At 54.0% G+C, this 57,080-nt stretch carries 53 protein-coding genes, 1 other RNA gene and 1 pseudogene (1 of these 55 running past the window's edge); 43 read left to right on the top strand and 12 right to left on the bottom strand.

What is annotated here, in order from left to right:
• The 3 genes in view from QZ280_RS15910 to scpB are tightly spaced (each overlapping or abutting the next) and all read left to right on the top strand, a layout consistent with a single transcriptional unit that may run on beyond the window.
• On the top strand, positions 1-571 hold the 3' portion of the coding sequence (locus QZ280_RS15910; protein WP_293446125.1) for a glycoside hydrolase family 3 N-terminal domain-containing protein. The gene continues 437 nt to the left of window position 1, outside the view; 571 of the gene's 1,008 nt are visible here — the last part of the coding sequence; its start codon lies beyond the left edge, outside the window; its stop codon occupies positions 569-571.
• Positions 561-1,379, top strand: a complete 819-nt coding sequence (locus tag QZ280_RS15905; protein WP_293446122.1) for a ScpA family protein — start codon at positions 561-563, stop codon at positions 1,377-1,379. The genes QZ280_RS15910 and QZ280_RS15905 overlap by 11 nt, the downstream gene beginning before the upstream one ends.
• Positions 1,372-2,025 carry an SMC-Scp complex subunit ScpB gene (gene scpB, locus QZ280_RS15900; RefSeq protein ID WP_293446119.1) on the top strand — a complete coding sequence of 218 codons (654 nt, stop codon included), beginning with the start codon at positions 1,372-1,374 and terminating at the stop codon, positions 2,023-2,025. Before QZ280_RS15905 ends, scpB begins: the two co-directional genes overlap by 8 nt.
• Before the next feature lie 339 nt (positions 2,026-2,364).
• Here the strand turns inward: scpB and QZ280_RS15895 are convergent, their stop codons facing one another.
• From QZ280_RS15895 to ccmI, 3 genes are read right to left on the bottom strand one after another with little or no spacing between them, the layout of a single operon-like run.
• Positions 2,365-2,595 carry a DUF1289 domain-containing protein gene (locus QZ280_RS15895; protein ID WP_293446116.1) on the bottom strand — a complete coding sequence of 77 codons (231 nt, stop codon included), beginning with the start codon at positions 2,593-2,595 and terminating at the stop codon, positions 2,365-2,367.
• Positions 2,592-3,074, bottom strand: coding sequence for a Holliday junction resolvase RuvX (gene ruvX / locus QZ280_RS15890; protein ID WP_293446113.1), 483 nt, complete (start codon positions 3,072-3,074; stop codon positions 2,592-2,594). The genes QZ280_RS15895 and ruvX overlap by 4 nt, the downstream gene beginning before the upstream one ends.
• The gene (gene ccmI, locus QZ280_RS15885) at positions 3,071-4,303 is read right to left on the bottom strand and encodes a c-type cytochrome biogenesis protein CcmI (protein WP_293446110.1); all 1,233 of its coding nucleotides are present in this window, start codon (positions 4,301-4,303) and stop codon (positions 3,071-3,073) included. The genes ruvX and ccmI overlap by 4 nt, the downstream gene beginning before the upstream one ends.
• A 276-nt stretch (positions 4,304-4,579) precedes the next feature.
• Between ccmI and QZ280_RS15880 the strand changes: the two genes are divergently transcribed.
• From QZ280_RS15880 to QZ280_RS15860, 5 genes are all read left to right on the top strand, one after another.
• Positions 4,580-5,824, top strand: coding sequence for a sarcosine oxidase subunit beta family protein (locus QZ280_RS15880; RefSeq protein ID WP_293446107.1), 1,245 nt, complete (start codon positions 4,580-4,582; stop codon positions 5,822-5,824).
• 58 nt (positions 5,825-5,882) lie between these two features.
• Positions 5,883-6,212, top strand: coding sequence for a sarcosine oxidase subunit delta (locus QZ280_RS15875; RefSeq protein ID WP_293446104.1), 330 nt, complete (start codon positions 5,883-5,885; stop codon positions 6,210-6,212).
• Positions 6,209-9,226 (top strand): sarcosine oxidase subunit alpha family protein, encoded by a 3,018-nt coding sequence (locus QZ280_RS15870; RefSeq protein ID WP_293446102.1) that lies wholly within the window; start codon positions 6,209-6,211, stop codon positions 9,224-9,226. The genes QZ280_RS15875 and QZ280_RS15870 overlap by 4 nt, the downstream gene beginning before the upstream one ends.
• A complete protein-coding gene (locus QZ280_RS15865) occupies positions 9,219-9,785 on the top strand; it encodes a sarcosine oxidase subunit gamma family protein (RefSeq protein ID WP_293446100.1) in 567 nt (188 codons plus the stop codon). The genes QZ280_RS15870 and QZ280_RS15865 overlap by 8 nt, the downstream gene beginning before the upstream one ends.
• 110 nt (positions 9,786-9,895) lie before the next feature.
• Positions 9,896-10,495: a superoxide dismutase gene (locus tag QZ280_RS15860; RefSeq protein ID WP_293446098.1), complete on the top strand. Its 600-nt coding sequence runs from the start codon at positions 9,896-9,898 to the stop codon at positions 10,493-10,495.
• Positions 10,496-10,606: 111 nt separating this feature from the next.
• Here the strand turns inward: QZ280_RS15860 and QZ280_RS15855 are convergent, their stop codons facing one another.
• The gene (locus QZ280_RS15855; protein ID WP_293446096.1) at positions 10,607-11,146 is read right to left on the bottom strand and encodes a TIGR00730 family Rossman fold protein; all 540 of its coding nucleotides are present in this window, start codon (positions 11,144-11,146) and stop codon (positions 10,607-10,609) included.
• Positions 11,147-11,245: 99 nt separating this feature from the next.
• Here QZ280_RS15855 and QZ280_RS15850 point away from each other — a divergent pair, with 99 nt between their 5' ends.
• Together QZ280_RS15850 and QZ280_RS15845 are read left to right on the top strand one after the other, a co-directional pair.
• The gene (locus QZ280_RS15850) at positions 11,246-12,562 is read left to right on the top strand and encodes a LysM peptidoglycan-binding domain-containing protein (RefSeq protein WP_293446093.1); all 1,317 of its coding nucleotides are present in this window, start codon (positions 11,246-11,248) and stop codon (positions 12,560-12,562) included.
• 63 nt (positions 12,563-12,625) lie between these two features.
• Positions 12,626-14,437, top strand: a complete 1,812-nt coding sequence (locus QZ280_RS15845; protein WP_293446090.1) for an ABC transporter ATP-binding protein/permease — start codon at positions 12,626-12,628, stop codon at positions 14,435-14,437.
• A gap of 470 nt (positions 14,438-14,907) precedes the next feature.
• Here the strand turns inward: QZ280_RS15845 and QZ280_RS15840 are convergent, their stop codons facing one another.
• Positions 14,908-18,507, bottom strand: a complete 3,600-nt coding sequence (locus QZ280_RS15840) for an efflux RND transporter permease subunit (protein WP_293446088.1) — start codon at positions 18,505-18,507, stop codon at positions 14,908-14,910.
• Positions 18,504-19,733 (bottom strand): efflux RND transporter periplasmic adaptor subunit, encoded by a 1,230-nt coding sequence (locus QZ280_RS15835; protein WP_293446085.1) that lies wholly within the window; start codon positions 19,731-19,733, stop codon positions 18,504-18,506. Before QZ280_RS15835 ends, QZ280_RS15840 begins: the two co-directional genes overlap by 4 nt.
• A gap of 250 nt (positions 19,734-19,983) precedes the next feature.
• Between QZ280_RS15835 and QZ280_RS15830 the strand changes: the two genes are divergently transcribed.
• The 3 genes from QZ280_RS15830 to der all read left to right on the top strand — a co-directional run bounded on the left by QZ280_RS15830 (position 19,984) and on the right by der (position 23,618).
• On the top strand, positions 19,984-20,658 hold the full coding sequence (locus tag QZ280_RS15830) for a tetratricopeptide repeat protein (protein WP_293446083.1): 675 nt from the start codon (positions 19,984-19,986) through the stop codon (positions 20,656-20,658).
• A gap of 76 nt (positions 20,659-20,734) precedes the next feature.
• On the top strand, positions 20,735-22,051 hold the full coding sequence (locus QZ280_RS15825; protein ID WP_365734884.1) for a PQQ-binding-like beta-propeller repeat protein: 1,317 nt from the start codon (positions 20,735-20,737) through the stop codon (positions 22,049-22,051).
• Between the two features lie 94 nt (positions 22,052-22,145).
• Positions 22,146-23,618 carry a ribosome biogenesis GTPase Der gene (gene der, locus QZ280_RS15820; protein WP_293446081.1) on the top strand — a complete coding sequence of 491 codons (1,473 nt, stop codon included), beginning with the start codon at positions 22,146-22,148 and terminating at the stop codon, positions 23,616-23,618.
• Here the strand turns inward: der and QZ280_RS15815 are convergent.
• The 3 genes from QZ280_RS15815 to QZ280_RS15805 form a co-directional block, all read right to left on the bottom strand.
• Positions 23,615-24,316: a hypothetical protein gene (locus QZ280_RS15815; protein WP_293446079.1), complete on the bottom strand. Its 702-nt coding sequence runs from the start codon at positions 24,314-24,316 to the stop codon at positions 23,615-23,617. The genes der and QZ280_RS15815 overlap by 4 nt on opposite strands.
• 49 nt (positions 24,317-24,365) lie before the next feature.
• Positions 24,366-25,658, bottom strand: coding sequence for a serine--tRNA ligase (gene serS / locus QZ280_RS15810; protein WP_293446077.1), 1,293 nt, complete (start codon positions 25,656-25,658; stop codon positions 24,366-24,368).
• Positions 25,659-25,730: 72 nt separating this feature from the next.
• The gene (locus QZ280_RS15805) at positions 25,731-26,645 is read right to left on the bottom strand and encodes a LysR family transcriptional regulator (protein ID WP_293446075.1); all 915 of its coding nucleotides are present in this window, start codon (positions 26,643-26,645) and stop codon (positions 25,731-25,733) included.
• Between the two features lie 168 nt (positions 26,646-26,813).
• Here QZ280_RS15805 and QZ280_RS15800 point away from each other — a divergent pair, with 168 nt between their 5' ends.
• The 10 genes and pseudogenes from QZ280_RS15800 (at position 26,814) to QZ280_RS15755 (ending at position 38,052) form a co-directional block, all read left to right on the top strand.
• Entirely contained in the window at positions 26,814-30,215 is a 3,402-nt protein-coding gene (locus QZ280_RS15800; RefSeq protein WP_293446072.1) for an indolepyruvate ferredoxin oxidoreductase family protein, read from the top strand.
• 14 nt (positions 30,216-30,229) lie between these two features.
• Complete coding sequence (locus QZ280_RS15795; protein WP_293446070.1) at positions 30,230-31,102, top strand: lysophospholipid acyltransferase family protein; 873 nt, start codon at positions 30,230-30,232, stop codon at positions 31,100-31,102.
• A gap of 27 nt (positions 31,103-31,129) precedes the next feature.
• Positions 31,130-31,942, top strand: coding sequence for a glutamate racemase (murI, locus tag QZ280_RS15790; RefSeq protein WP_293446068.1), 813 nt, complete (start codon positions 31,130-31,132; stop codon positions 31,940-31,942).
• A 33-nt stretch (positions 31,943-31,975) separates the two neighbouring features.
• Positions 31,976-33,004, top strand: coding sequence for an N-acetyl-gamma-glutamyl-phosphate reductase (gene argC / locus QZ280_RS15785; protein WP_293446065.1), 1,029 nt, complete (start codon positions 31,976-31,978; stop codon positions 33,002-33,004).
• A 25-nt stretch (positions 33,005-33,029) separates the two neighbouring features.
• The gene (ccmE, locus tag QZ280_RS15780; RefSeq protein WP_293446169.1) at positions 33,030-33,473 is read left to right on the top strand and encodes a cytochrome c maturation protein CcmE; all 444 of its coding nucleotides are present in this window, start codon (positions 33,030-33,032) and stop codon (positions 33,471-33,473) included.
• A gap of 88 nt (positions 33,474-33,561) precedes the next feature.
• A pseudogene (locus QZ280_RS15775) lies at positions 33,562-34,187 on the top strand (holin-associated N-acetylmuramidase).
• Positions 34,188-34,433: 246 nt separating this feature from the next.
• Positions 34,434-34,607: a 3TM-type holin gene (locus tag QZ280_RS15770; RefSeq protein ID WP_365734896.1), complete on the top strand. Its 174-nt coding sequence runs from the start codon at positions 34,434-34,436 to the stop codon at positions 34,605-34,607.
• Between the two features lie 221 nt (positions 34,608-34,828).
• Positions 34,829-36,787, top strand: coding sequence for a heme lyase CcmF/NrfE family subunit (locus tag QZ280_RS15765; protein WP_293446165.1), 1,959 nt, complete (start codon positions 34,829-34,831; stop codon positions 36,785-36,787).
• Positions 36,784-37,242 carry a cytochrome c-type biogenesis protein gene (locus QZ280_RS15760; RefSeq protein WP_293446062.1) on the top strand — a complete coding sequence of 153 codons (459 nt, stop codon included), beginning with the start codon at positions 36,784-36,786 and terminating at the stop codon, positions 37,240-37,242. Before QZ280_RS15765 ends, QZ280_RS15760 begins: the two co-directional genes overlap by 4 nt.
• Positions 37,243-37,275: 33 nt before the next feature.
• Complete coding sequence (locus QZ280_RS15755; RefSeq protein ID WP_293446059.1) at positions 37,276-38,052, top strand: enoyl-CoA hydratase-related protein; 777 nt, start codon at positions 37,276-37,278, stop codon at positions 38,050-38,052.
• 93 nt (positions 38,053-38,145) lie between these two features.
• Here the strand turns inward: QZ280_RS15755 and ssrA are convergent.
• From ssrA to QZ280_RS15740, 3 genes are all read right to left on the bottom strand, one after another.
• Positions 38,146-38,495, bottom strand: a transfer-messenger RNA (tmRNA) gene (ssrA, locus tag QZ280_RS15750).
• Complete coding sequence (locus QZ280_RS15745; RefSeq protein ID WP_293446056.1) at positions 38,477-38,827, bottom strand: DUF4345 family protein; 351 nt, start codon at positions 38,825-38,827, stop codon at positions 38,477-38,479. Before QZ280_RS15745 ends, ssrA begins: the two co-directional genes overlap by 19 nt.
• Positions 38,828-38,869: 42 nt before the next feature.
• Positions 38,870-39,598, bottom strand: a complete 729-nt coding sequence (locus QZ280_RS15740) for a FadR/GntR family transcriptional regulator (RefSeq protein WP_293446054.1) — start codon at positions 39,596-39,598, stop codon at positions 38,870-38,872.
• 65 nt (positions 39,599-39,663) lie between these two features.
• Here QZ280_RS15740 and QZ280_RS15735 point away from each other — a divergent pair, with 65 nt between their 5' ends.
• The 20 genes from QZ280_RS15735 to QZ280_RS15650 all read left to right on the top strand — a co-directional run bounded on the left by QZ280_RS15735 (position 39,664) and on the right by QZ280_RS15650 (position 57,075).
• Entirely contained in the window at positions 39,664-40,443 is a 780-nt protein-coding gene (locus tag QZ280_RS15735; protein ID WP_293446052.1) for a DUF2182 domain-containing protein, read from the top strand.
• Between the two features lie 6 nt (positions 40,444-40,449).
• Entirely contained in the window at positions 40,450-41,157 is a 708-nt protein-coding gene (locus QZ280_RS15730; RefSeq protein ID WP_293446050.1) for a DUF1326 domain-containing protein, read from the top strand.
• Entirely contained in the window at positions 41,154-41,669 is a 516-nt protein-coding gene (locus QZ280_RS15725; protein WP_293446048.1) for a DinB family protein, read from the top strand. The genes QZ280_RS15730 and QZ280_RS15725 overlap by 4 nt, the downstream gene beginning before the upstream one ends.
• 15 nt (positions 41,670-41,684) lie before the next feature.
• Complete coding sequence (locus tag QZ280_RS15720; protein WP_293446045.1) at positions 41,685-42,788, top strand: dimethylsulfoniopropionate demethylase; 1,104 nt, start codon at positions 41,685-41,687, stop codon at positions 42,786-42,788.
• A 63-nt stretch (positions 42,789-42,851) separates the two neighbouring features.
• On the top strand, positions 42,852-43,835 hold the full coding sequence (acuI, locus tag QZ280_RS15715) for an acryloyl-CoA reductase (RefSeq protein WP_293446042.1): 984 nt from the start codon (positions 42,852-42,854) through the stop codon (positions 43,833-43,835).
• Between the two features lie 203 nt (positions 43,836-44,038).
• A complete protein-coding gene (locus QZ280_RS15710) occupies positions 44,039-44,185 on the top strand; it encodes a hypothetical protein (RefSeq protein WP_293446040.1) in 147 nt (48 codons plus the stop codon).
• A gap of 111 nt (positions 44,186-44,296) precedes the next feature.
• A complete protein-coding gene (locus QZ280_RS15705) occupies positions 44,297-44,521 on the top strand; it encodes a GNAT family N-acetyltransferase (RefSeq protein ID WP_293446039.1) in 225 nt (74 codons plus the stop codon).
• Positions 44,522-44,556: 35 nt separating this feature from the next.
• Positions 44,557-44,973, top strand: a complete 417-nt coding sequence (locus tag QZ280_RS15700; protein ID WP_293446037.1) for an HIT family protein — start codon at positions 44,557-44,559, stop codon at positions 44,971-44,973.
• A 483-nt stretch (positions 44,974-45,456) separates the two neighbouring features.
• Complete coding sequence (locus QZ280_RS16550; protein WP_365734880.1) at positions 45,457-45,966, top strand: BCCT family transporter; 510 nt, start codon at positions 45,457-45,459, stop codon at positions 45,964-45,966.
• A 92-nt stretch (positions 45,967-46,058) separates the two neighbouring features.
• Positions 46,059-46,541, top strand: coding sequence for a BCCT family transporter (locus tag QZ280_RS16545; protein WP_365734879.1), 483 nt, complete (start codon positions 46,059-46,061; stop codon positions 46,539-46,541).
• Positions 46,542-46,735: 194 nt separating this feature from the next.
• Positions 46,736-47,956 carry an aminotransferase class V-fold PLP-dependent enzyme gene (locus QZ280_RS15690; protein WP_293446035.1) on the top strand — a complete coding sequence of 407 codons (1,221 nt, stop codon included), beginning with the start codon at positions 46,736-46,738 and terminating at the stop codon, positions 47,954-47,956.
• Between the two features lie 59 nt (positions 47,957-48,015).
• Positions 48,016-49,437, top strand: coding sequence for a deoxyribodipyrimidine photo-lyase (locus QZ280_RS15685; RefSeq protein ID WP_293446032.1), 1,422 nt, complete (start codon positions 48,016-48,018; stop codon positions 49,435-49,437).
• Positions 49,438-49,506: 69 nt separating this feature from the next.
• Positions 49,507-50,715: a cyclopropane-fatty-acyl-phospholipid synthase family protein gene (locus tag QZ280_RS15680; protein WP_293446031.1), complete on the top strand. Its 1,209-nt coding sequence runs from the start codon at positions 49,507-49,509 to the stop codon at positions 50,713-50,715.
• A gap of 18 nt (positions 50,716-50,733) precedes the next feature.
• Complete coding sequence (locus QZ280_RS16540) at positions 50,734-50,940, top strand: TrgA family protein (protein WP_365734876.1); 207 nt, start codon at positions 50,734-50,736, stop codon at positions 50,938-50,940.
• Positions 50,941-51,008: 68 nt separating this feature from the next.
• On the top strand, positions 51,009-51,173 hold the full coding sequence (locus QZ280_RS15675; RefSeq protein WP_293446029.1) for a hypothetical protein: 165 nt from the start codon (positions 51,009-51,011) through the stop codon (positions 51,171-51,173).
• On the top strand, positions 51,170-52,300 hold the full coding sequence (locus tag QZ280_RS15670; protein ID WP_293446027.1) for an NUDIX domain-containing protein: 1,131 nt from the start codon (positions 51,170-51,172) through the stop codon (positions 52,298-52,300). The genes QZ280_RS15675 and QZ280_RS15670 overlap by 4 nt, the downstream gene beginning before the upstream one ends.
• A gap of 128 nt (positions 52,301-52,428) precedes the next feature.
• Entirely contained in the window at positions 52,429-53,466 is a 1,038-nt protein-coding gene (locus tag QZ280_RS15665; protein ID WP_293446024.1) for a cysteine synthase A, read from the top strand.
• The gene (locus QZ280_RS15660) at positions 53,466-55,820 is read left to right on the top strand and encodes a DUF3772 domain-containing protein (RefSeq protein ID WP_293446022.1); all 2,355 of its coding nucleotides are present in this window, start codon (positions 53,466-53,468) and stop codon (positions 55,818-55,820) included. Before QZ280_RS15665 ends, QZ280_RS15660 begins: the two co-directional genes overlap by 1 nt.
• A gap of 2 nt (positions 55,821-55,822) precedes the next feature.
• Positions 55,823-56,551 (top strand): alanyl-tRNA editing protein, encoded by a 729-nt coding sequence (locus tag QZ280_RS15655; protein ID WP_293446019.1) that lies wholly within the window; start codon positions 55,823-55,825, stop codon positions 56,549-56,551.
• Between the two features lie 194 nt (positions 56,552-56,745).
• Positions 56,746-57,075 (top strand): hypothetical protein, encoded by a 330-nt coding sequence (locus QZ280_RS15650; RefSeq protein ID WP_293446016.1) that lies wholly within the window; start codon positions 56,746-56,748, stop codon positions 57,073-57,075.
• Positions 57,076-57,080: the final 5 nt, after the last annotated feature.

The raw sequence follows: 57,080 nt of genomic DNA, 5'->3' as shown, positions 1-57,080 counted from the left end.
TGTTAAGATCGGTCAGGCCGTCGCAGGTGGCTTGATTGATGGCGGCGTATTGCCTGTTTTGAAACATGTTCCGGGCCATGGCCGTGCAGTGTCTGACAGTCACCTGGATTTGCCTATCGTCGATACCAACGGTGAAGTGCTACGCCAAAACGATTTTGCCGCCTTCATGGCCTTGAACGATCTCCCGATGGGGATGACTGCGCACATTACATACAGCGCATTTGATGATCGTCCCGCAACGCTCTCGCCGAAAATGATGGGGTTGATCCGTGAGGATATCGGCTTTGACGGGCTGATCATGACAGATGATATCACTATGAAAGCTCTCGCAGGTTCCCTTGCGGAACTGTCGCGTCTCTCAATTGATGCGGGTTGCGATATTGTTTTGCATTGCAATGGCGACATGGGTGAGATGCAGGATGTCGTCGAAGCCTCAGGCAAGATGAATGAGGCTGCCATACGACGTGGCGACGCCGCGCTAGCGTGTCGTCACACACCTGATCCTGTTGACATTTCCCATTTGCGCGCGCAGCTTAAAGCGCTTGCAAATGAGGCAGGGAATGACGCCTGATACCACAGAGACTGCCAAGGATTGGGACGGGGACGCGCGAGAGCGCTTATCCGTAGAAGATCGCATGGCCGCAGAGGCGTTGATCGTCGACGTGGACGGTTATGAAGGCCCGCTTGATATCTTGCTTTCTTTGTCGCGCACGCAAAAAGTCGATCTACGCAAGATCTCGGTGCTGCAACTGGCGCGCCAGTATCTTTTGTTCGTTGAGCGTGCGAAAGAACTGCGCCTTGAACTCGCGGCGGATTATCTCGTGATGGCCGCATGGTTGGCCTTCTTGAAATCACGCCTGTTACTGCCGCCTGATCCAACGGAAGAGGGCCCGTCAGGCGAAGAGCTGGCCGCGCATTTGGCGTTTCAGCTTGAGCGCTTGCAAGCCATGCGCGATGTCGCTGCTCGGCTCATGGCCCGGGACCGTTTGGGGCGTGATTTCTTCGTGCGCGGCATTCCCGAAGTGATAGAACGGGTGCGCAAAGTGACCTATTCCGCAACGCTTCTTGATCTCATGCAAGGCTACGCGCGGATTAGAACCCGCGATGAATTTCGTCCCTTCGTTATGGATCGTGACGCGGTCTATACGATGGAGGAGGCGCTGGGGCACATGCGCGGCCTTATCGGCTTTTCTGGCAAATGGACGGATATATCAAGCTACTTGCCAGAAGATTGGCAGAAAGATCCAATCAAACGCCGCTCTGCGACGGCGGCAACCTTTGCGGCCTCGCTTGAGCTGGTAAAAGAAGGCAAGGCAGAACTGCGCCAATCGGGCTTGTTCGAGCCGATAGAATTAAGACGGAGAGAGCAGAGTGAGTGACACGCAAACTCCTGAGATCGAAGAAAGCCTCTTCGAAGCGCCACCCATTGCCGAACAAGAACGCATGGTCGAAGCGGTGCTTTTTGCGAGCGCAGATCCGGTGACAATCGCTGAGCTGAATGCGCGTATGCCTCACGGCTGTGACGCGGGCGAAGCGCTGGTGCACCTACAAAAGCGTTATGAGGGGCGCGGCGTGCATGTGATCAAAACAGGCAATGCCTATGCGATGCGCACGGCGGGCGATCTGAGCTTTCTGATGCAAAAGGAAACCGTTGAGACCCGTAAACTTTCACGGGCAGCAATCGAGACATTGGCAATTATTGCTTATCATCAGCCAGTTACCCGCGCCGAAATCGAAGAAATTCGTGGCGTCTCCGTGTCGCGCGGCACTGTGGATCAACTGCTGGAAATGGAATGGATCCGTTTTGGTCGTCGGAAAATGACGCCTGGTCGACCTGTCACCTTCGTGGTGACGCCCGATTTTCTAGATCAATTCGGTCTTGAAAGCGCGCGCGATTTACCAGGCTTGAAAGAGCTACGCTCCGCTGGTTTGCTCGAAAATCGTCCACCACCCAGCTTAAGCGACGCGCTTGATGAAGAACGCGAAGACAGCGACGAAAACCAAACTGAGCTTTTCGAGGAATAGTTTCACGATTTGCCCTGAAATCTGCACATTTAGCAGCTATAAGCTGTATTGAGGCAAATCGAATGACAGTAGCATGAACATGAACCACATTATTAATATGGTGATACGCCGCGTAATGAGCATTGCAATCAACAAAATCATCAACGCTGGCGTTGTTCAAGTGACGAAGCGAAAAAACCGCGGCAATACTCATCCTGATCAACACGCAAATCTGCAACAAGACAAGCAACGCATGCGCCAAACCGCACGCATGTCGCGTTGTGTTACCAAGCTTTAAGTTTCTTTAGTCTTAAAATACCTTGAGGAGTCGATCTTGATGGACGGGGCGGAGCCCGTTCTTTACCGTTTCAAACGCGCAGCACGTCCGCCTCTGCGTCCTTTTGGGACGGACTGTCGTGATGGCAATTCATCCATGATCGACAATCTCGTTTCTCGGGTCATCTTAGACCAGCGCGATATTTCGTCGATTGAGCGGTTGCAGCCAGTGCATAGCCGCGTTTCTGGATGCACGACACAAATCTGAATACACGGGCTGTTAAGCTCGTTACGGCTCCAAATCTCATCACTCATAGCGCCGTTTCCCGTCTGATATGGCTCAATCGATCCAACGCGCCTTGCAGGATGTAAGCGGCCGCGACGTTGTCGATCACCTCTGCGCGGCGTCTGCGTGATGCATCTGCTTCGAGCAGGGCGCGTTCTGCTGCGACGGTGGACAGACGTTCATCCCAATAGGTGATTGGCAGTTCACTTTGGCGCGCGAGATTGCGGGCAAAAGCGCGTGTTGATTGGCAACGCGGACCTTCTGATCCGTCCATATTGAATGGCAGGCCAAGCACAATTCCTCCGATGTCACGCGCATCTATGATTTTCTCCAAACGCTCAGCATCGGCTGTGTATTTAGTGCGCTTGATCGTTTCCAAAGGGCTCGCCACAGACAAGAGCCCGTCACTCACGGAGACACCAATGGTTTTTGTGCCAAGATCCAAACCGACCAACGCGCGCGCGCGCGGCAATTCAGCGGCGAAATCGTCAATTAATTCAAAGATCATTTCGTGATCCCCAATTGGCGCGCGGCACCGCGAACAATTGCCAAATCGTCCGGTCGATCCGCGAATACATCTTTTGCATTCTGCCAGATCAACGCAGCCTGATCAGCCTCTCCCAAGACACCAAGTGCGCCAATCAAGCGCGCCCATTCTTCTGCGCTACCACCTGTTGTAGCAAGGCGGTCTGACAGTCGGTCCACCATACCGCGGATCATCTCCGTGCGCTCTTCCTCGCTCATAGTTTCAGCGTTTTCAATGTCTTCAACGCTTGGGCCCGTTAGGGGCGTGTCTTTAGAAGGGGCCAGTTCGTACTTAACACCCGCCCGAAATGCGAGGTCTTCAATCTGTTCACGAATGGGTACAACCCAACCCTCATTCCCGCCACTGTCTTGGAGCAACTGCGCCCAAGCACGGAAAGCAACATCAGGGCGACCTACCTGCATCATCATCAAGCCGGAATAATACCGCGCAACGCCGTTCTCGGGATCAAATCGTAAAACGCGGGCCAAGGCACCTTCTGCCTCTGGCGACACATAGCCGCCCGCTGCGATGATAAGCATGTCGGCATAGGTCGCGTAGTCCTCAGCGCTTACTGCCGCGCCTTTCAGGCGGATCACAGCAGCCTGTGCGGCATGGGCCGCCACTGCATTGCCCAAACGCATCTCGTGGGTTGCCAACAACGTTGCGCCTTGCAAATCTGCAGGGCGTTTTTCGACGGCTTCGCGAAGTTTCACGATCAATTCTGCATAGGTCTTTGGGGTGTCAGGCGCGATGACAAAGGGAGGCAAGGATGCCTCGGCTGTCGCTTGATCAGGTCGCGAAGCGCGCGCATCGGCGGCTGCTTCAATGCGGGTGCTGAGCGAGAGATCTCCGTACCCCGGCGCACCTAAATCGCGATACAATGCAAAGGAGCCGCCAATCAAAACTGCAGCCAAGCCGCCGATAGCAACAAAGCGCGCGGCTTTCGGACTGCGCACATCGACGCTCTCGTCCTGAAGAGCTTTATCAGCGGTCAGAATACGACGCGAAATTTCGGTCAGCACACGCTCTGCATCATCGCCTTTGATGACACCGCGCTCGATATCACGCTCCACATCGGAAAGTTGATCTCGGTAAACGCGAAGATCAAATTCTGCAGCAGGGCGCGCACCAAGATGTCCGCGCCACAGCGCCAGTGCGAGCAAAGTACAACTTCCAAGGGCGAGCGCTATCGTGATCAACCAAAACGTCATTGGATTTTCCTGTCTGTTTCATTTCATCTAGTCTGAATAACCCGCGAAAAAAAGAGGGCAGGCTGCAACCTCATGTCGCGGCTGTGGCTTTCAGTGAAAATTGCCCTGTCTGAAATCAATGGACGTCGCTAAAATCCTTGCTAAATAATGAGGTGGGTCGCAAAACGGTGCGTTTACGTCGCGGGGAGTATCCTCTTTTTTGTTATCCGCACCACAACCAGACGAAGGGACGACTCTGCCGTCGCTCCACTTCGTTACTAGTCCAAGGGGCCATCCATGAAGCGTTATTCAGCTTTTGCCATCGCACGCGAAGCCTTGCGTCATCACTCTGGATGGGAGCGCGCATGGCGATCCCCCGAACCCAAAGCCAAATATGATGTGATAATCGTTGGGGCAGGTGGGCATGGTCTGGCGACCGCCTATTACCTTGGCAAGAATTTCGGCATCACCAATGTGGCTGTCATCGAAAAGGGCTGGCTGGGTGGGGGCAACACAGGGCGCAACACGACGATTATTCGCTCGAACTATCTGCAAGACCCGTCTGCGGCGATCTATGAGAAGTCGCGTTCCTTATATGAAACGCTCTCGCAAGATCTGAACTACAACATCATGTTCTCTCCGCGCGGCGTTTTGATGCTCGCGCAAACTCAGCACGAAATTCGCGGCTACAAACGCACAGCACATGCGAACGCCTTGCAAGGCGTGCCGACCGAATGGATTGGCCCTGGCAAAGTCAAAGAGATTTGCCCAATTATTGAGCTCAACGGTCCGCGCTATCCTGTGCTCGGCGGGCTATGGCAAGCGCGCGGTGGCACCGCGCGTCACGATGCGGTCACTTGGGGCTACGCGCGTGCGTGCTCTGACATGGGCATGGACATTATCCAGAAATGCGAAGTCACCAATGTGCGCACCGAAGGCGGCAAAGTCGTCGGTGTCGACACAACCAAAGGCGCGATTGATTGCGATAAATTGGGCGGTGTCGTTGCTGGTCATTCTTCCGTGCTGGCCGAAATGGCAGGGTTCCGACTGCCTATGGAAAGCGTGGCGCTGCAAGCACTGGTGTCAGAGCCGATCAAACCTGCGATGGATATTGTGGTCATGGCTAACACTGTGCACGGATACCTGTCGCAATCGGACAAAGGCGAGATGGTCATTGGCGGCGGTACGGATGCATATAACAACTACACGCAACGTGGTTCGTTCCATCACGCGGAAGAAACCGTGCGCGCGTTGATCGAGACGTTTCCGATGCTCTCGCGTCTGAAAATGCTGCGCCAATGGGGTGGGATCGTGGATGTGACGGGGGATCGCTCGCCCATGCTAACGAAAACGCCAGTTGAGGGCATGTTTATGAACTGCGGTTGGGGCACGGGGGGCTTCAAGGCCATTCCGGGGTCTGGCTGGGCGATGGCGGAATTGATGGCAAAGGGGGAGAGCCCTTTGACCGAGGAGTTCTCGATGTGGCGGTTTAAAGAGGGCAAGTTCATCGACGAGAGCGTTGCTGCGGGGGTGGCTCACTAATGGCAATCACATGCACTATATTAAAGTCGTGGTTTACCTCAATTGAAGGGAACGCAAAATGCTAATCCTTGAATGCCCTTGCTGCGGCGTAAGCGGTGAAGAAACGGAATTCCATGCGGGCGGAGAGGCACATCTTAAGCGGCACTCTGTCGGCTCCACGGATGATCAATTCGAGGAATATCTCTTTATGCGCGAAAACCCCCACGGGGTTCATTTTGAACGCTGGCGCCACAACAATGGTTGCGGCAAGTGGTTTCATGCGGCGCGCTGCACCACCACGCTTGAGGTGTTTGGCACCTACTGCGCGCAGACCTACGAACCACCGAAAGAGATCAAAGACGCGATCAGCGCGCGCCGACCTGGTTGGTCGTGGAGGAATTTCTCATGAGCACACGTTTAAAGACCGCTGGTCGTTTTACTGACGGTGGTGCGCAGCTCTCCTTTGATTTCAACGGAAAAAAGTTGAAAGGTGTGGAGGGCGACACGCTTGCCTCTGCCTTGTTGGCCAATGATCAGATGATGGTTGGACGCTCGTTCAAATACCACCGACCGCGTGGCATTGTAGCAAGTGGCGGGGAAGAGCCCAACGCTCTTTTTAATATGGGTTACACGAACACGTTTGAGCCGAACCAGCGTGCGACAACAACCGAGCTGTTTGACGGTGCTAAGATCGGTTCGCAGAACCATTGGCCGACGCTCGAATTCGATGTGGGTGCGCTCAATACCTATATATCTCGCTTTTTGCCGGCTGGATTTTACTACAAAATGTTCATGTATCCGCGCGCGTTTTGGAAGCATGTGTATGAACCGTTTATTCGCCAATCGGCGGGCCTTGGCAAAGCGCCCCGCGCGGAGGATCGCGATCCGGATACGTACGAGCATTTCTATTTCTTCGCGGATGTCATGGTCGTTGGTGGCGGTATCGCAGGTCTGCAAGCGGCGAAGGCTGCCGCGCTTACGGGCGTTAAAGTTCTGCTGGTCGAGCAAACTGCGCATTGGGGAGGACGCGCGCCTGTGGATGGCGGTGAGGTCGATGGACTTCCTGCGGATAAATATGTGGATAACCTCGTGGCGGAGCTGTCCGCGATGGAGAATGTCACGATGCGTACACGCTTGATGGGCGCAGGAGTTTATGACCACGGCTATACGCTTGGTTATGAGCGTTTGACGGATCATGCGCCCGACATCGTTGGCCCGCGTCATCGTCTCTGGCGTATTCGTGCAGGGCATATCGTGACCGCGACGGGCGCGATTGAACGCCCCATTAGTTTCGCGAGCAATGACATTCCGGGCGTGATGCTCGCCTCTGCTGTGCGCGACTATGCAGTGAACTTTGGTGTTTCAGTGGGGGATCGCACTGTTGTTGTCACAAACAATGATGATGCCTACCGTACGGCGATCACTTTGAAGGGCCTTGGCCTTGATGTGCCTTGTATCATTGATGCGCGCGCAGGCGGCGCGGGTGCCTTGGCAGAAGAGGCTAAAGCGCTTGGCATTCGGGTTGAAAACGGCAAGGCGATTTCAAAGGTCAAAGGTGGCAAACGCGTCACGGGCATCGTGCTTTGTGCGCAGGCTGGTGAAGGCGGTGTACTGGAAGAGATCGAGTGTGACGTGGTCGCGATGTCGGGCGGTTGGTCACCTGTTGTGCATCTGTGGTCCCATTGCGGTGGCAAGCTGATTTGGGACGATCCGCAATCGCATTTCCGGCCCGACAGCGAGCGTCCACCTTTGGGGGCCAAGGGCGAAGGCTTTGTCTCTGTTGCTGGTTCTGCGAACGGACATTTGCAGCTTGCTGAATTGATTGGTGACGCGCATGGTGCTGGTCTTGACGCAGGTAAGGCCACGGGCGGTAAGCCTGCCAAAGCGGCCATCCCTGAAGGTGCGCCAACGTCTGAACATCCGGTCGAACCCGTGTGGCTGATGCCGCAAGGTGCGGGCATTAAACTGCTCTCTAAAGCATGGCTTGATTACCAGAACGACGTGAAAGTGTCCGACGTTCAATTGGCCGCGCAAGAAGGCTTCGAAAGCGTCGAACATGCGAAGCGTTACACGACATTGGGCATGGCGACGGACCAAGGTAAATTAAGTAACATTAATGGGTTGGCGATCCTTTCTGATGCATTGGGTCAACCTATTCCACAAACAGGTACAACCACGTTCCGCCCGCCTTATACACCAATTTCTATGGGGGCGATCGGTGGTGAAGCGAAAGGAAAAGTGTTCCAGCCGCTTCGCAAAACCCCACTATATGAGTGGAGCGACAACAACGGTGCGGATTGGGAACCAGTTGGTGCGTGGCGTCGTCCGTTTGCTTATCTCCAGCCCGGTGAAAGTGTGCATGACGCGGTGAACCGCGAAGTGAAGAACACGCGCGAAAATCTAGGGCTCCTGGATGCATCGACGCTTGGCAAGCTGGTCGTTAAAGGGCCGGACGCGGGCAAGTTTCTCGACATGCTTTACACCAATATGATGAGCACGTTGAAAGTCGGAAAATGCCGCTATGGTTTGATGTGTTCGGAGAATGGTTTTCTGATAGACGATGGCGTCGTTGCGCGCGTCGATGATGAGACGTTCCTGTGTCACACAACGACGGGTGGGGCCGAAACGATCCATGGTCACATGGAAGAATGGTTGCAAACAGAGTGGTGGGATTGGAACGTTTATGTTGCCAATGTCACAGAGCAATATGCTCAGATCGCGGTCGTTGGACCGAATGCGCGCAAGGTGCTGGAAAAACTGGGGGGCATGGATGTGTCCAAAGACGCACTGGGCTTTATGGAGTGGGCTGATGGCACGATTGGCGGCTTTGATGCGCGGGTCTATCGGATCTCCTTCTCTGGCGAATTGAGCTATGAAATAGCGGTGTCTGCAGCGCAAGGCTTGGCTTTCTGGGAGGCCTTGCACACCGCGGGCGAGGAGTTCGGTGCGATGCCTTATGGCACCGAAACGCTGCACATCTTGCGCGCTGAAAAGGGCTTCATCATGATCGGTGATGAGACCGACGGTACAGTGATCCCGCAGGATCTGAACTTGCAGTGGGCTTTGAGTAAAAAGAAAGAAGACTACCTTGGCAAACGCGCACATCAACGCAGCCATATGGCAGACCCTGAGCGTTGGAAGCTGGTGGGGCTTGAGACTGTGGATAAGTCGGTCTTACCGGATGGCGCTTATGCGGTGGACGAGGGTGTAAATGCAAACGGCCAGCGCAATATGTTTGGGCGTGTAACGTCGACCTATTACTCCGCTAATCTTGAGCGTGGTATTGCAATGGGGCTGGTGAAAAACGGCCCAGATCGCATGGGTGAGGTGATTGATTTTCCGAAAACTGATGGCACGATCATCAAGGCGAAAATTGTTAATCCGGTTATCTATGACAAAGATGGGGAGAAGCAAAATGTTTGAGGCAGTTAGCGCTTTACAGGGTGCATCTTTCAACGCTGGTATCGCGGAGGTTCGTGAGCTGGGTTTGCGTGGCATGATCACTTTGCGTGGCGATCTAACGGATAAAAAACTGATAAAAGCGGTGAAAGGGATTGCGGGTCGCATCCCTGAGCCGCGTACGGTTGCGTTGAAGGACGATGATGGTGCGGCTTGGATGAGCCCGGACGAGCTGCTGTTGATGGTGCCCCATGCGGATGTGTTAAGCACGATCGAAACGCTAAATGCGTCGCTGAAGGGCACGCATTTTCTGGCTGCGAATGTGTCTGATGCGCGCGCGGTGTTCGAAGTGTTTGGCCCGCATGCACGCGAGGTTATGGCCAAGCTTGCACCCGTGGATTTTTCCCCTGATGCATTCAAGATGGGGATGTTTCGACGCTCGCGTCTCGCGCAAGTCCCTGCTGCGTTCTGGATGAATGAAGAGGACGCATTTACAGTCGTGTGTTTTCGCTCCGTTGCCGAATATATGTTTGATTTGCTGAGCATTGCCGCGCAAGCAGGCTCTGAGGTCGACGCGCTCTAGTCGCGCTCCTCTATTGATTTATATCTGAATTTAAGCGCCCAGCCCTTGACCTTAGGGGCTGGGCGCTTTCTACCTGAAAAAAGTCTTCTCAACTCAAAGGATCTGATAAAATGGCATTCGAACTCCCCAAACTTCCCTACGCCAACGACGCTTTGGCTGACCTTGGCATGTCTCAAGAGACGCTTGAGTATCATCACGACCTGCACCACAAAGCTTATGTCGATAACGGCAACAAGCTGATTGCTGGCACCGACTGGGAGGGCAAGTCCCTCGAAGAGATCATCACTGGAACCTACAATGCGTCTTCCGTTGCGCAGAACGGTATCTTCAACAACATTAGCCAGCTTTGGAACCACAACCAGTTCTGGGAAATGATGGGGCCGGGCCAATCGTCCATGCCTTCCGAGTTGGAAGCGGCGATCAAAGACAGCTTTGGCTCTGTTGATAAATTTAAGGAAGAGTTCGCAGCGGCAGGCGCGGGTCAGTTCGGATCCGGCTGGGCTTGGCTGGTGAAAGACGCTGATGGTGGTTTGAAGGTGACGAAGACTGAAAACGGTGTAAACCCGCTTTGCTTTGGTCAAACTGCCTTGCTTGGCTGTGATGTCTGGGAGCATTCCTACTACATCGATTTCCGCAACAAACGCCCTGCGTACTTGTCCAACTTCATGGATAATTTGGTCAACTGGGAAAATGTTGCCTCACGTATGTGAGACAGGTTTCTATTTGATGTTTGAAAGGTCGCCGTCCCATTGAGAGGGGCGGCGTTTTTTTTGGGGCGGGACGCTCCGCGGTGAGTTTACTTGGCAAGATGAAGATCGGCTTTAAGCGAGTTTGCTCATCGCCTCTTCTGGCGTCGCCGCGATTTGGAAAAAATCTTTGATGTTTTCTTTCGCGAACCCTTGCGCAATAACGTGATCGAGTAGGGCGAGCAAAGGATCCCAATAGCTGTTGATATTGATGAGAACAATGGACTTGTCGTGCAGTCCCAATTGTGCCCATGTGAGCACTTCGAAGAACTCGTCAAGCGAGCCTGCGCCACCTGGCAGCAGTGCGATTGCGTCGGAGTTCATGAACATGACTTTCTTTCGCTCATGCATGTTTTCCGTGACAATATAGGACGTGAGATCAGTTTTTCCGACTTCCCAGTTCACCAGATGTTGAGGGATCACACCAAAGGTTGCGGCCCCGTCTATTTGTGCAGCGCGCGCCACGCGCCCCATCAGTCCAACATCGCCTGCACCGTAAACCAAGCGCATCTTATGCGACGCGATCAAGCGCCCAAGCGTGTCCGCTGCCGCGCCGTATGCGCCATCAATTCCGTCTGATGCGCCGCAAAAGACACAAATAGAGCGTTGTTGCATTTAATTCCCCTCATATTCAGTGTTTTGACCGATGAATCCATATTTGCTATATATGTCTAAAGCACGCGGCAAAAGCGTGCATTTTGGAGATGGGTTACGATGAATTATCTTCCTTTCCTTTCATCAGGAACGGGCGTCACCGTGGGCGCTGGCGCGACTTTGGTGGGGGCCTTGGCTGTTGCAGGATATGTGAGCGGTGCTTTTACGAGCGTGTCCGAACCTGTTGTTGAGCCCAAGGTTGCGGTCGTGGAAACTGTTGCTGTCACGCCCGACGTCGATCCCATCGCGCCAAAGCCGGCACTTGTGGAAAGTGCGCCCAAAACCCCCAGCTTTGATGTCGTACGTGTCGAGACTGACGGCGCTGCAATGATTGCGGGCAATGCCGAAGCGGGCAGTGTGATTGAGATTCGCGTTGATGAAACGGTTGTCGCGGAAGTTAAAGCCGACAGTAGCGGGAATTTTGCGAGCTTTGTGACCTTGCCGGAAAGCAAAGACGCGCAAGTCTTGACGCTTAAAAGTGAGGCGCAGGTGGCTGCCAGTGAACAGGTGATTGTTGCGCCCATCGTTGTTGAAAAAGCCAAGCTGCAGGTTTCGCCAGTGGCTGTCGAAGCGATTGCGGCTGAAACGCCTGCGCCGCAGGTTTCTCCAGTGGTTGTCGAAGCGATTGTGGCTGAAACGCCTGCGCCGCAGGTTTCGCCAGTGGTTGTCGAAGCGATTGCGGCTGAAACGCCTGCGCCGCAGGTTTCGCCAGTGGTTGTCGAAACGATTGCGGCTGAAACGCCCGCGCCGCAGGTTTCGCCTGTGGTTGTCGAAGAGATTGCGACTGAAACGCCCGCGTCGCAGGATGTGCCGTTGGTTGTGGAAACCATTGCGGAAGAAACGCCTGCCGTGCCAGAGGCACCTGTCGTTCTTTTGGCGAGCGAGGAGGGCGTGCGCGTCTTACAAGCTTCTAAGCCTGATGCAATGACAGCGCTTTTGGGGTCCATTTCTTATGATGCCGCGGGCGATGTTGCCTTGACGGGTACCGCTAGTGGTGAGTTTGTGCGTGTCTATTTGAACAACAGAGCGGTTACGACATCCCAGATTGAAGCGAATGGCGATTGGCAGGCGGGATTGCCTGCAGTCGACACTGGCATTTATACGTTGCGTGTGGATGAGCTGAATAAGCAGGGTCAGGTCGTGGCGCGCGTTGAGACACCGTTCAAACGCGAAGAGCCCAAGGTTTTGGCCGCTGCGACAGAGACCGAAAAGCTCGTGCAAGCGATCACCGTGCAGCCTGGGGCCACGCTTTGGGCGATTGCGCAGGAACATTATGGCAGCGGCATACTATATGCGCGCGTTTTTGAAGCGAATGCGGACTCGATAAAAAACCCTGATCTGATTTATCCGGGGCAAGTTTTTACAGTTCCTGACTGAGGTCACTGGTCTTTCTAGGCACGCGTGATTATCTGTGTCGTCCAAGCCCGAGGACGTTATGATATGAGTCGACTGACCCCCACTGATGCAGCTCTTTCCAAACAACGCGCCTCTGGATGGCGTGTTGTTCGGCGTGTCGCACCTTATCTTTGGCCAAGCGATAAACTCTGGGTTAGGCAGCGCGTTGTTTTGGCACTGGTGATGTTGTTCGTCGCGAAGATTGTCGCTGTTGGAACGCCTTTGATATATAAACGCGCGGTCGATGCCCTTTCAGATGCAGCTGTTCCGGATTTGGCGCTTGGCGCGATTGGTCTAACGATCGCCTACGGCATGGCGCGTTTGATGACCAATGGCTTTCAGCAATTGCGCGATGTGGTTTTTGCCAAGGTCGGGCAGGGCGCTTTACGTGCCCTGGCTTTGCAAACGTTTGAGCATATTCATCGTCTGTCCATGCGTTATCACATTAGCCGCAAAACCGGTGGGTTAAGTCGGATTATCGAACGGGGTGTGAAAGGCGTCGACTTCTTATTGCGCTTTTTGTTGTTCTCCATCGGGCCTTTGGTGCTTGAGCTGTTCATGATCGCGGGCATCCTATTTTTCTTGTTTGATGTTTGGTATCTTGCCGCCGTGTTCGTCACGATTGCTTTTTATGTTTGGTTTACCTTCGCTGTCACGGAGTGGCGCGTGAAGCTGCGCAAGCAGATGAATGACCAAGACACGGACGCAAATCAAAAGGCGATTGATAGCCTGTTGAACTTTGAAACCGTGAAGTATTTTGGAGCCGAAGCACGTGAAGCGCGGCGCTACGATAGCGCGATGGAATTGTATCAAGTGGCGGCACTCAAAACCTCATATTCGCTGGCGTTCTTGAACTTTGGCCAGTCCCTTTTGATCACCACAGGTTTGGTTGTGGTCATGGTGCTCGCCGCGATGGGCGTGCAAGCGGGGACGATGACTGTAGGCGATTTTGTTTTGGTAAACGCCTATATGATTCAGATAACGATGCCTTTGAATTTCTTGGGTACGGTCTATCGCGAAATCCGACAGGCCTTGGTCGATATGGGCGAGATGTTTGATCTCTTGGAGCAACCCCCAGAGGTTGCCAATAAGGACAATGCGCAGGATCTTAAAATTGTGGGCGGCCATGTCTCCCTACGCGACGTGCATTTTGGCTATGAGGCGGAACGTCCGATCTTGAAAGGTGTCGATCTGGATGTTCCCGCGGGACAAAACGTGGCGATTGTAGGCCCGTCGGGTTCTGGTAAATCGACCATCGGGCGGCTCTTGTTCCGGTTTTATGATGTGACTGGCGGGGCTTTAACAATTGACGGGCAGGACGTGCGTGACGTGACGCAGACCAGCCTGCATGATGCGATTGGCGTGGTGCCGCAGGATACTGTTCTGTTTAATGACACCATCCGCTACAATATCGCTTACGGCAAAGATGGGGCGAGCCATTCCGAAATTGAAGACGCCGCACGCGCTGCGCAGATCCACGATTTCATTATTGCTCTGCCGGATGGGTATGAAACGACCGTCGGCGAGCGTGGGTTGAAGCTTTCTGGTGGCGAAAAGCAGCGCGTCGGTATTGCGCGGACTTTGCTGAAAAACCCGCCGATTCTACTTTTGGACGAAGCGACTTCGGCGCTTGATAGCGGCACGGAACATGACATTCAGGACGCCTTGGCGCGCGCCGCAGAAGGGCGCACAGTAATTACAATTGCGCACCGTTTGTCGACGATTGCGGATGCGGACCGCATAGTTGTGCTTGCAGATGGACAGATCGCAGAGCAGGGCAGCCATGCGGAATTGCTCACACTTTCGGGCAAATACGCCGCCCTTTGGCATCTGCAACAAGCGGAAGACGCGGCTTGAATTGGACGCAGGCTGGCCTCTCTAGTATTGGCTTCGTCGCGATTTCAGTGCTTGCTGTTATGGGGCCAAAGCTTGGGTGGGGCCGCCAATAGTCGCCGAAAAAACCATCAAGCTGGTGGCACCAGAGCTTTTGGGCTTTGTTTCGCTTGGGTCTTTACCCGCTGTTCGCGCGAAGCGCCATTTCGGCGCGCGACAATGGCTTTGCCATGCCTCCCCTGGGATTTGCACTTGTGCTAATGGGCTTTGGTGGTGCTTCGGCGTTCACGGGAAAGCTCGGCTGGGGCATAATATTCCCTAACGCAGTAGTGCTTTTGCCATCACTCATTTGGGCGCTGCTTTACGCGATTGCACCTTTACTCGAAGAGCCTTGATTTAAGCGGGGATTTAGTGCGGATTACTTAGAGTACAAATCAGAAATACCGCGTTTTTGGTTTTTTGAAGGAGGGTGCGCGTCGCCGCGCACCCTCGCTTTATTCCGCAGCTTTGAGCGAGGCCTTCATCATCGGTGCAGGTTCTGCTTCAGGAGCGTAGCTTTCTATTGGGTCCTCATCGTCGTCCCAAAGAATCATCGGTGATTTCACACTCCGTGCCTGACGCTGAAGCGCCCAATCTCGCGCGGCATTGCTAGAGCGACCCATTGACAGCTTTGCCAGCAAACGCGCTATCCAAAGCACATAGGTGCTTGCCCAAACCCGCAGCGCCAGCATGGACGGTGTAAATACCAATGTCAGAACCGTCGCAATTCCAAGGCCGAACACCACGGCTGTCGCCAGTTGTTTCCACCAAAGAGCGGTTGGGCTGTCTATGGAATAACCGCCCCCGATGAAGTCAAGACTAAGGCCAAACATCATTGGTGCGAGGCCTGCCATCGTGGTGATCGTGGTCAGCAAAACAGGGCGAATGCGATCCTCAGCTGTACGCACAATCGCTTCGATTCTTGGCATGTAGCGTGAATAATCTTGGTAGGTATCGATCAGAACAATGTTGTTGTTCACCACGATCCCTGCGAGTGCCACGATGCCGGTACCCGTCATAATTATAGAGAATGCCTGATCCATCACCAACATGCCGATCAGCACGCCTGTGGTGGAAAGGATGACCGCAAGCAAAACCAGCACAGAGTTATAAAAACTATTAAATTGCGCCAAAAGGATGATGAACATTAGACCCAACGCGCCTGCAAATGCGGTGGATAGGAATTGCTGGCTTTCGGCTTCTTCTTCCTGATCGCCAGTCCATTCGAATTGGATGCCAGCGGGCAATGGATTGGTCTCTAACCATTCTGTCAGCGTAGCAATCCGTTCATTCGGGGTGATTGGCACGGCTTTGGTATCGCCGTTCTCGTCTGTCACGTCTTTGGTCAGATCGCTGGTTACCGCGGCTTTCACATCAAAGTAGCGCTTTTGATCAATGCGGTTGATCTCGGCGAGTTTTTTCACTGGCTTGCGCGTGGTGAAGTTGCTGAGCGGGATTAAGCCGTCACGTGTGCGCACTTTGAGGGTATCGAGCGTGCTTAGAACGCGGTCCTCTTTGGGAAGTCGTACGCGGATTTCAATCTCTTCATCAGAGCTATCTACCCGCATCGTATCAAGCAGAATGCCGCGTGTGACCAGTTGCACCATGCCACCAACCGTTGCGACGTCCGCGCCGTAACGGCCCGCCTTTTGCACGTCTACATCGATTTGCCAGTCGATGCCTGGCAGGGGTCGCGTGTCTTCGATCAGTTGCAGCCCAGTGGTCTCTTCAAACTGCGCGCGCGCAATGGCGGTTGCGTTTAGCAGATCATCCCAATTGTCACCCTTGAGGCGCAAATGCACGGGCTTACCCGAGGCGGGCCCACGGGCTTGGGCGAGGATTTCAATCTCGATTCCAGGGATCAGTTGCAATTGCTCCGTCAGTTCCGCGATCACCGTGTCGCCATCAAGTTCGGGGCGATCTCGACGATCTTCCCATGGAATTGTCTCAAGCTGCACCTGACCGATGGTTTCCTTTGGCGTTGCAGCACCAGAGGCATCTGTGTTCAAGCCACCTTCACCCGCGAACGCAAATGCGCTTTGCACGCCTGGGTGGCGCAGAACGATGGCTTCGGCTTTGGCGACTAAGGCGTCCTTTTCGTCTAAGGATAGGTTGCCGCGGGCAAGCACATAGACAATGGCTTGCTCTGGCTCGCTTTCAACGAAGAATTCGACGCCGTTGTTGTTCTCGCCAAAATAGGTGAACGTGCTCATAACGAAGAATCCAACCGCAACAATTGAGACTAGCGGCATGATCGGATTGCCTGCGATGGCTTTGATAACGTAGCCAAATAAGGTGCGCTTATTGCCTGCCCTGATCTTTGTCGCGCGGCGTTCGAATTTCGTTGCACCAAGGGTCACAGAAGCTGCAAAGGCACCAAAAAGGAACAAAGCTACACCTGGCAATGCGCCGACAAAGCCTTCGGCGATAGCTTGTCCGCCGAACAGGTAGCCCGGGTTCAGCACCTGCATCGCGCCAAGGAACACCAGATATATTGCGGGCGGCACCAAAAGCGCGCGAACGAGCCATGGCAGCTTTGCACGCAAGGCGTCGGATGTTTTACCGAATGCACGGCTCAGGCGGCCAGTTACACCGCCCATGACGGGCAAATACACTAGCGCAACGACCAGCGAAGCAGAAAGAACGAAGATCAATGTGACGGGTAACATGCCCATGAACTGGCCGGGCACGCCGGGCCAGAACAGCATCGGCAGGAAGGCGCAGAGTGTCGTCGCCGTCGAGGACACGATGGGCCAGAACATACGCTTGGCGGCTTCGACATAGGCATCCATTGGGCCAGAGCCTTGCGAGATGCGTTTGTCTGCGTATTCTACGACCACGATGGCACCGTCGACCAACATGCCTACCGCAAGGATTAGGCCAAACATCACGATGTTTGAAATCGTGACTTCCATCACTGCGAGGAACACGAAGCACAACAAGAACGACGTCGGAATCGCAAAGCCCACAAGCAATGCAGGCCGCGTGCCAAGGGCTGCGAGAACCACAATCATTACTAAAGCAATCGCTGTCAGAACGGAGCCTTCAAGCTGACTGACCATCGACCCAACCGTGCGCGACTGATCGTTTGACGTGCCCACATCGACAGAGGCTTGCAATGGTTCCGGCCATTCTGCTTTGGCCTCATCAACAACGGTTTTGACCAATTCTGCGGTGTCGATCAGGTTGAAGCCTTTGCGCTTAACCACTTGCAGTGCCACGGATGTTTCGCCGTTAAAGCGCGCGGTGCCTTTGCGATCTTCAAAGGTCAAAGAAATTTCCGCCAGATCACCCAATGTGACCACGCGGTCGCCGTTGGTTTTCACTGGAAGGGCGTAGATGTCTTGAACCTTATCAAAAGAGGAGGGGATCTTGACGGCAAACGTGCCCTGCGCGCTTTCGATCTCACCGGCGGCGATCAACTGGTTGTTATTTTGAACAACCGAAATCAACTCGCCTGCGGTGACGTTGTAGGCCTCTAATCGCAACGGATCGATCAACACTTCGACCATTTCTTCGCGATTACCTGCGATGCCTGCCTCTAGGACTGCGTCAAGCGCTTCGATCTCCTCTTGCAAGGCTTTTGCGGTTTTTGCCATCGTGCGCTCAGGAACGTTGCCTGTAAGATTGACGATGATGATCGGGAATTCGGAAAAGTTGATCTCGTTGATCGAATAAGTTTCAGCGCCTGAAGGGAATTTGCCTTGCGCCGCGTTCATCGCGTCGCGCACGTCGGCCATGACTTTGGTCTTGTCCCAGCCGAACTCAAACTCTAGTGCGATACCCGCGTAGCTCTCAGCCGCAGTGCCTGAAATCGACTTTAGACCGTCAAGATCGGCAAGCTCGGTTTCCATTGGCTTGACCAGCAATGTTTCGCTGTCTGCCGCTGAAATTCCGGGGAAGGGGACAGAGACGAAGAGAGCAGGGATTTCAATATCTGGCTCGCCCTCTTTAGGAAGGCCCCAATAGGCGAAGCCACCCGCCAAAAGCGTGAGGGCGATGAAGGCCAAAACCATGCGGGCGCGTTCTGCAGCCCAATCGACGATACCTGTCATCGTTTTGGCTCCTCAAACGTCGCTTCTACGGCGACACCGTCTACGACATATTCTTGGCCGATGGTGATCACGTCAGCGACTTCGGGCAAGCCTGCGACCCAGACCCCCTCAGATGTGTCGCGCAAGAGTGTCAGTGCGCGAAACTGTGCGAGGCTGTTATCGTCCACTATGCGCACGCCCAAGTCGCCATCATCGTTTAAAGTTAATGCTGATTGCGGAAGCAAATGCGCCTTCGCCCCATCTGCGGAGACAATGATCTCTGCGGTTTGGCCATCACGGATTTTCAGATCAACGTTTGGTACTTGGATTTCTACTCGGAAAGTGCGGGTCGTTTGATCTGCTGAGCGCGACAGGAATGTGACGCGGCCCCGAACGTCTTGTCCACCAGACAAACGCGCGCCCGCTAAAGCGCCGATTTCGACGCGATCTACGTCTGTTTCGGGCACAAAACCAACCAACTTCATTGGATCAAGCTGAAGGATCGTCGCGCAGAGCGCTCCGGGCTGCATCAAGCTGCCAAGCTCTGCCGAATCTGTTTCTAATAGGCCTTCAAAAGGGGCGGTGATCTCAAGGCGATCAATGTCTTTTTGCACGCTTGCGATGGCCGCTTCTGCGCTTTGGATGCCGGCACCTGTGCTTTGCAGGCCACTTTTGGCAGCGGCAACGGCAGCTTCTGCGGCGCGCACAGCAGCCTGCGCAGAGGCGACGCGCGTCTCAGAGGCAAAGCCTCCTTCGCTCAGCTTGGAGGCGGCATTGTCGTTGATCTTCGCTTCGTCAAGTCGGGCCATGGCTTCATCCAGGCGGGCTTTTGCTTCGGGGACCCGTGCACTGGCTTCGGCCAAACGTGCGTTGGCCTCTGCGAGCGATGCTTCGCGTGTCCCCACATCGATTTGACACAGCATTTGATCCGCGGCCACAAAGCTGCCTTTGCGCAGGGGATCAGAAACGACCTGACCAGAGGTTTGAGCCCGTACTTCAACGGAGCGCGCAGACTCAGTTTCGCCCCGCATGATAACGGCGCTATCTATCTGACGAGCTTCTGACTTACGGGCAAAAACGCGGATGATCTTCGCGGTTTCGGCAACTTCCTCAGAGGTCTCAGGCACGTCATCTGCAGCCTCCGTTTCGCCGATTTGTGCGAAAGCAATAAGCTCATCACGTTCAAAGACTAGAAAGTACAGAAGGCCAGTCACCAGTATCGCGGTGATCAAAGGAATGAGTTTCATCTGCGTTTCGTCCTCACAAAATGTCTTTATCGTCAATGCCGTCACTTGTCGGTGACATAGTCTTGTTCTTTGAAAGTGCAATGACTTATAGTCAAAGTACTAAACTCATCAGTTCAGTTTAGGCAGCCTGCGGTGCCGGTGCAACATTTCTAATTGCGCCAAAGTGCTCGCAACACATGGCAAGGATGTGACGGCCCCTTGGCAGGGCTGTGACATCGCGGTAAGAGAGGCAAAAAATGGGGCCACTGGCATGAGCGATACCGACAGTTTTATTGAAGAAGTCAGCGAGGAAGTGCGCCGTGATCGACTCTTTGGCTACATGCGCCGCTATGGCTGGATCGCGGTTCTAGCGATTTTGGCTTTGGTTGGGGGTGCTGCTTGGAACGAATACAGCAAATCCCAAGCGCGCGCGAAAGCGCAAAGCGCGGGCAACGCAATCTTGGCGGCCCTGGAAGCAGATGAACTTCAAGAGCGCGTGAAGGCGCTCGAAGCGCTGCAATCGCAAGACATCACTCAAGGCGTAAAAGCTGTTGTCAGCTTGATGCAAGCGGCAGAGCAAGCCGCCGGTGATGATCCTGCCGGCGCGCAAACCGCATTGGAAGCAATCGCTGTGGATGGTAGCCTGCCCGAAATTTACCGCCAAATCGCGTCTTTTAAATCTGCCACAAAAAGCGACGGATCGCTCAGCGTGGATGACCGTCGACTGCGCCTTGACGCGCTCAGCGCACCGGGTACGTCGCTTCGTTTGCTTGCAACCGAACAGTTGGCGCTGCTCGATATCGAGACGGGCGACACGGCTGCTGCACTCGAAAAACTACAAGGCATCGTTGTAGACGCAGAGGTGACAGCAGGCTTGCGTCAACGGGCAACGCAGCTCATTGTTGCATTAGGTGCAGAACCAGAATTATTATCGGGTCAAAATTAAGCATACTGGCGCGTATAGCGCCAGGAATTATCAAGCCTGCACAGACGGGATGCACTATCAAAGGGGGCTTTGAGCAGTGACGACATTTAAGTTTATCATGGCGGGCGTGGCTCTCGCGGTATTGGCAAGTTGTACGGAAAATGACATCATTTTACCGGGCAAACGCGAAGATTTGCGCGCGCCTTTCGGAGAAACCTCTGAAGAGCGGGTTAAAAGTGAGAACGTTGCGCAAAAGATTTCGCTGGCTAAGCAAGTGAGCAATGCCAATTGGCAGCAGCGAATAGGAACGCCGTCAACGCGGACTTCGCATCCTGCTTTAGCGCAAAACCTAACGGGTATTCAGTGGTCCACCCCCATCGGTCAGGGTGATAGCCGACGCTATCGCATCACTGCTGACCCCGTGGTGGCGGATGGCCGCATCTTTGTAATGGATTCCAAGAGCACAGTCTCGGCGGTATCGCTCAGCGGACAAAAACTATGGTCTGTGAACATCACACCGGATCGTGAAAGCGACGCGGGCGGCGGTGGTTTGGCATACGGCGATGGCAAATTGATTGTCACATCCGGCTTTGGCAACCTGCGCGCGCTTGATCCTGCCAGCGGTGCTGAGATTTGGACGCAAGACCTTGATGCTGCAACAACGGGCACGCCGTCAATTTCGCGTGGTTTAGTCTACGTTGTCGGAGGCGATAACGTGGCGTGGGCGGTGAATTCCGACAGCGGTCGTGTTGTTTGGCAGCTTGACGGATCACCGGGCATTTCGCGTGTTTCTGGTGGGCCTGCGCCTGCGGTGGGCGATGATCTTGTGGTCTTTGCGTTTGCCTCGGGTGAGTTGCAAGCGGCCTTCCGCAAAGGTGGTGTGCGTCGCTGGGATGCGACTGTTGCTGGTCAGCGCCGCGGCATTGCGGCCACGACTGTCAGCGACATAACTGGCGATCCGGTTATTTCTGGCAACACGATCTACGCGGGTAGCTATTCCGGACGCATGGTTGCGCTAAACGCAGATAGCGGAGCGCGTCTGTGGTCCGCAAACGATGGCGCGCTTGGTCCTGTGTGGCCAGCGGGTGGATCTGTGTTCGCGGTTACGGATCGCAACGAATTGGTGCGTTTGGATAGTAGCACGGGCGAGCGGATCTGGGGTGCGCGTTTGCCGTTCTTTACCCGTGAGATCCGCCGCCGCAGCGTTGAAGTCGTTGCGCATTACGGGCCAATCATTGCGGGTGGTCGTGTGATCGTTGGCTCTAACGACGGTGTAGTCCGCAGCTTTGACCCGGTATCTGGCGCGTCGCTTGGCGCGGTTGAGGTGCCCGGTGGTGTGACGACTAATCCAATTGTTGCAGGTAACACGCTCTATGTTGTTTCGCGCAAAGGTGTGCTGCACGCGCTTCGTTAAAGGGCAGGGCAGGGAAATAGCGTCGGCGTTGGGCCTTTCGCCCGCGCGCGCTTTGCGTTAGAGCGGCCACTTAAACCCCATTTGGAGCTTTTAAATGAGCTTTACACTCGCCATCGTGGGCCGCCCGAATGTGGGCAAATCCACTTTATTCAATCGCCTTGTTGGCAAACGTCTGGCTTTGGTCGATGACCAGCCGGGGGTCACGCGCGATCTGCGTGAAGGCGATGCACGCCTTGCGGACTTGCGCTTTACGGTGATTGACACTGCTGGCCTTGAAGAGGCGACCGACGAAAGCCTGCAAGGGCGCATGCGCCGTTTGACCGAGCGCGCGGTTGATATGGCTGACATCTGCCTCTTTATGATTGATGCGCGCGTGGGGGTGACGCCTGCGGATCAAGTGTTCGCCGAAATTCTGCGCAAGCGCTCCGCACATGTAATTTTGGCGGCAAACAAGGGTGAGGGCTCTGCTGCGGATGCGGGTGTGATTGAAGCGTATTCCTTGGGTCTGGGAGAGCCGATCCGCCTATCTGCGGAACACGGCGAAGGTCTTAACGATCTCTACACCCAACTGATGCCGCTCGCGGATGGTTTTGCGGAACGCGCATTGGACCAAGCGCCAGAAACCGATGTTGCGCTTGATGAAGATGACGAGTGGGATGAAAACCGCCCGTTCGAAATGCCAACAGCAAAGAAGCCGATGCAAATCGCGGTTGTCGGGCGCCCGAACGCGGGTAAATCGACGCTGATCAATATGATCATGGGTGAAGATCGTCTGCTGACGGGGCCGGAAGCAGGTATCACGCGCGACGCAATTTCGCTGCGCAGTGAATGGAACGGCACGCATATTCGTATTTTCGACACCGCTGGCATGCGCAAAAAAGCTAAAGTGCAGGACAAACTTGAAAAATTGTCTGTTTCAGATGGTTTGCGCGCAGTTAAATTTGCTGAGGTTGTGGTTGTTCTACTCGACGCTGCCATCCCGTTTGAGCAACAAGATCTGCGTATTGCGGATCTTGCGGAACGCGAGGGCCGCGCAGTGATTGTTGCTGTGAATAAATGGGATGTCGAGGACGACAAGCAAAACAAGCTGCGCGATCTGCGCGAAAGTTTTGAGCGTCTTCTGCCGCAATTGCGCGGTGCACCTTTGGTGACAGTTTCAGCTAAAACGGGTCGCGGTTTGGATCGCTTGCACGATGTAATTTTGAGCGCCTACCAGACGTGGAACACACGTGTACCCACGGCAGCCTTGAACCGCTGGCTTGCGGGTATGGTCGAAGCGCATCCGCCCCCCGCGCCAGCAGGAAAGCGGATTAAGTTGCGCTATATGACGCAAGCAAAAACCCGTCCTCCGGGCTTTGTGGTGATGTGTTCTTTGCCCGAAAAGATGAGCGAGAGCTATTCGCGCTATCTGGTCAATGGTCTCCGCACTGACTTTGATATGCCAGGCACGCCGATCCGTCTTTACATGCGCTCCCAGAACGACTCAAACCCGTTCAAAGGGCGCAAGAAAGCAGGTCCGTCAAAACTACGTAAGCACATGAAATCAAATGTACAACGTCAGCGCTAAATGCGCTGACTTCTGACCAGTGTGAATGCTAGCACTGCAATTCCACAGGCTGCGAAGGTGCTGACGGGAAGTGTGACCAATCCGTTTGTGGCGACAATTCCGACCAATGCCCATATTACGGTGAGTAGGTATTCAGGTGCTTTGCGCATTTTGTAGACGGCCAAAGCGCTAAACAATGCGCCCAAGATGCCTGCAAACGCCCAGCCGAATGATCCCGTTATAAGTCCATATCCGGCTGCTGTTGTTCCGATAGACACCCAGCTCGCCGCGGTAAGCCAGCCTGCATAGATCCCGACCGGCGCTTGGAACCACCAGCGATCCACGTAAGGCGCGCGGATGAACGCGGTGATAGCGCCAAGTGCCATAATGATGATGGTGATAGTCGCCCAGATCGCGCTTGCATTCGCGATGGCAAGCCATGGGACACCCAGGGCAAGACTGATGGCTAGGGGCAGGCGGGCCGCGTGCCAGTCACCTGCGTCCGTGCGTTTCCACAAGCCAAACATGGCAGACATGATCAGCCAAGTATAGATCAAACCCCAAATCGCAAAGGTATAACCTTCGGGTTGGATCGGGGGATCAATCTGTGGGTTCGGCAGTTGATCAGGCGTGAAGCCTGAGAATGGAGCTGTGAATGCGGGTGAGATCGCGAATGCGATGCTCAACACGAGAATGGCGGGGGCAGTGAGTTTTTTCATAAGAAGTTTCTTAGACGCCCCTTAACTCAAGTCAACACGAGCGCAGATGTTACGCTAGGACACCGTCTGCTGTGAGGGTTGATTTGCCGCCCAAGTAAGGCGCAAGCACCTCTGGTAGCTCAATTGAGCCATCGGCTTGCTGACCATTTTCCAGAACAGCAATCAAACAGCGTCCAACCGCGAGGCCAGAGCCATTCAGTGTGTGCACGAACTGGGGCTTGCCACCATCTTGAGGCTTAAACCGCGCGTTCATACGGCGAGCCTGAAAATCTCCCGTTGTGGAGACGGAGCTGATCTCGCGGTACGCATTCTGACCCGGCAGCCATGCTTCGATATCAAATGTGCGGCGCGCACCGAAACCCATATCGCCCGTGCACAAAAGAACTGTGCGGTAGGGAACGCCCAGCTTTTCCAGAAGACCTTCTGCGCAAGCGAGCATGCGTTTTTGTTCGGCATCGCTTTCATCTGGATGAGTGACGGAGACCATTTCAACCTTTTCGAACTGGTGTTGACGCAGCATGCCAGATGTATCACGTCCCGCGCTGCCCGCTTCAGAGCGGAAACACAGCGTGTGCGCGGTCATGCGAATTGGCAAAGCGCTGTGATCAAGCACGTCGCCCGCTACGGAGTATGTCAGCGGCACTTCGGATGTCGGCACCAGCCACCAGCCGTTGGTGGTTTGATAGCTATCTTCGCCGAATTTCGGCAGCTTGTCGGTGCCATACATCGCCTCATCGCGCACGAGTACTGGGCTGTTGATTTCAGTCAGGCCATTTTCGTTCACGTGCGTGTCTATCATGAACTGGACGAGCGCGCGGTGGATACGTGCAACCGCGCCCTTGAGCATGACAAAACGCGCGCCGGAAATCTTAGCGGCGGTGTCGAAATCCATAAAGGCTGCAACGCCTACGATCTCAAAATGTTCTTTTGCATCGAAACTAAACGTTCTTGGCACGCCCCAAAGTTTAACTTCCTTATTGTCGTCTTCGTCCGCGCCATCAGGCACATCGGCAGCAGGAAGGTTGGGAATACGCGCAAGCATATCGGTGAGGCGCGCATCTTCGGCCTTGGCTTCCTCGTTCAACTGCGCAACAGCAGCTTTTTTTTCGGCTACCAAAACGCGCAGGCGTTCGAATTCCGCCTCATCGCCAGAGGCTTTCGCAGCTCCGACCAGCTTGGAGGCTTTGTTCTGCTCTGCTTGCGCTTCTTCAGCGGCCAGAATTTTGCTGCGGCGGGCGGAGTCTATGGCTAGTACTTGCTCTGACAAGGGCGCGTCACCACGGCGGCCGAGGGCAGTATCAAAAGTTTCAGCGTTGTCGCGAATTGCGCGGATATCATGCATGTCAGTAGCCCTTGAGCGAGTCGATTTCTGTGCGCGGTTTAACCGAGCCGTGCGGTGGGGTGAAGCTAGTCTTTAACTGTGTCTCGACTGTGCCTTCTCACGCTGGCTGCGACGGTAAGTGATGATTTCATCCTGCACGAAATCGCGGAACACTTGAATGCGTTTGGATTGGCGTAATTCTTCTGGATAGGCGAGGAACACAGGGACCTCGTTAGAGCTGAGATCAGGCAGGATTCGCACCAGTTCAGGGAAATCTTGGGTAACATAGTCCGGCAGAACACCAATCCCAAGGCCGTGCAGTACGGACTGCAATACGCCAAAGTAGTTGTTCACCGTCAGCATCGAAGGCACATCATAGGCAAGCAAATGTTGCACAAGCTGCAGGCCTGCACCCACCTGCACCGTGCGCGGGTTTTGGCAAATCAGACGACGGTTGCCGATGTCTTCAATACTCTCAGGCATGCCGTTTTGCGCCACGTAGTCAGGCGACGCATAAAGCTGCATGTGGACCGTCATCAGGCGTTTGCGGATCAGGTCAGCTTGGCTGGGTTCCTTCATGCGAATGGCAACATCGGCCTCGCGCATGGGCAGGTCGAGCACTTTTTCCTCAAGCATTAGATCAATCTTGAGATCCGGATATTTGTCATAAAGATGTGGCAAACGCGGGGCCAACCACAAGGATCCAAAACCGGTCGTTGTTGTTACACGCAGCTCGCCAAAAACCTCTTCTTTGCTATCTTTGATCCGTGCCTCTGCGGCGTCCAAGCGTTTGATCATCGCAGTTGTGGCGTCAAATAGTAACTCGCCCTGTTCGGTCAGGATCAGGCCGCGTGCATGGCGGTGAAACAGCGTTGTATTGAGGCTTTCTTCAAGCCCGCGCACCTGACGGGACACCGCAGATTGGGATAAATGCAACGTGTCGCCTGCGTGGGTTAAACTGCCGGCATCTGCTACTGCATGAAAGATTCGAAGTTTGTCCCAATCCATTTTGGCAACTTTCTGTGTATCCCGCGCGGGCCTGCGCTCCTTTGCTTTATCTGAGCTGGCCTTGCTTATCAACTTAGCCTTAAACTTGAATTTCCTCTATACAGGTCAGCTTTTGTGACCTACCATCATTTTAGTAAGTGATCACTGTGCGCCTTGGGAGGGACCCACATGAGCCTGCAAAAGTCATCCTTGAATGATAAATTTGATCTGGGGAAATCTCAAGTTCTGATGAACGGCACCCAAGCGCTGGTGCGTTTGATGTTGATGCAAAAGGCGCGCGATAAGGTGGCAGGGCGGAATACGGCGGGCTATGTCACGGGCTATCGCGGATCGCCTTTAGGGGCTGTTGATTTCCAAATGACCCGTGCCGCCAAGCCTTTGGCAGATGCCGATATTAAATTCGAAGAGGGTCTGAACGAAGATCTCGCCGCTACCGCGCTGTGGGGCGCGCAGCAGGCTGAATTGCGCGGTGAGGGGCGCTATGATGGCGTGTTTGGCCTTTGGTACGGCAAAGGCCCCGGTGTTGATCGTACAGGCGATGTGATGCGCCACGCTAATATGGCGGGCACTTCGCAATTTGGCGGGGTCGTCATGGCGATGGGGGATGATCACACGGGTGAAAGCAGTACAGTGCTTCATCAATCCGAGTTTGCCTTGATCGATTCTTACATGCCCATCGTCAGTCCTGCGGGTGTGCAGGAAATGATGGATTACGGGCTGTACGCCTATGCGTTGTCGCGGTTTGCGGGTGTCTGGGTTGGCTTAAAGACGATGAAAGATACCGTTGAGGTCACCTCCGTCGTGAATGGTGATCCGCATCGTTTAGAATTTGTGACGCCCGATTATGACATGCCAGAAGGCGGTCTAAATATTCGCTTGGTGGATGATCGTTATCAACAAGAAGCACGTTTGCTTGATCATAAACGCCATGCCGCAGAAGCGTTCAGTCATGCCAACAAACTGGATAAAAAGGTTTGGGGTATAAAGGGTGCCAAAATTGGCTTTGTGGCGGCTGGCAAGAACTGGTTGGATCTCGTTCATGCGCTGTCTCTGCTCAACATTGACGAAATGGAAGCGGAACGCATTGGGTTGAGCACCTATAAGGTCGGGCAAGTTTGGCCGATGGATATGAAAGGCTTCAACGCTTGGGCGGACCGGCTTGATCTGATCGTTGTTGTCGAGGAAAAGCGCAAACTGATCGAAGTGCAGATCAAGGAAGCGCTGTTTGACGATCGCCGTGGTCGTCGCGTTTATGGCGAACGCCGTGAAGGACGGGAAATGTTCCCTGTGCGCGGCGCGCTTGAGCCGATGATGATTGCGGAGCATCTGGGTACTATTTTGCAAGACGAGGGTTGCGGCAGTGCAGGTCTGAAGCTTGGGATGGCCGCCTTGGATGAAGCGCGTCGCGCGGATAATGCGCCGGAACTTGCAGCGCGCTTGCCTTATTTTTGCTCGGGCTGTCCGCATAATTCATCGACCAAAGTGCCGGAGGGAAGCCGTGCCTATGCGGGCATCGGCTGTCACTTCATGGTGCAATGGATGGATCGCGACACGCTTGGTTTTACCCATATGGGCGGCGAGGGGGCTAACTGGATTGGCGAGGCTCCGTTCTCGACCCGTGAACATGTGTTCCAGAATATCGGCGATGGAACCTACAATCACTCCGGCATCCAAGCGATCCGTGCGGCCGTCGCGGCTGGCACGACCATGACCTACAAGATCCTCTACAATGATGCGGTGGCCATGACAGGCGGGCAGGGCAATGATGGTGGTCTTGATGCGCCCCGGATCGCACGCGAAGTGGCGGCGATGGGTGTGAGAAACCTCGTAATTGTTTATGACGATAAAGAAGATGTCGATGTGGCGGCCTTTCCGAATGGTTTGGCGATGCATGAACGGGCGAATTTGCAATCTGTCCAAGAAGATTTCGCGCAAAAGTCTGGTGTCTCTGTCATTCTGTATATCCAGACCTGTGCTGCGGAAAAACGCCGTCGACGCAAGCGCGGCTTGTTCCCGGATCCAGACAAGCGTGTATTCATTAACCCCGACGTTTGCGAAGGCTGTGGCGATTGCGGCGTGCAATCCAATTGCGTGTCCATCGTGCCCCATGACACAGAATTGGGCCGCAAACGCGCGATTGATCAATCAAGCTGCAACAAAGACTTTTCTTGCGTCAAAGGGTTTTGCCCGTCTTTTGTGACCGTCGAGGGAGGGACACCGCGCAAAGCGGCAACGGCGGAACTGGCTTTGCCGGATCTTCCGTTACCCGAATTACCCACGATCAAGGGGACGCATAATGTTGTTATCACAGGCGTCGGTGGTACGGGGGTTGTCACCATCGGTGCGCTTTTGGCGCAAGCGGCGCAGCTTGATGGCAAAGGCGCTGGCATGATGGAAATGGCAGGGCTCGCTCAAAAGGGCGGCGCTGTACATATCCATTGTCGTCTCGCTGAGAAACCCGAGGATATTTCCGCCATTCGTGTGGCAACTGGTGAAGCGCATGCATTGATCGGTGGCGATTTGGTGGTGAGTGCTGGGGCGTCCACGCTTGGTCTGACAAAAGACGGTCAAACAGGTGCTGTGGTGAATGCGCATGAGATCATTACGGGTGATTTTACCCGCAACACGGAATTCAAATTACCGACAGAACAGCTCAAGCTCGCGTTGCAAGCGCGTATGCGGGACCGCGTGGATCTGTTTGACGCGTCAGCGCTGGCGCGCAAAGTGCTCGGCGATGCGATTTTTTCAAACATGTTGGTTTTTGGCGCGGCGTGGCAGCGTGGCTTGATCCCTTTGTCGCTTGAGGCCTTGCAAGAAGCGATCCGCTTGAATGGGGCGGCGGTTGAAAAGAACCTCTACGCCTTTGATGTGGGCCGTTGGGCGGTGCTGTACGGGGATGAGGTGGCGATATTGCTCGACGCAGACATCGTGCAATTGCCACAGTCCTTGGAAGATAAAGTCGCCTTCCGTGCGCAACATTTGGAGGCCTATCAAAACAAACGTTTGGGCAACCGGTATCGCGAGTTGGTTGATGCGATTGAGGATCCGACACTGAAAGAGGCGGTCTCAAAGGGCTATCATAAACTACTGAGCTACAAGGATGAATATGAGGTTGCGCGACTGCATCTGAACACTGCAGAGAAGGCGGCGGAGACGTTTGAAGGCGATTTGAAACTGACCTATCACTTGGCTCCTCCGATGTTGAGCAAGACAGGCGCGGATGGGCGGCCAATGAAGAAAAAATTTGGCGCTGGCATGTTGCGTGGCTTCAAAATTCTCGCCAAGATGAAACGCTTGCGGGGAACACCCTTTGATCCGTTTGGGCACACCTCTGAGCGCCGGATGGAGCGTGCTTTGATCTCCCAATTCGAGACCGACATGAAAGCTGTGCTACCCAAAGTCGATCCGCAGACGATGGATGCTGTACTCGCCTTGGCGGAACTGCCTTTGTCCATTCGCGGGTTTGGCATAGTGAAGGAAGCCAATGAACGTAAAGCCGCGAAGCGTCGCGAAGAGTTGCTGAGTGTGATCCAGCAGGGTGGTTTAGATCTAAGCGCAGCTGCCGAATAGGCGCGGTACTGACGATGCGCAGCGCCAAAGCGATAAGCTATTCCCATTGCGCGCAAAGCGCTTTTGGGCGGGGTTTCGTGCGTATAATCGAGACGCTGACAGGGCGCGCGAGATTGATCAAACGTGCGCAAGACTATGCACGAGAGATCACAACGACGCGTAGTTTTTGGCAGGTGATGGCGGATCGCTATGACCTGAACTTGAACATCTCTTCAGGCGATTTGAGTCATATTCCAAAGCAGGGTCCCGTCGTTGTGGTCGCTAATCATCCGTTTGGCATTTTGGATGGGCTGATGCTGGGGCTGATCTTGTCGCGTGTGCGCGATGATTTTCGGATTCTTGCTAATGATGTGTTTCAGAACGCACCTGAGGTTGACAGCGCGGTTTTGCCGGTTTCGTTTGGGAACAGCAAAGACGCTGTTAACGCCAACCTAGATACCCGCAAACGCGTGTTAGAGCATCTTACAGCAGGTGGCGTACTTGCTGTGTTCCCTGGCGGAACAGTCTCGACAGCGGCGCATCCGAGGGGGGTGCCGCTTGATCCTGAATGGGGGCGCTTTACTGCGCGCACTATTACCCGATCTGACGCGGTGGTGGTCCCTATTTTCTTTGAGGGCCGCACGAGCCGCATGTTTCAAATCGCAAGCCAACTGCATATTAATTTGCGGCTGTCTTTGTTGATTAACGAATTTCGCAGGGGTGTCGGAAGCACAGTTAACGTCGTCATAGGGGCACCTATTTCACCGGATGATCTAGCCAAGCACAAAGGTAATCCCAGCAAGATGATGGATTTTTTGCGCGCCAGCACATATGAGCTGTCCCCAACACCGATAGATGCATCGACATATGGTTTTGACTTTGATCTACGGGAGAAAACGGCGCATTAAAGCAAAGCGGCGTGTCAGGAGAATGAAATGGCAGTTGGTGTATTCGATAGCGGACTTGGCGGTTTAACAGTGCTTGATGCTGCGCGCGCGCGTCTGCCTGACCTGCCATTCGTTTACTACGCTGACAGCGCGCACGCACCATATGGTGTGCGCGATTCTGAGGATATTTATCAGCTGACAAAAAAGGCGGTGGAGTACCTTTGGGCCAATGGCTGCGATCTGGTTATTTTGGCGTGCAACACGGCCTCAGCGGCGGCTTTGCGGCGGATGCAGGAGGCGGGTGTGCCAAAGGGCAAACGCGTGCTTGGCGTATTCGTGCCGCTTATAGAGGCGCTGACCGAACGCGAATGGGGCGACAACTCCCCGCCACGCGAAGTTGCAGTGAAGGAGGTGGCGATTTTTGCCACTCCAGCAACAATCGCGAGCCGCGCGTTTCAGCGCGAACTTGCCTTTCGCGCGATTGGTGTTGACGTGGAAGCGCAGGCCTGCGGTGGCGTGGTTGATGCGATTGAAGACGGTGATATGATCTTGGCCGAAGCATTGGTGCGCAGCCATGTGGATGCACTCAAACGCAAGATGCCCAAACCACAGGCGGCTATCTTGGGCTGCACGCATTATCCGTTGATGGAGACCCATTTTCAGGCAGCTTTGGGTGAAGATGTGAAAGTCTATTCGCAAGCGGGCCTTGTGGCGGAAAGTCTTGCGGATTATCTCGCGCGCCGCCCTGAATTCAAAGGCTCTGGCAAGACGCATCGCTATTTCACCAGCGGTGATCCTGCGCGTGTCAGTGACCATGCGACCCAATTTATGCGACGAGAAATCTCTTTTGAACAAGCATAATCCAAAAGACATTTCCAACGAAAGATCAAAGACATGACACAGAATATCGCCATTCTAGGGGCATCCGGTTATACAGGCGCAGAGTTGATCCGGCTCATTGCCACACATCCCAGCATGCGCATCAAGGCGCTCTCGGCGGAGCGTAAAGCAGGCCAACCGCTTGCGCAGGTTTTCCCACATTTGCGCCATCTTGATTTGCCCGATCTGGTGAAGATTGTGGAGATCGATTTCTCAGGCATTGATTTGGCGTTTTGCGCTTTGCCGCATAAGACCAGCCAAGAGGTGATTGCTAAATTGCCGCGTGATCTAAAGATCGTTGATCTAAGCGCAGACTTCCGTCTGCGCGATCCTGAGGCTTATGAAAAATGGTACGGTAATCCTCATAGCGCCACTGAGATTCAGGGCGAGGCCGTCTATGGACTCACCGAATTCTATCGTGATGAAATTGCAAATGCTCGGCTTGTGGCGGGGACTGGCTGCAATGCGGCGGCTGGACAATTTTTGTTGCGGCCGTTGATTGCGGCGGGTGTGATTGGGCTTGAGGATATCATCCTAGATCTCAAATGCGCGGTCTCTGGGGCAGGGCGGAGCTTGAAAGAAAACTTGCTGCACGCTGAATTATCCGAAGGCTACGCCGCCTATGCGGTTGGCAGCACGCATCGTCATTTGGGCGAGTTCGATCAGGAGTTCTCTGCACTTGCAGGCCGGGATGTACGCATTCAGTTCACTCCGCATCTGATCCCAGCAAACCGCGGTATTTTGGCGACGGGCTATGTGTCGGGAGATGCGCAAATCATTCACAACACGTTAGTTGCGCAATACAAGGACGAACTGTTTATCGAAGTACTGCCCATGGGTGAAACACCCAGCACGCATCATGTACGCGGGTCGAATTTCTGTCATATAGGTGTTGCGGCTGATCGGATCGAAGGTCGTGCCATCGTGATTGCTGCGCTTGATAATTTGACAAAAGGGAGCAGCGGGCAGGCCTTGCAGAATGCTAATCTGATGTTAGATCTGCCTGAAACTGCGGGTCTTATGCTCGCGCCATGTTTCCCATAGCGGGTCGGGAGGGGCCAAAATGGCAATGTCTGGACTAAAGAAAAAGCGCCGTATTCAGGTCGTGGCTGTGGCCGTGGTTGCACTGGCACTATCCTCCGCTTTGATCGGCTATGCGATGCGCGACGGGATCAATTTCTTTCGCGCACCAAGCCAGATTATCGCGGAACCGCCAGCGCCCAGTGAAGTGTTTCGCATTGGCGGTTTGGTCGAAGAAGACTCTATCGAGCGCGGTGTAGGCGAGGTCATTCGCTTTTCGGTGACGGATGGTGGGGCGAGCATTCCAGTGACGTTTACGGGTGTGCTGCCCGACCTGTTTGAGGAAAATCAAGGCATGGTCGGTACAGGAAGTTACATAAACGGCGTCTTTGAAGCCACTGAAATACTTGCGAAACATGACGAAACCTATATGCCCGCAGAGGTCGTCGATGCCTTGAAAGCCCAAGGCGTCTATCAAGAGCCTGAAAGCTAAGGGCATCCTTGTGTGGTCGCTGACGTAGCGCTTCATTAACCACCGTTCGCTAGATTCCCTGTCAGTTTACTTGCTAAGAGGACGGATCATGCCCATTACCCGAAATGAAGACGTGCGCGCATTGGCACATGAGATTGTGCGCCGCGGCTGCGACTTTGTGAATGATCCGCAAGATCCCGGTGGTGCAACCAATCATGGCGTGACGATCCACACGATGCGCAGGCTTGGCTTGGATCTCAACAAGGATGGCGCCATTACGTCCGCAGATGTGCGTTGTTTGACCCGTGCTCAAGCGGTTGAGGTTTTCATCACGCATGATTTTGTAGGGCCGCGCATCGCGCACCTGCCGAAGTCTTTGCAGGAAAGCGTGTTTGACATGTATGTGAACGCGGGCAGCAATGCGGTTAAGATTTTACAACGTTTAATCCGCAATTTTGGGTTTGACTGCGCGGTTAATGGGGTCATCGGCCCTTTGACCATTGCGGCCGCCGCGCGCGCGTTCGATGCGGTCCCGGATCACATGAATGATGCCTATGCGATTGAGCGTCGCAATTACGATTTCCGTCTAGCCGACAAGCGCCCCACCAGCCGCAAATACGCGCGTACTTGGCAGGGCGCAAAGGCGGCTGGATCACCTGCGCTGAGGAGTTCATGGCTGCAAAATATCGGCTCTCTCAAACACAATTTCAGCAAAGGATCGCAAAATGGGCTTGATTATCAAATTTTTGGAATGGTGTTCGGCACCGGTGGCAATCTGATCCGCGACACCGCGGAGGTTTTTATTGAAAACGCTGAAAAAGGTGCTGCACGTGAAGCGGTGATGCGAAGCGATACTTTTGCGCAGTTTGCGATCGAGTTTGTAGTCGTGCAGAGGGGCCTGTTTGATCGGCTCATGGATGCGTTGAACCGCATACCAAGGCCGGCGATGGCGCTTGGCACCTTGGTTTGTTCGTCTCCGTGATGGTGGATCCGATTTGGTTTGCTACCCGTATGCAAGGTGTCGCATTGGTGCCGGAATCCTCGTGGTGGCTGCTCGGTGCAATCGTGTCGCTCTATTTTGGCGCACGCCATCATGTGAAAACCAGCAGTTTCAAAAACAAGTCGCAGCAGCGCTCGCGCTTGCACCGACTGTGATGAATAACTTGGACGCGTAGGAGGGGATAAAACGGACGCGCGCCGTTCAGCCTGCGAAGATGGCCCCAGTTGTTCAATCTCCAAAATCTCAAAAAACGTTTCCGAACAATGCAGCACTGCAAGACTGGGCACTTCTACAGCGTTGATCCCGCGACAATGTGAACCGAGAAAGGCTGCGATTTCCATTGGCGCGCAGCATCCTGCGCACTATACTTTCTCGCATGATTACAGAGCTCGGACATTTCGCCCTTATCCTCGCATTTCTTATTGCCATTGTGCAGGCAGTTGTGCCGCTAATCGGCGCGCATAAACAATGGTATGGCTGGATGGCTGTGGCCGAACCTGCCGCCAAGATGCAGTTTCTGTTTACAGGCTTTGCCTTCGCAGCACTCACTTATGCGTTTGTGACCTCGGACTTCTCGCTTCGATTGGTATGGCTAAACTCGCACTCAGCGAAACCGATGCTTTATAAAATTAGTGGAGTCTGGGGCAATCACGAAGGTTCCATGCTGCTTTGGGTGTTGATCTTGACGCTCTTCGGGGCATGCGCTGCTTGGTTTGGCGGGAACTTGCCACCAACTTTGCGTGCGCGCGTATTGGCGGTTCAATCTGCGGTCGCCGTTGCGTTCTTCGCCTTCATCATTTTTACATCCAACCCGTTCTTGCGCCTTGCAGTACCACCGTTTGATGGCCAAGATCTCAATCCGCTCTTGCAAGATCCCGGCTTGGCCTTCCATCCACCTTTCTTATATCTCGGTTATGTGGGTCTCTCGATGGCATTCTCTTTCGCGGTTGCAGCTTTGTTGGAGGGCCGTGTTGATGCAGCATGGGCCCGTTGGGTTCGGCCTTGGACCTTGGCGGCATGGATCTTCCTGTCAATCGGCATCGGACTAGGATCTTGGTGGGCCTATTATGAGCTTGGCTGGGGTGGTTTCTGGTTCTGGGATCCGGTTGAAAACGCGTCCTTCATGCCTTGGCTATTGGCAGCCGCCTTGTTGCATTCGGCCATCGTAGTGGAAAAACGCGAAAGTCTGAAAAGTTGGACGATCTTGCTGGCAATTCTCGCCTTCGGCTTTTCATTGATTGGCACATTCATTGTGCGCTCCGGCCTTTTGACATCGGTGCATGCCTTCGCCAATGATCCAGAGCGTGGCGTGTTCATCTTGATGATCCTTGGCTTCTTCACAGGTGGCGCATTGATCCTTTTCGCGATGCGCGCTTCCGCGATGGAAGCCAAAGGCGTTTTCGGTGTCGTCAGCCGTGAAAGTGCGCTGGTTGCGAATAACGTCTTGCTCGCTGTAGCCTGCTTCGTCGTCTTCGTTGGCACTCTTTGGCCGATGTTTGCAGAGATGTTTTGGGACAGAAAACTCTCCGTCGGACCGCCGTTTTTCAACATGGCTTTCACACCTTTCATGATTTTATTGGGAGTCATCCTACCCGTTGGCTCAACGCTGGCATGGAAACGCGGTCAGATAGGCCGCGCGGCCTATCAAATGCGATTTGTCTTCGCGCTTGCGGTTGCTTTGGCCTTACTGGTCTGGGTTATGCAAACGGGCCGCTCGCTAATGGGACCGATTGGTCTGTTTCTTGGCGCATGGATCGTCTTTGGCGCGTCGCTTGATATCTGGATGCGCGCACAGCGCAAATGGGATCGCTTGCTACGTTTGCCTCGAGCGGACTGGGGCAAGGCTGTCGCGCATGGCGGACTTGGCGTGACCATGTTTGGTATCGCTGGATTGATGGCGTGGCAGGTGGAAGACATCCGTATTGCTGAAGTTGACACGCCATTCATTGTTGGTGGCTTTGAGTTGGAACTCAAAGGTGTGGATCGTGTTCAAGGGCCGAATTATATTTCGACCATGGGCCGCGTGATCCTGCGCAAAGATGGCACAGAGATCGCTGTGTTAAATCCAGAGAAACGCAACTACCCGGTCGCACAAATGCCAACGACGGAGGCTGCAATTGACTATCGTTTCTTGCGCGACGTCTATGTGGTGATCGGTGACCCGCAAGAGGGTGGTGGTTGGACGCTGCGTACGTATATCAAACCTTTGGCGAACTGGATTTGGGCGGGTGTTCTGCTGATGGCACTTGGTGGTTTCTTAAGCTTGTCTGATCGCCGTTTCCGTGTTGGTGCAGGTGCAAGCAAACGCCGCACACGCACGGTTGCAGCGGAATGAGATATCTCATTGTTGCCATTTGCATGTTGCTGGCTTTGCCTTTGGGAGCAGTGCAGCCTGACGAAGTGTTGGACGATCCTGTGCTGGAACAACGCGCGCGTGGTCTCTCCAAAGGGCTGCGTTGTTTGGTCTGTCAGAACGAGTCAATTGACGAAAGTGACGCCTCGCTTGCGCGCGATTTGCGGATTTTGCTGCGTGAGCGATTGTTGCAGGGCGACACAGATGAGCAAGCGATTACCTTTATTGTAGATCGATACGGTGAATATGTGCTGCTTCGACCCACCGTCACAGGTTCCAACTGGTTGCTTTGGGCGGCGGGTCCGCTCATGTTGTGTCTCGCGGGCGGCGTGGGGTTTGCGTATTTGCGCGGACGCGAAAAGGCGTCCGAGCAAAGCATCGACGCGCTGAGCGATGTTGAAAAATCAAGATTGGCAGAGTTGCTCAACGACGAGTGAGCGGCGCCGAAAGACAAGGAACGGGGACGATCAATGGATTATAAGACCATCACATATGTCGTGGCGGATGGGGTCGCGACGATAACATTGAATCGTCCTGAAGTTATGAACGCCCTTGATGCGCAAATGCGTGCAGAGATCACTGATGCTGTGCGCTCTGGCGGGCGTGAGGCGCGCGTTGTTGTGCTCACAGGGGCAGGGCGGGCGTTCTGCTCGGGCCAGGACCTCGGTGATCGCGCGAATGCGGCCAATATTGATCTCGAACGCACGCTGCGTGATGAATACCAACCTATGCTCGCAGCGATCACAGATTGCCCTGTGCCGACCATAAGCGCGGTAAATGGCGCGGCGGCGGGCGCGGGCGCAAATCTTGCGCTTGGGGCCGATGTGGTGATTGCATCGGAGCGCGCGTTTTTCATGCAAGCCTTCACCAAAATCGGCCTGATTCCAGATGCGGGCGGCACTTACTTTATGCCGCGCCAGATCGGTATGGCGAAAGCGATGGGGGCTGCGCTTTTTGCAGATAAGATCAGCGCAACTCAAGCAGAACGTTGGGGGATGATCTGGGAAGCGGTTCGAGACGCTGACTTCGCAGAGACATGGAAAGCCCGCGCTCAGTATCTGGCAAACGGTCCGACAGCAGCCTATGCAGAAGCCAAAACCGCCATCCGCGCGTCGTTTGAAAATTCTCTTGAAGATCAACTGACGCTCGAGGCGAAACTCCAAGGCAAATGCGGAAAAACCCGAGATTTCAAAGAAGGCGTGCTTGCCTTCCTAGACAAACGTACGGCGGAATTTGAAGGGCGCTAACTTTGCGCTTCTGATTTCTATAAATATCCGAGTGAGGTCCAGCTTGCTGAGATGAGGGCAAAGCCCTCTCTTTCTTCAAATACGAGGCTGTAAAGTGCAGGTTTCTGTTGCCAGGTACCTGCGAACCCCGCCTTAAGTCGCTAAACCTAAGGAGTTAAGTTTCAGAAGCTGAAACTGCTTACGCAGCCATCGCTACTGGAGCACGATTGTCATTTGCAATTGTACATTTTGGGCCGATACGGTGGCACCCAGCCGAAACAAAGCTAACCCCTTTAGACGTTCGTCGATCCTATTTCGACCCCCTCCGCCGTCAAATGAACGGGTGATTGGTGGAGTCGCCGGGTACCGCCCCCGGGTCCGAACCGCTTATTGCGAGCGCGTTTATGTCCATAGTTCTTGCGAACATCTTATATATAGGAAGGGCTTACAGATTTGCCAAGAGGAGATAGGCCGCGGGACCCGCTTCCAATGCGAAAAACAGGCTGGCTTTCTTTAAGGGCGGCTTGTCTGCGATAAGCGAGACAAAGCGCCCAAGTGCGGCACCGGCATAGGCAATGCCGAGCATTGCAAAGGCAATGGGTAAGCTGCTCCAAATACAAAATAGTCCCATCGCCACAAACAAGCCGCCAACAGAGGCACGCATCTCGCTAAGACCCATGGTGCTTTCACTGACCTTGAGATCAAGGGCAGACGCCGTGTAGCGCGGCGCCAGAAATCCAAACGCTCCGAAGGCGATGGTCATCAGTGCTACGATGACATTAAGCGTATCGATCATTTCAGAGCTCCCAAAGTTGTTCTGGAAAAATTTACGCCCCGATTAGGACGTCGTTTTCTTTTGTGCCATTTCCTGACCCAATTGCCGCGTGTAAAGCGCAAGCGCTTCCAGAATTTCCTCAATTCCTGCACCATCTCCTGCATCGCAAAAATCTACGATTTTTGTGTGGAGTGACACGATTTTTCCGCGCGAACGCGCCGTAAAGGTGATCATGTTCATCAAAGGTTGCATCGCCTCAACCGCCCCTGCGAGCTGGTAAGACAACACAGGATTGCCCGCCGCATCGACCAGCGCGCGGTGAAAGGCAACGTCACTCGCGCACCATCCTTCATCCGAGAGACCGGGCTGTGTTTGACGAAAAATCTCTGCGCGCATAGTTGCTAGATGATCCGCGGTGCGCCGCGTCGCGGCCAAAGGCGCGCAAGCACTTTCGAGCGCAAACCGTGCTTCGCAGGCTGTTTCAAAACTCACGGCATTCATTGACAGCAAAAGCGTCGATGTGGTGATCTGCTGGCCGTAAGCTTCTTCAAAACTCAACCGATTGACAAAGGCGCCCCCAAAAGCACCGCGCTGCGTGCGGATCAGGCTTTGCGCGGCAAGGCGCTTCAATGCTTCACGCACCGTCGCGCGGCTGACTTCGAATTGCTCGGACAGTTCCGCTTCAGATGGCAATCGCTCGTCCACGATCAGCGCGCCGCTTACAATGGCGTCGCGAATGGCTTTGGCGATCTGCGCAGACAAGTCCGCTTTGGAGGAGGGATCAATTTTCATTTGTCAGACGTTTAAATGTCTGACATTAAAAAAGCAACAGAAACCCATGTGTGATTCCACTGCTTATGATCCGATCTACCCTTTGGCTTGGCGTCTTTACAATCATCCTGCTCTCGTGGTGGATGATGTTTATGATGGCGATGAGCATGGACCTCGACCTGATTGGACGTCCCGGTGAAATGGGGCGCGTGATGGCGGCGATGGATCCTCGTATGGATATGAAAATGCCCATGGCCGAGTTTGGCCCGTTGTTTGCGATGTGGGCGATCATGATGGCCGCGATGATGTTGCCAACGATGGTACCAACCTTGCGTGCTTATGAGATGTTGATGACCTCCGCAGATGGCACGCGAGTGGGCTGGTTGGGCATTTTGTTAGGCTATATGATTGCGTGGGTCGCTTTCGCAGCGCTGATCACAGGTGTGCAACTCGCACTGCTTTTCGGCGGTGTAATTGATATGCTGGGCATTCCTAATTCAACGCTTTTCGCGGCTGCTTTGCTGATTATTGTCGGGCTGTTCCAATTCACCCGCGCGAAAGAGATATGCCACGGTGTATGTCACAGCCCGATGAACTATTTTTTAGGTCATTGGCAGACAGGCTTTGTAGGTGGTCTGAAAATGGGTCTCGGGCTTGGCGCGTTTTGTGTTGGCTGTTGTTGGGGTTTTATGGCGCTTGGATTTGTGGGGGGCGTGATGAGCCTTCTGTGGATGGGCTTGGCCACGTTTTTTATGGTAATCGAAAAATTGCCCCAGATCGGGCATTATGTCACAAAACCGATGGGAGCGATGCTGATCGCTGCCGGAGTAGGGGTTCTGCTTTGGGCCCCAATCATGGGAGGATAACACCACATGGCTATCAAAAAGAAACCCGACGCGGACCGCTTGCCGGTTAGTCAGCGCATCGACAGCCGTATGAGCAACCCTAAGCGGCGCACTACCGCGCCGACGGATTGGGCCATCAAGGGCGAGCTGTTTTTAAACTGCTCGTGTGAATTGTTCTGCCCCTGCGTCGTTTCACTTGGCGCGCACCCTCCCACAGAAGGGCACTGCAACGCGTGGATGGCGATTGCCATTGATGAGGGCCACTATGAAGGTGAAGACCTAAGCGGTCTCAACGTCGGCTTGATGGTCGAAATCCCTGGTCGTATGGCGGAAGGTGGCTGGAAAGTCGCCGCTTATGTTGATGAGCGCGCTTCTGGCAAAGCCTACAACGGCATTTTGCAAATCTTCTCTGGCGCGGCGGGGGGCACGACGGGTCTGTTCACAATGTTGGTCTCTGACATCGTCAACGCAGAGCGTGAGAAGGTCGAGATCGTGCGCGACGGTAAGAAGCGCGGGCTTTATATTGGGCGCAAGATCCAAGGCGAGATCGAGATGATCACAGGTGCAAACCCTGATCATCCGGTGATGATTTCCAACTCCAAATACTGGATGGGTCCCGATATTATCGCAGCTAAGGGCATCAAGTCTAAAGTGCGAGACTTCGGTCGTATCTGGGATTTCGGTGGCAAGTCCGCTGAGATTTGCCCGATTGATTGGGGCAGTGACAAGAAATGATCACGCCCGAGTATTGCTTGCTCATGGCGCGCTACAATCGATGGCAGAACGCTGAGCTTTTGAAGTCGATGGAAAGCATGACCGATGCCGATTTACGCGCTGATCGTGGTGCGTTTTTCGGCTCAATCTTTCGCACTGTGAACCATTTGCTTTGGGGCGATTCGCTTTGGATTTCGCGCTTTGATGGCGGTGTTGGCCCTGCACAGATGGATCTGACTAAGACAGATACGACGGACACCACGCAAACGTTGGCTGAATGGTCGACTGAGCGGTTTCGCACTGATGCACGCTTTGTGGCTTGGGCGAAGTCGGTCACCCATCTTGATCTGACGGGCGATTTGACGTGGTTTTCTGGCTCCATTCAGGCCGACATCAGCAAACCGCGCGCGATGTGCATTGTGCAGATGTTCAATCACCAGACCCATCATCGCGGCCAAGTGCATGCGATGCTCGGCGCGACGGATGCGCCAATGTACACGACTGATATTCCTTTCATGCCAACCTCTCTTTAATCGGAGTAGCCCCTTATGGCTCTGATCTCTCCTTCGCGTCGCCTGCGCCGCACGCCGTTTTCTGATGGCGTTGAAGCCGCAGGTGCCAAAGCTTACACGGTTTATAACCGCATGCTTTTGCCCACTGTTTTTCGCTCTGTTGAGGAAGACTATCACCACTTGAAGTCTGCTGTGCAGATTTGGGATGTCTCTGTTGAGCGCCAGGTTGAACTACGCGGTCCTGATGCCGCGCGCTTGATGCAAATGCTCACACCGCGCGATTTGCGTGGGATGAACGCAGGGCAGTGTTATTATGTGCCCATCGTGGATGAGACTGGCGGGATGCTGAATGACCCTGTTGCCGTGAAACTGGCAGAGGATCGTTGGTGGATTTCGATTGCGGACAGTGATTTGCTGTTGTGGGTCAAAGGGATAGCCAATGGCTATCGTTTGGACGTGTTGGTCGATGAGCCAGACGTGTCTCCGCTTGCTGTACAAGGTCCCAAAGCCGAAGAGCTGATGGCGCGGGTTTTTGGCGATGCCGTGCGGGACGTGAAGTTTTTCCGCTATGGTTGGTTTGATTTCCAAGGTCGTTCGCTCGTTGTGGCGCGCTCTGGCTATTCCAAACAGGGCGGTTTTGAGATTTATGTTGAAGGCAGCGACATTGGCATGCCTTTGTGGAACGCGTTGATGGAAGCGGGCAAGGATTTGGACGTCTATGCTGGCTGTCCCAACCTGATAGAGCGGATCGAGGGTGGTTTGTTGTCTTACGGCAACGACATGAACGACGACAACACGCCGCATGAATGTGGGCTTGGGAAGTTCTGCAACACGTCGACTGCGATTGGTTGTGTGGGGCGAGATGCGTTGTTGCGCGTGGCTATAGAGGGTCCAGTGAAACAACTGCGCCCGATTGAAATTCATGGAGATGCGGTGCCGCCTTGTGATCGTCTTTGGCCGTTGATGGATGGGGATCGCCAAGTTGGAACGGTGAGTTCAGCGGCCTATAGCCCCGATTTTGCGACCAATGTTGCGATTGGCATGGTGCGTATGACGCATTGGGATGCGGGGTCTGAATTGGATGTGTTGACGCCGAATGGAATTCAGCCGGTGACGGTTTGGGAGACGTTTTGGATTTAATGGAGGAGCGGGGGCCAGCCCCTGTACCACCGAAGTTTAACTTGAAAGAAGGAGGGTTAAGAAATGTTTAATGCACTTGTTGTGAAAAAGAACGAAGATGGCAAGACCAATGCAGCCGTGGAGCAGATCGGGCTCGATGATTTGCCTGCGGGTGATGTGACCGTGGCGGTGGAGTATTCCACGGTGAACTACAAAGACGGCTTGTGCATCGGGCCGGGTGGCGGCTTGGTGCGCAATTATCCGCATGTTCCGGGGATTGATTTTGCAGGAACCGTCGAAGCGTCAGATGATGCGCGTTATAAGGCGGGCGATAAGGTCGTTTTGACCGGCTGGCGCGTTGGTGAAGCGCATTGGGGCGGATATTCCCAAAAAGCGCGAGTCAAAGCGGATTGGCTCGTGCCATTGCCGTCCGGTTTGGATACGCGTCAAGCGATGGCTGTTGGAACGGCTGGCTTTACAGCGATGCTTGCGGTGATGGCGCTTGAGGATCATGGCATCAAAGACGGTCCTGTTTTGGTGACAGGCGCGGCTGGCGGTGTTGGATCTGTGGCCACAGCGATTTTGGCTCAGCTTGGTCATGAGGTTGCGGCCGTAACGGGGCGCCCAGAGACGGCGGACTACCTGACGTCGCTCGGTGCAACGCAGATCGTTGCGCGCGAAGAGTTGAACGAGACCGTAAAGCGTCCGCTTGAAGGCGAAGTTTGGGGTGGCTGCGTTGACGCTGTTGGCGGTGAAATGCTCGCGCGTTTGTTGGGCCAGATCAAATATGGTGGCTCTGTTGCCGCTGTAGGTCTTGCGGGCGGTGCGGGCTTGCCAGCGACGGTTATCCCGTTCTTGCTACGAGGTGTGAATCTGCTCGGTATTGATAGCGTCATGCAACCTTATGAGAACCGTTTGCGTGCATGGGAGCGGATTGCGAAAGATCTACCGATGGATAAGCTCGAGGCGATGGTGCACCCCGCTGTACTGTCTGATTTGCCAGGGCTTGGTCGCGATATTTTGAAAGGCCAAGTCAAGGGCCGTGTTGTGGTTGACGTCAACGCTTAAGGGGTACCTGCAAGCGTCGCCCTTGTGTGGTGCTTGCAGATCTTCTAAGACTGCCTGCATGACACAAAACGCACATATGAATTCGTTTTATCGCTTTGCTACATAGCAAAGGCTTCGTTTGAGTATGTGATTATAATTGAAACCGCCCTGAGAGGCGGTTTTTTTTGTGGATGCACCTCTCGAGGCTAAACGCGAGAGAACACATGACAGATTTAAGGATAAGAGACGCGCGCGCCGCGGATGCGCCAGATATTGTTGCAATAATTGAGGTCTTGTCGCTGTATCACGGCGACGTTGCGAGCATTGATTTAGAGGACGTAATCTTCCTATGTTTTGGCCCGTCGCCATAGCTTCGACTGATTGTTGCAGAACACGACCGGCGGATCGTTGGCTATGCGGCACTCCAAAAGAAAATTCAGCTACAATTCGCGCGGCGATTAATGGACCTGTAGCATTTGTTTATGACACCCCACATGCGCGGGCAGGGTGTTGGGCAGGCGTTGATCGTGCATGCAGCGAAGCATGCGAAGCTGCATCGATGCGCAGGTTTGACACTTGGTGTGATGGCGCAAAACGCGCATGCGCAGGCCTTCTATCGTACGCTTGGTTTTGAGGTGCGTGAGATGGGTGATGCTATTCAAATGATGTGCCCCTTGCCCTTGCAGAGCGGACAAGTCGCACCCTAAAGTCGCCTCAAATGAACGCTTAAGTGAGATACGCGATGACCTATGATCCAGAGAATATTTTTGCCAAGATCCTAAAGGGCGAAATCCCGAGTTTTAAGGTTTATGAGGACGATGAAACTTATTGCTTTATGGATATCATGCCGCGCTCAGATGGGCATTGCTTGGTGATCCCGAAAGCACCGTGCCGCAATATTCTGGATGCTACTGAGGCGCAATTGAACGCAACAATCGCAACAGTTCAAAAAGTGGCGCGCGCGACGAAAGTTGCGTTTGATGCAGATGGGATCACCTTGCAGCAATATTCCGAAGCAGCGGGTGGGCAGGAGGTGTTTCATCTGCATTTCCATATCCATCCGCGCCATCACGGCGTGCCAATGCGTGCGCCCGGCACCATGGGCGATATGGAGGTGATCAAAGGGCATGCTGCGGCAATTGCTGCCGCGCTTGACTAGATATGTTGGTGGGGCACTGCCCCGCCTTAGTAGGCTATGACTCCCCGAGGTGTTTGGGGTTCAAAGCAGCTAGACCTGTTTTTTTCGCACTTCGATAACTTATAGCTTTTTAAAGAAGCTGTGTTAGCGTTTTAAAATTAGCCAAAAAACAGGGATATTATAATAAAACTACCTCTCACCGATTTTCGATAAAAACCGCTGATATCGGTTTTTATGGGCGATTTAGCGTCAACGTTACTGTTGTCTCTAAAATCATCATCAGTGTTGTCCTCGCGTGGTGCATTTTCTGGTCTGTTCAAGCTGGGGCAGTGTTGAGCACTTGGAGCGCTGCTATTTTGAACAATTTTGTCGCCTGGTGCATCTGGGCCGTCGCGTTCTTTGTGATCGTTTGCCTAGGGCTTGCGATTTAGCCAACGGCTGGACGGCTTTCTGGGCCAAGTTGGCGAGAATCCTAAGTGTAGTAATTTCTCATGGTTTTCCATGATGTTTGATGCAGGTATTGGCGTTGGAATGTTGATGCGGGCTGTTGCGGAACCAATTGCGCATTTCAAGAATAACCCTGCGGTTATTCAAGGCGTCAACACGGCACTCAGCCAAGACAACGTGCGCGAGGCCTATGTTTGGTCCTTCTTGTATTGGGGGTCAGGCGCATGGGCTTGTTACGTGATTGCGGGCCTGTCGCTGGCGTTCTTTAATTATTGCCGTGGTTTGCCGCTGACTATCCGCGCTGCTTTGACATCTTTGTTTAGCAAAGCACTATCCAGTACTTTGGGATATATAGTAGCGGTTGTTGCGAAAATTTTGGGAGTTGCTCAAACACTTGTATTTGATGTGGAGCAGTTTGTCGCGGGCCTGACGCGCATTGGTTCTGTCGATCTTGCTAATTGGATTCTTCATCCTGTTTGGCGCGACCGCATTCTTCGTTGGAATTTGGGATTATTTAGTGGCGCTGCCTTGGCTGAGATTCAATGTCTATGGATCCGACGGTGTTGAGGGATCCGAAGCGTTCAAATTGGCGCAGTGGCAGGGCTGGTGGCCCTTTATTCTAATAGGCTTGGTGGATTGCCTTTGTACCTTTCGTTGGCTTGTGCCTCGCGCGTATCTTATGTGGCCGCGCGATCCATGAATTCGTTCTTGGTGCGATGATCGTACCCTCGTTGATGTGCTTTGTTTGTTTTGCCTGGGCAGGCGGCACGGCCGTTGATCTGGAACTAAATGGCGACGCCAATGGCGTGATCTTGGATGTGGCGAACGGCGATAAGAGCTGCGCGATGACCACCTTCATGCTTGAGCCGATTCGCCAATTTCTGTCCTGGGGTATGGTTATAATGAGCGTTGTCTTGTTGATGACCTTCTTGGTGATCTCTGTTGGCTCTGCGGCATTGATCGTGAACACGGTCAACGCGGCGGGTGATGAGGGTCCAAAGGCGCGTCCGCTTATCCTGTTCAGGGGTGGTGCTTTGGCGCTTGTGGTTGGCGGTTTGCTAATCTCGGGCGGCATAAGTGCGGTCCAGACCGCGAAGGCGATCGGGGCCTTGCTGTTCTCTTTGGTGATGGTTTTGATGTGAATCGCATTGATCAAAGCGATTTGTAACGACGGTCGTCGCAAAGCGGTTGACGTGCCAACGACGCATAGCGAGATCACAGGCGTGACACCTGCCGAGTAATTGCAGACTGACGTAAAGGAAAAGAGGCTCTGGCAGCTTGCGCGCCGGGTCCTTTTGCGTTTGTGTAGCCTCTGAATACACAGAGGATTTTGAAGATGACACTCGATCTGGATTTCGTGCGCGCGCAATTCCCAGCGTTCAACGAAGCGGTGTTACAAGGGCAGGCTTTCTTTGAAAATGCGGGGGGTAGTTACACATGTGCGCCGGTGATCGAGCGGCTAATGCGCTATTACACGCAGCGCAAAGTCCAGCCCTATGGTCCCTATGATGCATCGCGCCTTGCAGGGGACGAAATGGATGAGGCGCGTGTGCGTCTTGCCGAGATTATGGGTGTCGAGACGGATGAGGTGTCATTCGGTCCTTCAACCACCCAAAACACATATGTTCTGTCACAGGCGTTCGCGGGATTCTTACAAGAAGGAGAAGCAATCGTCGTCACCAATCAGGATCACGAGGCAAATTCTGGTCCGTGGCGCCGTTTGGCCGAGCGTGGAATCGAGGTGCGCGAATGGATGATCAACGCTGAAACAGGCCATCTTGATCCCAAAGATTTGGACGATCTCTTGGACGAAAAAGTACGGCTTGTGTGCTTTCCGCATTGCTCCAACGTGGTCGGTGAGATTAATCCCGTGACCGAAATCACTGCGCGCGCCCATGCGGCGGGTGCGTTTGTTTGCGTTGATGGCGTGTCCTACGCGCCGCACGGAATTGCTAATGTTGGAGAGCTTAGGCCGGATATTTATCTGTTTTCTGCCTACAAAACCTACGGCCCACATCAAGGGATCATGGTCATGCGCCGCGCGTTGGGGGAGGCCTTGCCGAACCAAGGGCACTATTTCAACGAAGGATCGCTTTATACGCGGTTCACACCTGCAGGGCCGGACCACGCTCAAATCGCAGCGAGCGCTGGGATGGCGGATTATATCGACAAGCTGGCAACGCATCACGGGATTAAGGGCGACGGCGCCGCGCGTGGCGCAGGTGTACATGACTTGATGCGCGCCCATGAGGAGGCGTTGTTGCAACCCTTGCTCGACTACGTGACGGCGAAAAATTCGGTGCGTTTGATTGGACCAAGCGATGCGGCGACACGCGCGCCAACAGTTGCGCTGGCCTCGCAACGCAAAGCGGAAGATCTGGCTACGCGATTGGCTGAGCACGGTGTTATGGCGGGCGGTGGCGATTTCTACGCAATCCGTGCGCTGGAAGGCATGGGCGTTGATATGGACAAAGGCGTTCTGCGCCTTAGCTTTACCCACTACACGTCTAAGGGCGAAATGGATCAGCTTTTGAACGCGCTGGACGAAGTTCTTTGATCTCCTCTGCAGCCGAAGTTGTGTATTGGTAAGAAGTTAGCGGATTTTTGGGGCATAGAGTGAACAAGGAAAAACCAATCATTGTTTGGTTCAGGCGCGACTTGCGTGTTTCTGATCATCCAGCCTTGTCCGCAGCCTGCGCGGCTGGAGTGCCTGTTATCGCTGTTTTCATCAAGGACGATGTTGTTGACGGGCTCGGCGCGGCACCGAAATGGCGTTTGGGCAAAGCCTTGGAAGTTTTCACGCAAATGCTTGCGGAGCTCAATATTACTTTGATCTTGCGCGAAGGTCCTGCGGGCGATGTTTTGGCCGCCTTGATTACCGAGACTGACGCGCAAGGCGTATATTGGTCGCGCCTTTATGATCCTGCCTGCGTCACACGAGACACGGCGATCAAGGCGGACCTACGCAGCAAAGGTCTTGAAGCACGTAGTTTTGGTGGCCATCTGATGTTTGAGCCATGGACCGTCGAAACCAAAACGGGCGGCATGTATAAGGTCTATACGCCTTTCTGGCGCTCTGTGAAGGATCGCGATGTCGATGCTCCATTGGCGGTACCGACGTCGGTGCAGCCTTACGAGAGAAGTTTGGAAAGCGTTGATCAAAGCGATTGGGCCTTGGGTGCTGCTATGCGACGCGGGGGTGAAATTGTCGCCCGTCACGGGCAAGTTGGGGAAGCGGCGGCGCAGGGACGTCTCGCTGAATTCATCGAAAACGACGTTGCGGATTATGTGGAGCGTCGCGATATTCCCTCGACACGGGGCACGTCTGGACTCAGCGAAAACCTAGCGCTTGGTGAAATATCCCCGCATCAATGCTGGTACGCAGGCATGCGCGCGCTTCATGAGGGCAAGGATGACGCTGAGGTGTTCTTGAAAGAGCTGGTTTGGCGCGAATTTGCCTACCACCTTATGCATCACACGCCGCATATTCTCGACAGTAATTGGAAGCCCGATTGGGACAAGTTCGCGTGGAATGAGGACGCGGATCATCCTGAGGTAATCGCGTGGAAACAGGGGCGCACGGGGATTGAATTCGTCGATGCCGCAATGCGCGAAATGTATGTTACCGGTAAAATGCACAATCGAGGCCGCATGATTGTGGCCTCCTATTTGACCAAACATCTGCTGACCCATTGGAAGATTGGCCAAGCGTGGTTCGATGAGTGTCTGACCGATTGGGACCCCGCAAGCAACGCGATGGGCTGGCAATGGGCTGCGGGTTCTGGCCCTGATGCATCGCCTTATTTTCGCGTGTTCAATCCGGTCACGCAGCTTGATAAGTTCGATCGTGAACGCGGTTATGCCCGAGCGTGGATAGCAGAGGGGCAGGGTAATCCGCCGGACACCGCTACAAGTTATTTCGAAGCAATCCCCAAAAGCTGGGGCTTGCAGAGCACGGACATCTATCCACAGCCCATTGTGGAGGCGGCGACAGGGCGTCAACGTGCTCTTGACGCCTATCAAGGGCGCGGGTTTTGAGAGTATACACAACAACAAGGTGGCTAAGAGCGTGCAAGCCCTGCCAATTTCACCAGTTTGGGGGGTGATATGATCCATACAACAACAGACGGCCAAAAAGGCCTGCCGCGATATTTCGCGCAAGTGTTTGCGATGTCTAGCAACATGAACAATGGGCGTGTGGACTTTCATCTGCCCGATGGTCGTGTTTTTCGAGCAAACGGCAAAAAGCTGGGTCCGGTGGCGGAATTACATGTCAAAAATCCAGATCTTTTCGCGCGTTTGATCCGCGAAGGGGATCTTGGATTTTGTGATGCTTACCTTGATGATTGGTGGTCTACACCCGATTTGCAGGCGTTCATGGACCTCGTTCACATGGACAATGAAGGCGTTTATGACGGCTTCCCGGGCATGAGTTTGGTGCGCGTGATGGAGAAGTTTCGCTTCTGGCTTCAGCGCAATCACAAAGAGCAAGCGCGCAAGAATATTTCGTATCATTATGATCTTGGGAACGAGTTTTATGGGCTTTGGCTCGATAACACGATGACCTACTCTTCGGCGATATTCGAGACTGGACAAGAGAACACAGAAAATGCGCAGATCGCGAAGTACGCATCAATGATCGACGAAATGGGTGCCAAAGAGGGCGACCATGTTCTTGAGATTGGCTGCGGTTGGGGTGGCTTTGCGGAATACGCTGCGAAAGAGCGCGGCATCCGTGTTACAGGCCTGACGATCAGTGAGGAACAGTTTAAGTACGCCAAAGAACGTATTGAAAAAGAAGGAATTTCTGATCTTGTTGATTTTAAGTTGCAAGACTACCGCGATGAGACCGGCACCTATGATGGCATCGCCTCCATCGAAATGTTTGAGGCCGTTGGTGAAAAATACTGGCCTGTTTACTTCGAGACAGTGCGTGATCGATTGAAACCGGGTGCGCAGGCGACCTTGCAAATCATCACCGTCGCCGATCGACGTTGGGATGTGTATAAACGCGGCGTTGATTTCATTCAGAAGTATATCTTTCCCGGTGGCATGCTCCCCAGTCCGAAAGCGCTGATTGCTGAGGTCAATAAAGCCGGTTTGGACGTTGTGAAATCCAAGGAATTTGGTGAGAGCTATTCGATCACCCTGCGCCGCTGGTTTGAGACGTTTAACGGCAAATGGGACAGCGTCGCGGCAATGGGATTTGATGATCGCTTTCGCAGAATGTGGAACTTTTATCTCACCTCTTGCGCATCGACCTTCCAAAGTGGAAACTGTGATGTAACACAGATCACCATTCGCAAACCCACTTAAGCTTGAAAGCTTGCTCCCATGCCAATAGCCGCCCGTTTCATTGCCGCCCGATGTCTCGCCGTGCTGGCGTGGGTCTTGAGCGAGCATATCAAACCGTTGTTTGATGAGAATAAAGCGTTTGGAAATTTCAACTTTATCAGTCTCACGATAGCAGTTGTGATCGGCTGGCAAGTGATCGACTCGCGCGCGGGCGGGACCTTAGTGCGGCAATCAATAATGGGCTGAAGGGTGGGATCGTTCTGGTTTTTTAATGCTTACTTGCGCATTCAACGATCCGTATGATCGAAATATCAATGTGGGGACGTTGTGATGGTGCGTTTGAAGCCTTTGCCGCGATCTTTGAAATAATGGTTGAGAACGGGATTTTGATTGGGCCGCCGTTGATTTTTGGCACGCTCGTGATCGGCTCGATTACATCTGGCGTTATTGCCGAAATGACGGATAAACGCGGCTTATGAGCACGACGCTCTTCTTTTACGGAAGCCTATGTCACATTCCGTTGTTGGAAGTGGTGCTGGGTCGTGTGCAGGGACGCATCGATATTCGTCCAGCGCATTTGAATGATCATTTGGTGAGTTGGGTGAAGGATGAGCCTTTCCCGATGATTGCAGAAAAGACAAGGTACCAAGCGCAGGGTATCTTGGTGCAGTACCTCAGCGATGAAGACGTTGCGCGTTTGCGGTTCTATGAAGGTGGTTTCGACTATGATTTGAAAACTGTCTCCGTGATCTGCAATGGAGACGCCATCTCTGCGGAGGTTTTTTTTCCAGAGGCGTGTCTTTGGAGTGCTGGTGCAGAGTGGAATTTGCAGGATTGGATCACTCAGTGGGGAGCGGTTAGTCTGAGCGCCGCTGGCGAAGTGATGGAACATTACGGCGTGAAGTCTGGGCAAGAGATTGCACATCTTTTGCCTTTCTTTCGCGCGCGCGGGTGGGCAAAAGTGCTGGCAAAAACCTCGATGGATTTGGAGCTGCGCTGCGAAACTCAACGCGGTGCGGTAACATTGGAGCCTCGGTCCGATGGCTACGCCGGCTTTTTTCGCCTTGAGTCGTTCAATATAAGTCACCCGCGCTTTGATGGCACACAGAGCGAGGCTTTGGATCGTGTGGCTTTTGTAGGCTATGATGCCGCGTTGATTTTGCCCTATGATCCTAAGCGCGATCTGGTGTTGTTGATCGAGCAGTTGCGCTACGGGCCTGTTTTGCGGGGTGATCCGCAGCCTTGGGTGTTGGAACCTGTCGCGGGCTTGGTGGATGCAGGCGAAGCCCCGATGGAGGCGGCGCGGCGCGAAGCCTTCGAAGAGGCGGGTCTTGATTTGCAAGACATCCGTCCGATGATGAATGTCTATCCAAGTCCGGGCTATTCAACCGAGTTTTTCCATTGTTTCCTTGCTGTATGTGATTTGGATGTGGGGCTTGAAAAGGTGCATGAATCGCAAAGCGAAAGTGAAGATATTCGCAAGCATGTAGTCTCGTTTGATCGGGCGATGGAGCTGTTGGACAGCGGTGAAATTAACCTTGGTCCCTTAATCATGATGTTGCTTTGGCTCGGGCGTCACCGTGACAAGATCAGATCATTGGTATGATCTGATCCGGTGGGTGCCAGCCACCACATACCCCTAAGTGCTTAAGACCGAAGTAAACGAGCGCGCGCATGTGCTTGAGTTCACAGCGACACGGGCATAGGTAGGGTGAGCACTAGGGAGAGATCGACATGATCGTTGCGCAGGATCTGGCTCAGGCCATTGGAAATACACCACTTATCAAGCTGAAAGCCGCTTCTGAAGAAACTGGCTGTGATATTTTGGGCAAGGCTGAGTTCATGAACCCCGGTCAGTCTGTCAAAGACCGCGCGGCGCTGTCGATCATCCAACACGCAATTGCCTGTGGCGAGCTAAAGCCAGGCGGCACTATTGTCGAAGGAACAGCAGGAAACACTGGCATTGGGCTTGCTCTTGTTGGGGCGTCCATGGGGTTCAAAACGGTTATCGTAATCCCTGAGACGCAAAGCCAAGAAAAGAAGGATATGTTGCGTCTTGCGGGGGCTGAACTTGTGCAGGTGCCTGCCGCGCCTTATCGCAATCCCAACAACTTTGTGCGCTATTCTGAGCGGCTTGCCAATGAGCTGGCGCGCACCATGAATGAGGGTGTGATCTGGGCCAACCAATTTGACAACGTCGCTAATCGCCAAGCCCATATCGACAGCACTGGCCCTGAAATTTGGGTACAAACCGATGGCAAGGTTGACGGGTTCATCTGCGCTGTCGGCTCTGGTGGCACGCTGGCGGGTGTAGGCATGTCGCTTCAGCCTAAGGGTGTGAAGATTGGTTTGGCGGATCCTGATGGTGCGGCGCTTTACAATTATTACACTAATGGTGAGTTGGTGACGAGCGAAGGTGGCTCCATCGCAGAAGGCATCGGGCAGGTACGAATTACCAAGAACCTTGAAGGCTTCACGCCCGACATGTCCTACAACATTTCGGATAAAGAAGCGCTGCCACATGTGTTTGAGATGTTGGAAAGCGAAGGTCTTTGCCTCGGTGCCTCCTCCGGCGTCAATGTCGCCGGTGCGATCCGCATGGCGAAAGATATGGGGCCGGGGCATACCATTGTGACGATCCTGTGTGATTTTGGAACGCGCTATCAGTCCAAACTGTTCACCCCTGATTTTTTGCGCGAAAAAGACCTCCCTGTTCCAGAATGGCTCGATAAAGCGCCGGCTGACATCCCCGCGGTTTTTGAGGAGGTCTGATGTCACTGTCACAGGCTTTGCGTGCGTTTTGCGTGGCGCTATGTCTTGTGTTGCCTGCGCTGGGTTCTGCTCAGACGGAAACTCCGGATTATACGGCTTGGCAAAACGTGGCGCAGCGCGCGGAAATTGCAGTTGAAAATGGTCGGGCGTCGACAAATGCGCTTGAAGCCTTGCGCGCGCAAATTGTTGATTGGCGTGAACAATTTTTGGAAGCCCAAACCGCCAATGAAGCACGCATCAAAACGTTAACGTCTCAGATTACCAGCCTCGGAACACCCGCCGAAGGCGTCGAAGAAGCGCCAGATATTGCTGAGCGGCGTGCGGAATTGACGGAGCAGCTTCAGAGGTTGCGCACACCTGTTGTTTCTGCGGAAGAGGCCTATAGCCGTGCTGACGGTGTCATCAAAGAGATCGACACGATCATTCGAGAACGCCAGACCGACGCCCTGCTAAGCGGCGGGCCGAGCCCGTTGAACCCAACGCATTGGGGGCCAGCCCTTGAGGCATTGCGCAAATCGGGCGCTGCAATCGGGCATGAGGTTGCGAGCGCTTTTAATTCCGAAGCTCAGCGCAAAAGCGCAGGACAGGCTTTGCCGGAAGTGATCATTCTGGCTTTGATTGGTTTGGTATTGGTCACGCGCGGGCGCCGCTGGTCCGTGTTGATTGTCAACGTCTTGCGCCGATACTCCGCGCGCGGGCAGGGCGTCTGGAAATTCATCGCGTCGCTGTTGCAGATATTCTTGCCATTCATTGGGCTGATTGCACTGGTCGAAGCCGCAATTGAATCAGGGATGTTGGGCCTGCGCGGGACACTCTTGTTGGACAATGTGCCGTGGTACGGGCTGATCCTTTTAAGTTTTTGGTGGCTCGCGGGGCATTTATTCCCGCGCAATGATGACGATATGATGCTACCTGTTGAGGCGATCCATGCCGCAAAAGCACGTTGGTTCATCACGACGGGGGCCTTCATTCTGATTGCCGCTTTGGCGCTGAATGTTTTGGCGAGCTACGACAATTGGAGTGCGGCCACACGTGCGGTCATTGGATTTCCGGTTCTGATTGTGACCGGCATCGTGCTTTATCAATTGGGTCGCATCTTGCGTATCGGCTTGATTGACACCAGCGAAGACGACGAAAGCAGCATGTACCGTTTACGCATCTCCAAGCTTTTGGGGCGCGCTGCGATAATCGTTGCGTTCTTCGGCCCGCTAATTGCAGCACTGGGCTATGGTAATGGAGCGGCGCGACTGATGTTCGCCTCTGTGGCGACAATGGCTTTGTTCGGGTTGGTTCTGGTACTCCAGCACTTTGTCAGTGACCTTTACGCGTTGATTATGCGCCGCGAAAAAAGCGATGAAGAATCCTTGGTATCGGTGCTTTTAGGCTTTGTGCTTGTGGTCGCAGCGATTCCTTTGCTTGCGCTGATTTGGGGCGCGCGCGCGGCTGATATCACCGAAGTTTGGACGCGGTTCCAAGAAGGCTTTGCGATTGGCGACAGCCGCATTTCACCGGTAGATTTTATAACATTCGCGGTGATCTTCAGCGTCGGCTATATGGCAACGCGTCTGTTGCAGGGGGCGATGCGCACATCGATCCTGCCGCGCACTAAGCTTGATACAGGCGGGCGCAACGCGATTGTGTCAGGTATCGGCTACGTTGGTATTTTCCTTGCAGCAGTCATTTCTATCAGTCAGGCGGGGATTGATCTGAGCAATATTGCGTTGGTCGCAGGCGCACTTTCGGTTGGGATCGGTTTTGGCCTTCAAAATATTGTCTCCAACTTCGTCTCCGGAATCATCTTGTTGATCGAGCGGCCCATCGCGGAAGGCGACTGGATCGAAGTTGGCGGTAAAATGGGCTATGTGCGCGGCATTTCCGTGCGCTCGACACGGATCGAAACTTTTGATCGTACGGACGTTATTGTTCCGAACGCTGATCTTGTCTCGGGCATGGTGACTAACTGGACACGCGGCAAGACTGTTGGCCGTGTGATCGTTCCCGTTGGCGTGGCCTATGGCAATGATACCCGCAAGGTCGAGAGTATTTTGCTGAGCATCGCACGCGAGCACTCGATGGTCTTGCTCAATCCGGCTCCGTCGATTGTGTTTCAGGGTTTTGGTGCGGACTCGCTTGATTTTGAAATCCGCGCGATCTTACGGGACGTCAATTTTGTGCTGAGCGTGAAATCAGACATGAACCACGAAATTGCGCGCCGCTTTATGGAGGAAGGGATCGAAATTCCGTTCGCACAGCGCGATATCTGGATCCGCAATCCCGAAGCGTTGACACCCTGTGATCAAACTGTTGAAAATTCATCGCAAGTTAGACAAGAGACAGACCCCGAGGAAAGATAACCATGACCAAACCCGTGTTTCTGGATGACGCTTACCTGCGTGACGGGGAGGCATTGGTCGTAGGACATACCCCTGAGGGGGGCGTTATTTTGGATCAGTCCATTTTTTATGCGACAGGTGGCGGTCAACCGGGTGATAGCGGGATGATGATGTGGAATGGTAATCATTTGCCCATTGCCACCTGTGTCAAAGTCAAAGGGCGTGAAGATACGCAATTGGCACTGGTGCTTGCTGAACCCGCGCAGCTTCCGCCTGTGGGCACGCAGGTGTCACTTTCGCTAGATTGGGAACGACGTCATTCGCACATGCGGGTGCACACGGCGCTGCATTTGTTGTCAGTCGTGATCTCTTTGCCTGTGTCTGGCGGCTCAATTTCTGTTGGCAAAGGGCGTCTAGATTTCGATATGCCCGAAGCGCCCGAAGACAAAGACGCCCTTGAAGCGTCACTAAATGGGTTGATTGAGCTGGACTATGTTGTTTCTGAGGGCTGGATTTCCGAAGAGGAATTGCGCGCTAACCCGACCTTGGTGAAAACCATGTCCGTTCAACCCCCGATGGGAAGCGGGCGTGTGCGCTTGGTGCGCATCGGTGATGACACGCGCCAAATTGATTTACAGCCGTGCGGTGGCACCCATGTAGCGCGCACGTCAGAGATCGGGCGTGTGCGGTTGGGAAAGGTCGAGAAAAAGGGCAAACTTAATCGCCGCGTTTATTTACATTTGGATGATTGATGAGACGTCGCCGACACAAAACTAACTTTTCACAATCGTGGCGGTTATCACGGGCGAGCTGTCGTTGACGCTTTTGTTTATTCCAGGATTGGTGTTTTGGCTTTTTTGCATGGCGCATGAACAGGCCTGTGCGATCATGTTGCGGCGTGTGGCGATATTGTTCGCGGGGCTTTGCTTTTTGGCGCGTGCGCGATGTGCAACGCTTGCCCACTTTGAAAGCTATGTTTCAAGCATTCGCAGTCGCGATGGCGGGTCTTGCGATGGTTGGCGCTGGTAAATTTCTGCGCGATGAGGTTGGCGTCGGGATTGCGCTGGAAATTAACGTAGAAGTGTTTTTCGAGCTGGCATTCCTGAGCCCCGCGAAGAAAGAGAGCTTACGTATTAAGAGCCGAAAGTCAAAGACAAGCGATCTTAGTGAAACCGAGGTGTTTTTTGCACTTGCACATGGTCTGCGCTTAACGCTAAACCCCGCTCCACGGACAGGTGGCCGAGTGGTCGAAGGCGCACGCCTGGAAAGTGTGTAGGCGGG

The sequence above is a fragment of the Planktotalea sp. genome (assembly GCF_018607995.1).
GTDB lineage: Bacteria > Pseudomonadota > Alphaproteobacteria > Rhodobacterales > Rhodobacteraceae > Planktotalea.
This window is presented reverse-complemented; position numbering and strand designations above follow the sequence as displayed.

What these genes read in the sequence shown, in the direction of transcription:
- QZ280_RS15905 (WP_293446122.1), top strand. Translation starts at nt 561, where the DNA reads ATGACGCCTGATACCACAGAGACTGCCAAGGATTGGGACGGGGACGCG.
- QZ280_RS15895 (WP_293446116.1), bottom strand. Translation starts at nt 2,595, where the DNA reads ATGAGTGATGAGATTTGGAGCCGTAACGAGCTTAACAGCCCGTGTATT.
- ruvX (WP_293446113.1), bottom strand. Translation starts at nt 3,074, where the DNA reads ATGATCTTTGAATTAATTGACGATTTCGCCGCTGAATTGCCGCGCGCG.
- ccmI (WP_293446110.1), bottom strand. Translation starts at nt 4,303, where the DNA reads ATGACGTTTTGGTTGATCACGATAGCGCTCGCCCTTGGAAGTTGTACT.
- QZ280_RS15880 (WP_293446107.1), top strand. Translation starts at nt 4,580, where the DNA reads ATGAAGCGTTATTCAGCTTTTGCCATCGCACGCGAAGCCTTGCGTCAT.
- QZ280_RS15875 (WP_293446104.1), top strand. Translation starts at nt 5,883, where the DNA reads ATGCTAATCCTTGAATGCCCTTGCTGCGGCGTAAGCGGTGAAGAAACG.
- QZ280_RS15870 (WP_293446102.1), top strand. Translation starts at nt 6,209, where the DNA reads ATGAGCACACGTTTAAAGACCGCTGGTCGTTTTACTGACGGTGGTGCG.
- QZ280_RS15865 (WP_293446100.1), top strand. Translation starts at nt 9,219, where the DNA reads ATGTTTGAGGCAGTTAGCGCTTTACAGGGTGCATCTTTCAACGCTGGT.
- QZ280_RS15860 (WP_293446098.1), top strand. Translation starts at nt 9,896, where the DNA reads ATGGCATTCGAACTCCCCAAACTTCCCTACGCCAACGACGCTTTGGCT.
- QZ280_RS15855 (WP_293446096.1), bottom strand. Translation starts at nt 11,146, where the DNA reads ATGCAACAACGCTCTATTTGTGTCTTTTGCGGCGCATCAGACGGAATT.
- QZ280_RS15850 (WP_293446093.1), top strand. Translation starts at nt 11,246, where the DNA reads ATGAATTATCTTCCTTTCCTTTCATCAGGAACGGGCGTCACCGTGGGC.
- QZ280_RS15845 (WP_293446090.1), top strand. Translation starts at nt 12,626, where the DNA reads ATGAGTCGACTGACCCCCACTGATGCAGCTCTTTCCAAACAACGCGCC.
- QZ280_RS15840 (WP_293446088.1), bottom strand. Translation starts at nt 18,507, where the DNA reads ATGACAGGTATCGTCGATTGGGCTGCAGAACGCGCCCGCATGGTTTTG.
- QZ280_RS15835 (WP_293446085.1), bottom strand. Translation starts at nt 19,733, where the DNA reads ATGAAACTCATTCCTTTGATCACCGCGATACTGGTGACTGGCCTTCTG.
- QZ280_RS15830 (WP_293446083.1), top strand. Translation starts at nt 19,984, where the DNA reads ATGAGCGATACCGACAGTTTTATTGAAGAAGTCAGCGAGGAAGTGCGC.
- der (WP_293446081.1), top strand. Translation starts at nt 22,146, where the DNA reads ATGAGCTTTACACTCGCCATCGTGGGCCGCCCGAATGTGGGCAAATCC.
- QZ280_RS15815 (WP_293446079.1), bottom strand. Translation starts at nt 24,316, where the DNA reads ATGAAAAAACTCACTGCCCCCGCCATTCTCGTGTTGAGCATCGCATTC.
- serS (WP_293446077.1), bottom strand. Translation starts at nt 25,658, where the DNA reads ATGCATGATATCCGCGCAATTCGCGACAACGCTGAAACTTTTGATACT.
- QZ280_RS15805 (WP_293446075.1), bottom strand. Translation starts at nt 26,645, where the DNA reads ATGGATTGGGACAAACTTCGAATCTTTCATGCAGTAGCAGATGCCGGC.
- QZ280_RS15800 (WP_293446072.1), top strand. Translation starts at nt 26,814, where the DNA reads ATGAGCCTGCAAAAGTCATCCTTGAATGATAAATTTGATCTGGGGAAA.
- QZ280_RS15795 (WP_293446070.1), top strand. Translation starts at nt 30,230, where the DNA reads ATGCGCAGCGCCAAAGCGATAAGCTATTCCCATTGCGCGCAAAGCGCT.
- murI (WP_293446068.1), top strand. Translation starts at nt 31,130, where the DNA reads ATGGCAGTTGGTGTATTCGATAGCGGACTTGGCGGTTTAACAGTGCTT.
- argC (WP_293446065.1), top strand. Translation starts at nt 31,976, where the DNA reads ATGACACAGAATATCGCCATTCTAGGGGCATCCGGTTATACAGGCGCA.
- ccmE (WP_293446169.1), top strand. Translation starts at nt 33,030, where the DNA reads ATGTCTGGACTAAAGAAAAAGCGCCGTATTCAGGTCGTGGCTGTGGCC.
- QZ280_RS15770 (WP_365734896.1), top strand. Translation starts at nt 34,434, where the DNA reads ATGGTGGATCCGATTTGGTTTGCTACCCGTATGCAAGGTGTCGCATTG.
- QZ280_RS15765 (WP_293446165.1), top strand. Translation starts at nt 34,829, where the DNA reads ATGATTACAGAGCTCGGACATTTCGCCCTTATCCTCGCATTTCTTATT.
- QZ280_RS15760 (WP_293446062.1), top strand. Translation starts at nt 36,784, where the DNA reads ATGAGATATCTCATTGTTGCCATTTGCATGTTGCTGGCTTTGCCTTTG.
- QZ280_RS15755 (WP_293446059.1), top strand. Translation starts at nt 37,276, where the DNA reads ATGGATTATAAGACCATCACATATGTCGTGGCGGATGGGGTCGCGACG.
- QZ280_RS15745 (WP_293446056.1), bottom strand. Translation starts at nt 38,827, where the DNA reads ATGATCGATACGCTTAATGTCATCGTAGCACTGATGACCATCGCCTTC.
- QZ280_RS15740 (WP_293446054.1), bottom strand. Translation starts at nt 39,598, where the DNA reads ATGAAAATTGATCCCTCCTCCAAAGCGGACTTGTCTGCGCAGATCGCC.
- QZ280_RS15735 (WP_293446052.1), top strand. Translation starts at nt 39,664, where the DNA reads ATGATCCGATCTACCCTTTGGCTTGGCGTCTTTACAATCATCCTGCTC.
- QZ280_RS15730 (WP_293446050.1), top strand. Translation starts at nt 40,450, where the DNA reads ATGGCTATCAAAAAGAAACCCGACGCGGACCGCTTGCCGGTTAGTCAG.
- QZ280_RS15725 (WP_293446048.1), top strand. Translation starts at nt 41,154, where the DNA reads ATGATCACGCCCGAGTATTGCTTGCTCATGGCGCGCTACAATCGATGG.
- QZ280_RS15720 (WP_293446045.1), top strand. Translation starts at nt 41,685, where the DNA reads ATGGCTCTGATCTCTCCTTCGCGTCGCCTGCGCCGCACGCCGTTTTCT.
- acuI (WP_293446042.1), top strand. Translation starts at nt 42,852, where the DNA reads ATGTTTAATGCACTTGTTGTGAAAAAGAACGAAGATGGCAAGACCAAT.
- QZ280_RS15710 (WP_293446040.1), top strand. Translation starts at nt 44,039, where the DNA reads ATGACAGATTTAAGGATAAGAGACGCGCGCGCCGCGGATGCGCCAGAT.
- QZ280_RS15705 (WP_293446039.1), top strand. Translation starts at nt 44,297, where the DNA reads ATGACACCCCACATGCGCGGGCAGGGTGTTGGGCAGGCGTTGATCGTG.
- QZ280_RS15700 (WP_293446037.1), top strand. Translation starts at nt 44,557, where the DNA reads ATGACCTATGATCCAGAGAATATTTTTGCCAAGATCCTAAAGGGCGAA.
- QZ280_RS16550 (WP_365734880.1), top strand. Translation starts at nt 45,457, where the DNA reads ATGTTTGATGCAGGTATTGGCGTTGGAATGTTGATGCGGGCTGTTGCG.
- QZ280_RS15690 (WP_293446035.1), top strand. Translation starts at nt 46,736, where the DNA reads ATGACACTCGATCTGGATTTCGTGCGCGCGCAATTCCCAGCGTTCAAC.
- QZ280_RS15680 (WP_293446031.1), top strand. Translation starts at nt 49,507, where the DNA reads ATGATCCATACAACAACAGACGGCCAAAAAGGCCTGCCGCGATATTTC.
- QZ280_RS16540 (WP_365734876.1), top strand. Translation starts at nt 50,734, where the DNA reads ATGCCAATAGCCGCCCGTTTCATTGCCGCCCGATGTCTCGCCGTGCTG.
- QZ280_RS15675 (WP_293446029.1), top strand. Translation starts at nt 51,009, where the DNA reads ATGTGGGGACGTTGTGATGGTGCGTTTGAAGCCTTTGCCGCGATCTTT.
- QZ280_RS15670 (WP_293446027.1), top strand. Translation starts at nt 51,170, where the DNA reads ATGAGCACGACGCTCTTCTTTTACGGAAGCCTATGTCACATTCCGTTG.
- QZ280_RS15665 (WP_293446024.1), top strand. Translation starts at nt 52,429, where the DNA reads ATGATCGTTGCGCAGGATCTGGCTCAGGCCATTGGAAATACACCACTT.
- QZ280_RS15660 (WP_293446022.1), top strand. Translation starts at nt 53,466, where the DNA reads ATGTCACTGTCACAGGCTTTGCGTGCGTTTTGCGTGGCGCTATGTCTT.
- QZ280_RS15655 (WP_293446019.1), top strand. Translation starts at nt 55,823, where the DNA reads ATGACCAAACCCGTGTTTCTGGATGACGCTTACCTGCGTGACGGGGAG.